General features: G+C 71.0%; 40 protein-coding genes. 17 read left to right on the top strand and 23 right to left on the bottom strand.

Annotated elements, in window-relative coordinates; translation table 11 throughout:
- Positions 1-150: 150 nt before the first annotated feature.
- The 4 genes from ACWD3D_RS05400 (at position 151) to ACWD3D_RS05415 (ending at position 4,432) form a co-directional block, all read left to right on the top strand.
- Positions 151-1,578 (top strand): CHAT domain-containing protein, encoded by a 1,428-nt coding sequence (locus tag ACWD3D_RS05400; protein WP_451459595.1) that lies wholly within the window; start codon positions 151-153, stop codon positions 1,576-1,578.
- A gap of 138 nt (positions 1,579-1,716) precedes the next feature.
- Positions 1,717-2,037 carry a hypothetical protein gene (locus ACWD3D_RS05405; RefSeq protein ID WP_451459596.1) on the top strand — a complete coding sequence of 107 codons (321 nt, stop codon included), beginning with the start codon at positions 1,717-1,719 and terminating at the stop codon, positions 2,035-2,037.
- Positions 2,034-2,663, top strand: a complete 630-nt coding sequence (locus ACWD3D_RS05410) for a hypothetical protein (RefSeq protein WP_451459597.1) — start codon at positions 2,034-2,036, stop codon at positions 2,661-2,663. The genes ACWD3D_RS05405 and ACWD3D_RS05410 overlap by 4 nt, the downstream gene beginning before the upstream one ends.
- 11 nt (positions 2,664-2,674) lie before the next feature.
- Complete coding sequence (locus ACWD3D_RS05415) at positions 2,675-4,432, top strand: hypothetical protein (protein ID WP_451459598.1); 1,758 nt, start codon at positions 2,675-2,677, stop codon at positions 4,430-4,432.
- A 51-nt stretch (positions 4,433-4,483) separates the two neighbouring features.
- On the opposite strand, the gene ACWD3D_RS05420 is transcribed toward ACWD3D_RS05415, so the two are convergent.
- The 8 genes from ACWD3D_RS05420 to ACWD3D_RS05455 form a co-directional block, all read right to left on the bottom strand.
- A complete protein-coding gene (locus tag ACWD3D_RS05420) occupies positions 4,484-5,092 on the bottom strand; it encodes a TetR/AcrR family transcriptional regulator (protein WP_451459599.1) in 609 nt (202 codons plus the stop codon).
- A gap of 118 nt (positions 5,093-5,210) precedes the next feature.
- A complete protein-coding gene (locus ACWD3D_RS05425; protein WP_451459600.1) occupies positions 5,211-5,903 on the bottom strand; it encodes a 3-oxoacid CoA-transferase subunit B in 693 nt (230 codons plus the stop codon).
- Positions 5,903-6,595, bottom strand: coding sequence for a 3-oxoacid CoA-transferase subunit A (locus tag ACWD3D_RS05430; RefSeq protein WP_451459601.1), 693 nt, complete (start codon positions 6,593-6,595; stop codon positions 5,903-5,905). Before ACWD3D_RS05430 ends, ACWD3D_RS05425 begins: the two co-directional genes overlap by 1 nt.
- Entirely contained in the window at positions 6,592-7,785 is a 1,194-nt protein-coding gene (locus tag ACWD3D_RS05435; protein ID WP_451459602.1) for a thiolase family protein, read from the bottom strand. The genes ACWD3D_RS05430 and ACWD3D_RS05435 overlap by 4 nt, the downstream gene beginning before the upstream one ends.
- Positions 7,782-9,077, bottom strand: a complete 1,296-nt coding sequence (locus ACWD3D_RS05440) for an FAD-dependent monooxygenase (protein ID WP_451459603.1) — start codon at positions 9,075-9,077, stop codon at positions 7,782-7,784. Before ACWD3D_RS05440 ends, ACWD3D_RS05435 begins: the two co-directional genes overlap by 4 nt.
- A gap of 10 nt (positions 9,078-9,087) precedes the next feature.
- Complete coding sequence (locus ACWD3D_RS05445) at positions 9,088-9,720, bottom strand: maleylpyruvate isomerase family mycothiol-dependent enzyme (RefSeq protein ID WP_451459604.1); 633 nt, start codon at positions 9,718-9,720, stop codon at positions 9,088-9,090.
- Complete coding sequence (locus tag ACWD3D_RS05450) at positions 9,717-10,544, bottom strand: fumarylacetoacetate hydrolase family protein (protein ID WP_451459605.1); 828 nt, start codon at positions 10,542-10,544, stop codon at positions 9,717-9,719. The genes ACWD3D_RS05445 and ACWD3D_RS05450 overlap by 4 nt, the downstream gene beginning before the upstream one ends.
- Before the next feature lie 2 nt (positions 10,545-10,546).
- Positions 10,547-11,749, bottom strand: a complete 1,203-nt coding sequence (locus ACWD3D_RS05455) for a cupin domain-containing protein (RefSeq protein ID WP_451459606.1) — start codon at positions 11,747-11,749, stop codon at positions 10,547-10,549.
- A 70-nt stretch (positions 11,750-11,819) separates the two neighbouring features.
- On the opposite strand from ACWD3D_RS05455, the gene ACWD3D_RS05460 reads away from it, so the two are divergent.
- Together ACWD3D_RS05460 and ACWD3D_RS05465 are read left to right on the top strand one after the other, a co-directional pair.
- Positions 11,820-12,596, top strand: coding sequence for an IclR family transcriptional regulator (locus ACWD3D_RS05460; protein WP_451459607.1), 777 nt, complete (start codon positions 11,820-11,822; stop codon positions 12,594-12,596).
- A gap of 222 nt (positions 12,597-12,818) precedes the next feature.
- Entirely contained in the window at positions 12,819-14,462 is a 1,644-nt protein-coding gene (locus ACWD3D_RS05465; RefSeq protein ID WP_451459608.1) for an MFS transporter, read from the top strand.
- A 419-nt stretch (positions 14,463-14,881) separates the two neighbouring features.
- Here the strand turns inward: ACWD3D_RS05465 and ACWD3D_RS05470 are convergent, their stop codons facing one another.
- From ACWD3D_RS05470 to ACWD3D_RS05485, 4 genes are all read right to left on the bottom strand, one after another.
- Positions 14,882-15,385, bottom strand: a complete 504-nt coding sequence (locus tag ACWD3D_RS05470) for a DUF4265 domain-containing protein (RefSeq protein WP_451459609.1) — start codon at positions 15,383-15,385, stop codon at positions 14,882-14,884.
- A 72-nt stretch (positions 15,386-15,457) separates the two neighbouring features.
- On the bottom strand, positions 15,458-16,579 hold the full coding sequence (locus ACWD3D_RS05475) for a Rieske 2Fe-2S domain-containing protein (RefSeq protein WP_451459610.1): 1,122 nt from the start codon (positions 16,577-16,579) through the stop codon (positions 15,458-15,460).
- A gap of 556 nt (positions 16,580-17,135) precedes the next feature.
- Complete coding sequence (locus ACWD3D_RS05480) at positions 17,136-17,987, bottom strand: helix-turn-helix domain-containing protein (RefSeq protein ID WP_451459611.1); 852 nt, start codon at positions 17,985-17,987, stop codon at positions 17,136-17,138.
- Between the two features lie 12 nt (positions 17,988-17,999).
- Positions 18,000-18,746, bottom strand: coding sequence for a DUF6879 family protein (locus ACWD3D_RS05485; protein WP_451459612.1), 747 nt, complete (start codon positions 18,744-18,746; stop codon positions 18,000-18,002).
- A gap of 170 nt (positions 18,747-18,916) precedes the next feature.
- Between ACWD3D_RS05485 and ACWD3D_RS05490 the strand changes: the two genes are divergently transcribed.
- The 5 genes from ACWD3D_RS05490 (at position 18,917) to ACWD3D_RS05510 (ending at position 22,159) form a co-directional block, all read left to right on the top strand.
- Positions 18,917-19,120 (top strand): hypothetical protein, encoded by a 204-nt coding sequence (locus tag ACWD3D_RS05490; protein ID WP_450773767.1) that lies wholly within the window; start codon positions 18,917-18,919, stop codon positions 19,118-19,120.
- A gap of 232 nt (positions 19,121-19,352) precedes the next feature.
- The gene (locus ACWD3D_RS05495) at positions 19,353-19,655 is read left to right on the top strand and encodes a hypothetical protein (RefSeq protein ID WP_451459613.1); all 303 of its coding nucleotides are present in this window, start codon (positions 19,353-19,355) and stop codon (positions 19,653-19,655) included.
- Positions 19,656-20,805: 1,150 nt separating this feature from the next.
- Positions 20,806-21,003 carry a hypothetical protein gene (locus ACWD3D_RS05500; protein WP_451459614.1) on the top strand — a complete coding sequence of 66 codons (198 nt, stop codon included), beginning with the start codon at positions 20,806-20,808 and terminating at the stop codon, positions 21,001-21,003.
- A gap of 480 nt (positions 21,004-21,483) precedes the next feature.
- The gene (locus ACWD3D_RS05505; RefSeq protein WP_451459615.1) at positions 21,484-21,672 is read left to right on the top strand and encodes a hypothetical protein; all 189 of its coding nucleotides are present in this window, start codon (positions 21,484-21,486) and stop codon (positions 21,670-21,672) included.
- Positions 21,673-21,823: 151 nt separating this feature from the next.
- Positions 21,824-22,159, top strand: coding sequence for a hypothetical protein (locus ACWD3D_RS05510; protein WP_451459616.1), 336 nt, complete (start codon positions 21,824-21,826; stop codon positions 22,157-22,159).
- Between the two features lie 490 nt (positions 22,160-22,649).
- Here ACWD3D_RS05510 and mfd read toward each other — a convergent pair whose 3' ends face one another.
- Entirely contained in the window at positions 22,650-26,180 is a 3,531-nt protein-coding gene (gene mfd, locus ACWD3D_RS05515; RefSeq protein WP_451459617.1) for a transcription-repair coupling factor, read from the bottom strand.
- A gap of 315 nt (positions 26,181-26,495) precedes the next feature.
- Between mfd and ACWD3D_RS05520 the strand changes: the two genes are divergently transcribed.
- Positions 26,496-27,059: a hypothetical protein gene (locus ACWD3D_RS05520; protein WP_451459618.1), complete on the top strand. Its 564-nt coding sequence runs from the start codon at positions 26,496-26,498 to the stop codon at positions 27,057-27,059.
- A 149-nt stretch (positions 27,060-27,208) separates the two neighbouring features.
- On the opposite strand, the gene ACWD3D_RS05525 is transcribed toward ACWD3D_RS05520, so the two are convergent.
- From ACWD3D_RS05525 to ACWD3D_RS05535, 3 genes are all read right to left on the bottom strand, one after another.
- The gene (locus ACWD3D_RS05525; RefSeq protein WP_451459619.1) at positions 27,209-29,791 is read right to left on the bottom strand and encodes an ABC transporter permease; all 2,583 of its coding nucleotides are present in this window, start codon (positions 29,789-29,791) and stop codon (positions 27,209-27,211) included.
- Complete coding sequence (locus ACWD3D_RS05530; RefSeq protein ID WP_451459620.1) at positions 29,788-30,576, bottom strand: ABC transporter ATP-binding protein; 789 nt, start codon at positions 30,574-30,576, stop codon at positions 29,788-29,790. Before ACWD3D_RS05530 ends, ACWD3D_RS05525 begins: the two co-directional genes overlap by 4 nt.
- Positions 30,577-30,745: 169 nt before the next feature.
- Positions 30,746-32,008 carry an MFS transporter gene (locus ACWD3D_RS05535; RefSeq protein WP_451459621.1) on the bottom strand — a complete coding sequence of 421 codons (1,263 nt, stop codon included), beginning with the start codon at positions 32,006-32,008 and terminating at the stop codon, positions 30,746-30,748.
- A gap of 163 nt (positions 32,009-32,171) precedes the next feature.
- Here ACWD3D_RS05535 and ACWD3D_RS05540 point away from each other — a divergent pair, with 163 nt between their 5' ends.
- The 4 genes from ACWD3D_RS05540 to ACWD3D_RS05555 all read left to right on the top strand — a co-directional run bounded on the left by ACWD3D_RS05540 (position 32,172) and on the right by ACWD3D_RS05555 (position 37,189).
- Positions 32,172-33,107, top strand: a complete 936-nt coding sequence (locus ACWD3D_RS05540) for a LysR family transcriptional regulator (protein WP_451459622.1) — start codon at positions 32,172-32,174, stop codon at positions 33,105-33,107.
- 219 nt (positions 33,108-33,326) lie between these two features.
- Positions 33,327-34,802 carry an MFS transporter gene (locus ACWD3D_RS05545; protein WP_451459633.1) on the top strand — a complete coding sequence of 492 codons (1,476 nt, stop codon included), beginning with the start codon at positions 33,327-33,329 and terminating at the stop codon, positions 34,800-34,802.
- Between the two features lie 297 nt (positions 34,803-35,099).
- Positions 35,100-35,582, top strand: a complete 483-nt coding sequence (locus ACWD3D_RS05550; RefSeq protein ID WP_451459623.1) for a DUF485 domain-containing protein — start codon at positions 35,100-35,102, stop codon at positions 35,580-35,582.
- Positions 35,579-37,189, top strand: coding sequence for a sodium/solute symporter (locus tag ACWD3D_RS05555; RefSeq protein WP_451459624.1), 1,611 nt, complete (start codon positions 35,579-35,581; stop codon positions 37,187-37,189). Before ACWD3D_RS05550 ends, ACWD3D_RS05555 begins: the two co-directional genes overlap by 4 nt.
- Positions 37,190-37,225: 36 nt before the next feature.
- Here ACWD3D_RS05555 and ACWD3D_RS05560 read toward each other — a convergent pair whose 3' ends face one another.
- From ACWD3D_RS05560 to ACWD3D_RS05570, 3 genes are all read right to left on the bottom strand, one after another.
- Positions 37,226-37,660 (bottom strand): VOC family protein, encoded by a 435-nt coding sequence (locus tag ACWD3D_RS05560; RefSeq protein ID WP_451459625.1) that lies wholly within the window; start codon positions 37,658-37,660, stop codon positions 37,226-37,228.
- A gap of 64 nt (positions 37,661-37,724) precedes the next feature.
- Positions 37,725-38,816, bottom strand: coding sequence for a sensor histidine kinase (locus ACWD3D_RS05565; RefSeq protein ID WP_451459626.1), 1,092 nt, complete (start codon positions 38,814-38,816; stop codon positions 37,725-37,727).
- Positions 38,809-39,507 carry a response regulator transcription factor gene (locus tag ACWD3D_RS05570; protein ID WP_451459627.1) on the bottom strand — a complete coding sequence of 233 codons (699 nt, stop codon included), beginning with the start codon at positions 39,505-39,507 and terminating at the stop codon, positions 38,809-38,811. The genes ACWD3D_RS05565 and ACWD3D_RS05570 overlap by 8 nt, the downstream gene beginning before the upstream one ends.
- A 115-nt stretch (positions 39,508-39,622) precedes the next feature.
- On the opposite strand from ACWD3D_RS05570, the gene ACWD3D_RS05575 reads away from it, so the two are divergent.
- Complete coding sequence (locus tag ACWD3D_RS05575) at positions 39,623-41,098, top strand: MFS transporter (RefSeq protein ID WP_451459628.1); 1,476 nt, start codon at positions 39,623-39,625, stop codon at positions 41,096-41,098.
- Positions 41,099-41,110: 12 nt separating this feature from the next.
- On the opposite strand, the gene ACWD3D_RS05580 is transcribed toward ACWD3D_RS05575, so the two are convergent.
- The 4 genes from ACWD3D_RS05580 to ACWD3D_RS05595 form a co-directional block, all read right to left on the bottom strand.
- Entirely contained in the window at positions 41,111-41,800 is a 690-nt protein-coding gene (locus tag ACWD3D_RS05580; RefSeq protein ID WP_451459629.1) for a VanZ family protein, read from the bottom strand.
- Between the two features lie 130 nt (positions 41,801-41,930).
- Positions 41,931-42,620 carry a hypothetical protein gene (locus ACWD3D_RS05585; RefSeq protein WP_451459630.1) on the bottom strand — a complete coding sequence of 230 codons (690 nt, stop codon included), beginning with the start codon at positions 42,618-42,620 and terminating at the stop codon, positions 41,931-41,933.
- A gap of 36 nt (positions 42,621-42,656) precedes the next feature.
- Positions 42,657-44,987, bottom strand: a complete 2,331-nt coding sequence (locus ACWD3D_RS05590; RefSeq protein WP_451459631.1) for a hypothetical protein — start codon at positions 44,985-44,987, stop codon at positions 42,657-42,659.
- Between the two features lie 19 nt (positions 44,988-45,006).
- Positions 45,007-45,432 carry a hypothetical protein gene (locus ACWD3D_RS05595; protein WP_451459632.1) on the bottom strand — a complete coding sequence of 142 codons (426 nt, stop codon included), beginning with the start codon at positions 45,430-45,432 and terminating at the stop codon, positions 45,007-45,009.
- Between the last annotated feature and the right edge of the window lie 194 nt (positions 45,433-45,626).

The raw sequence follows: 45,626 nt of genomic DNA on the forward strand, positions 1-45,626 counted from the left end.
CGGGCACGGGGCCGGGCGGGGGGTGCCGGGCCGGGCGCGGCCTCACGACACGGCGGCGAGGAGCGCACCGGTCGCCGCCGCCCACCGATGCGCCGGACTCCCTGACACGGCCCCGCCCCGATGCCTAGGCTTCTCGAAGGGGGATGACTGATGGACGGTGGGGAACAGCGGCCGGTCCATGCCGTGGACCAGCGGATCGCTCTCACGCGCAGGTGGGACGAGCTCGTCGAGGAAGTCCGGCAGTTGGGCCGCGCCCGGCAGGTGCCGTATCTGGCGGACTTCCTCCGCCCGCCGACCGCCGCCTCGTTGACCGTCGCCGCCCGCGAGGGGGCCGTGGCGGTCCTCAACCTCAGCGAGGACCGGAGCGACGCCCTCCTGCTCGTGGACGACAGCGTCCGCTCCCTGCCGCTGCCGCTGGTGACACCGGACGAGGTCACCTCCCGCGCCACCGCCTATCTGGACTGCCTGAAGGCCTTGGAGACGGCGGGCTGGAACCTTCAGCGCGCGATGGTGCCGTTCACCCGGGGTGATCGGAAACGAAGGGTGTTCGCGAGGATCGCGAGGGCACGGCGGTCCCTGTCCGACGCCCGCGACAAGGCCGAGCGCGAACTCGCCGGTCTCACGGCCTGGCTCTGGGACGCGATCGCGCGGCCCGTCCTGGACGACTTGGGGCACTGCGGCCCCGCCGCCCCCGGCGACCCCCTTCCCCGCCTGTGGTGGTGCCCCACCGGGCTGCTCGCCCTGCTGCCGCTGCACGCGGCCGGTCGCCACTCCGAGGAGGAGGGGGAGGAGTACCGGACCGTCCTGGACCGGGTGGTGTCCTCCTACACCCCGACGGTGCGGGCGCTGATCTCGGCCCGTGGCCGCCCCCGGCCTCCGGACGCCGCCGGCCGCGCGGACTCCCCGGACATGCTCTTCGTCGCGCCGGAACCCGAAGGTCTGCCGCGACTGCCCGCCCACGAGGCCGACCAGGAGTCCCTGCGCAGCGCGTTCGGCCACCGCCTGACGTCGCTGCGAGGCGAAGAAGCCACCGTAGAGGCGGTGTTGGCGGCTCTGGGCCGGCATCCTCGGGCGCATTTCAGCAGTCACGCGGCTCAGCGGCTCGACAGCCCCGGACACGGAGGGATCGCGCTGCGGGACGGACTTCTGACCGTCCACGACCTGGTCAAGGAACGCTTCTCCGGGGAGTTCGCCTTCCTGTCCGCCTGCCAGACCGCGGTGGGGGGCGTCCAACTGGCCGACGAGGCGATCACTCTGGCCGCGGCCCTGCACTTCGCCGGATTCCGTCATGTCATCGGCACGCTCTGGTCCGTGCAGGACAGCGCCGCGTCCGTCATCACCCGGGACTTCTACACGGCGGGTGTCCCGGGGGACCGCGCCGCCGGACCCGGCACCGGGGAAACCTCCGGGCCCGGGTTCGATCCCGCGGACGCGGCGCGGCTACTCCACCGGGCCGTACGGGAGATGCGTGAACGGGACCGGGCCCTGGCACGACAGCGGCAGGAACGCCGCGGCGGTACCCAGAGCGATCACCTGCGACTGACGACCTGGGTTCCCTTCATCCACATCGGCCCCTGAACCCCTCGCCCCGTCCAGTCCTGTCCAGCCCCGTCCGGTCAAGTCCCGTCCCGTCCGGTCAAGTCCCGTCCGGTCAAGTCCTGTCCCGTCCCGTCCGGTCAAGTCCTGTCCCGTCCCGTCCCGTCCGGAAGGATCCGCATGCCGACCCCGACAAGTCACCAGCCCGTTCCCTACCAGGAGATCACCGAACCGTTCTACGCCACCGAGGTGGCACAGAACCACACCCTGGAAGAGGCCTACGGCGACGACTACGTACTGATCTGCACGTGCCCGCGCTGCGGCGCCGCCCTCGACGTCGAACTCTTCGAGCCCGTCTACAAGGCGGCCGCCGCCGGCGCCCCGCCGAACACGACGGGCGGGAACGCACTTCCGGTGAGCTGCGTGTGCGCGGGCGAGCACGTCGGCCGTCCCGAGGGCCGTAGCGGTTGCGGAGCCTACTGGCCTCTGGAGTTGTCGTGAACGTACCGCCCCGCGTCACCGCACCGGCCGGCCCGGCGGGCCCGCGCGACCTGCTGGCCGCGCAGGAGCGCCACCGGCTGGCCCGGGAGGCGCTGCCCAGGATCCGGGCGGCGGCCACCGGCTGGCGCAACGCCGCCGGTGTCCTGATGGCCGGGCTCGTCGGCTTCGGCCTGGTGAAGGGCCGCACCGACGTGGGGCAGTTGGAGCAGACCTGGGGAACCGTCGTCGGGATACTGCTGCTGGCGGCCCTGGTCTGCGGAGCGGGGGGCGCCTATCTCCTGAACCGGGCGGCGCACGGCCCGCTCGGGTCCGTCCCGGCAGGTGGTCGCGCCACCCGGTCGGCGATCGAACACCGGGAGACCGTGAAGGCGCTGAGCGCCGTGCGCCGGGGCATCGCGCTCAGTCTCGGCTGCGCGGTTCTCCTCGTCGCCGCGGTCGGCGCGACCTGGTACGGCCCCGCGGCCAAGGAGCCCGCTCTGGAGGTCACCTCCCCCGGCACGAGCAGCGTCTGCGGGTCGGTGACCCGCGTCGCCCGGGGCACGATCTGGCTGAAGAGCGGGAAGACGACCGTGGAGATCCCGCTCGCCGAAGTCACCCGGCTGCGTACGGTCGAGGCCTGCCCGTGAACCGTCCGCGCATGTTCGACCTGGCGCTGATCAGAAGGCGCTTCGAGGTGTCCTTCCGTTTCGCCCGGGTGTGGCGTCCGGCCGTGGGCCGCACGGTGCGCGCGATCGAGGCCGGCGACCCGGAGCAGGTGCGGGAACTGGCACAGCTTCTGTCCGTCCTGTACGCCACGCCCTCCGTGCCCACCTGGATGCGGGACCTGATGCGCCGCGTGGAGATGGAGGCGCGCGTGTCGCTCTCCGCACTGGCGCGGGAGCCCGAGCAGCTCGACCGGGCCGTCGCCATGGGCGAGGCGGCTCTCGCGGCCCCGCGCACCTCGTGGGAGGCGGAGGCCCTGGACCGGATCGCGCTGGCCGAGGCCCTCAGCAACCGATTCGAGCAGCGCGCCGAGCCGCAGGACGTCGACGCGGCGATCGGCCACCTCCGGGCCGCGAGCGAACTGTGCGACCGGCGGGAGAGCGCCGATCGGCCTCGTCTCTCCTTCCGGGAAGGACTGCGCCGCTGGAACCGGCAGTTCCCGCCCCGCAAACTCGCCTACGACACCGTCCAGTGGCCGCCCATGGACGAGTTCATGCGTTCCCAGCTCCTGTGCAGGCTCGCCGTCGCGTACCACACCCGTTTCCAGGCGCTGGGGGCCGTCGCGGACCTGCAGCGCGCGGTGATCGCCATCGAGCAGGCGGAGGCCCTCAGCCGCACCCTCATGTGGGCCGTTTCCACGAACTCGTCGGGATACGGAAAACACCGCGGTGTCGTGCTTTCCCAACTGGCGGCGGTACTGGTCATCCGCTACGAGAACTTCCGCGACCCCCAGGACATCGTGCGGGCGCACTGGTATCTGAAGGACGCGGACCGGCTCATGCCGCGCCGTGACGAGGAGAGTGCGGGGCTGGCCCGCAATCGCGTACACGCCCTGGTGCTCCAGGCCGAGGCGCTGTCCCGGCCGGGCGACCTCGACAAGGCGGAGGCTGTCCTGCGCCGCCGTCAGCCCCGCGACCCGGGCTGGCTGCCCCAGATCCAGATCGCCCTGGTGCGCTCCGAGCTGTCCGGGACGGCCGAGGGACTCGACACGGCGGTCCACCTGGTGGAGTCACGGCTGGCCGACGCCGACCCGACGGAAGCGCCCGACCTGCTGAGATGGCTGGGGGTGCTGCTCTGGCAGTGGGCCGAGGTCGAAGAGGCCCACCCGACCCGGCCGGACGTGGACGCGGCGTCCCCGTCCTCGTCGGCGACCGGGCTCTGGCGCCGCTCGGCCGATGCCTGGCGGCGCCTGGCCATGCTGGAGTCCGCCCCCGCGTGGCGCCGCCTGGCCGCCGCCTCGTTGTGGACGCAGTTCGGCCGGCACTCCGGCGCCGGGCCGGCGGAGCGGGCCGAGTCCAGCTCCCTGGCCGTCCGGCTGCTGCCGACGACCGCCTGGCGCGGTCTTGACCGTCCCGACCAGGAGATACTCCTGACGGCCGGTGGCGGAGGACTCGCGACGACGGCTGCCGCCGCCCAGCTCGACGCGGAGCGACCGGAACATGCCCTCGAACTGCTGGAGCTGGGACGTGGTGTGCTGTGGTCGCAGAAGCTCGACGCCGACACCGACCTGCACGTGCTGCGCGAGCACTCCGAGGAACTGGCCGCCCGGCTGACGAGCACGCGGCTGCTCCTTGAGCGGACCACGTCCCCCCTGCCGCACGTGGCCGACGGCGCCGCGACGGGGTTCCCGGTCGCCCGGGCCCCCGACCCGGCAGGCGGCGCACCGTCGAAGGGCGCGGCCCGTCGACCCTGACGACTTCCCGGGCCGGATCGGAGGATGCCTCAAGCCCGGCGGCGGGCCCGCTCAGGTCAGCAGGCGCTCCCAGCCGGCGCTCAGCTCGTCGACCATCTGCTCGGGCGTGAGCTTCCAGTCGGCGCTGCCCCAGTGCTGGGAGACGTAGTCGAGTTCGGCCATCGCCAGGACGCCCCGGAAGCGGCGCTGGTGGGGCTCGAAGCGCCCCGCCGATGTCAGCCCGTCCTCGACGTCGCTGATGGCCTCCTCCATCCACCGCTCGACGAGGTCGGTGAGATCGGGATCGACCGCCGCCGCGTCCCGGCCGACGCGGATGATCGGCCGCACGGCCGGCCAGTTGTCGACGGTCCGCTGGATCCAGGCTCTGATCGCCTCCGGGGTCCCCGCGGTGACGGTGGCGACGAGGTCCAGTGCGGTGGAGCCGTGCTCGGGCGAACGGACGCGCTGGAGAGCGTCGTTGAGCCGTTCGTCGATGAGCGCCTTCATCAGGTCGCTGCGGGACGGGAAGTAGGCGTAGAAGGTCACGCGCGTGGTGCCCGCGGCGGTCGCGATGTCGTCGACCGTGGTGGCGGCGTACCCCTTCGTCGTGAAGAGTTCGACCCCCGCGTCGAGCAGCAGACGGCGGGTCATCTGCTTCTGTGCCTCACGAAGGTTCGCCATGCGGGGATTTTAACGCGTCCGCGCATGGCGCCCGTACGGACCGTCTTCCCTCTTCACAGCGTGTACGGCGGGTACGGGTGACCGGCCCCGGGGACCCGGTGCCGGTCACCCGGGGCGCTCACGGCAGCAGATCGACCCCCAGCCGCTCCCGGAGTTCCGCGAGGGAGACGCCGTACGTCTCCAGGACCCGTACCCCGTCGGGACCGGGTTCGAAGACGCCGTGGTCGGTGTAGACGCGGTGGACGCAGCGGGCTCCGGTGAGCGGGTAGGTGCAGGCGGGGACGAGCTTGGCCGTGCCGTCCCGGGCGAACAGCTTCATCATCACCAGGACCTGGCGGGCGCCGACCGCGAGATCCATCGCACCGCCGACGGCGGGGATGGCTTCCGGGTCGCCGGTGTGCCAGTTGGCCAGGTCACCGTGGTGGGAGACCTGGAAGGCGCCGAGCACACAGACGTCCAGGTGGCCTCCGCGCATCATGGCGAAGGAGTCCGCGTGGTGGAAGTACGCCGCCCCGGGCAGCTCGGTGACCGGGACCTTCCCCGCGTTGGTGAGGTCGGGGTCGACTTCGTCGCCGACGGCGGCCGGGCCCATGCCGAGCATGCCGTTCTCGGTGTGCAGCACGATTCCCGCCTCCGGCGGGAGGTGCTCGGCGATCCGGGTCGGCTGTCCGATGCCGAGGTTGACGTAGGACCCGGCGGGGATGTCGCGGGCGATGCGGGCCGCGAGTTCCTCGGTGGTGAGCGGGCCCCGGCCGGTGTTCTCCACCGGGGCGGTGTTCTCCACCGGGGCGGTGGCGGGTGCGGTCGTCATCAGCGGGCTCCCTGCACGGTGAGTCGGCGGGCCTCGGCCCGTACCAGACGGTCGACGTAGATCCCCGGGGTGACCACGGCCTCCGGGTCGAGCTGCCCGGCGGGCACGATGTCGACGACCTGGGCGACGACCGTGGTGGCCGCGGTGGCCATGACCGGGCCGAAGTTCCTCGCGGTCTTGCGGTACACGAGGTTGCCCAGGGTGTCCGCGCGATAGGCGGAGATCAGGGCCACGTCACCCTTGATCGGGTACTCCAGGACGTGCGGGCGCCCGTCGATCTCCCGGGTCTCCTTGCCCTCCGCCAGCGGGGTGCCGGCGCCCACGGGGCTGTAGAAGGCGCCGATGCCCGCGCCGGCGGCCCGCATCCGTTCGGCGAGGGTGCCCTGCGGCACCACCTCCAGTTCCACCCGCCCGGCCCGGTACAGGTCGTCGAAGACGTAGGAGTCGCTCTGCCGGGGGAAGGAGCAGATCACCTTGCGCACCCGGCCCGCCTTCAACAGCGCGGCCAGGCCCGCGTCGCCGTTGCCGGCGTTGTTGGAGACCACCGTCAGGTCTCCGGCGCCCTGCCGGATGAGGGCGTCGATGAGGTCGAACGGCATGCCCGCCAGACCGAATCCGCCCACCAGGACGGTCGCCCCGTCCTCGATGCCGGCCACGGCCTCGTCGGTCGTGGCGGCCACGGTCGCGCTCATCGTTCCCCCGCTTCGTCGGTGACGTTCTCCAGGACCACGGCGAGGGCCTGGCCCACGCCGATGCAGATGGCCGCGACGCCCCAGCGTGCGCGGCGCTCGCGCAGCACCTTCGCCAGCGTGCCGAGCAGCCGTCCGCCCGAGGCGCCCAGCGGATGCCCGAGGGCGAGGGCGCCGCCCCGGGTGTTGACCTTCTCCGGGTCGACGCCCCAGGCGTCCACGCAGGCGAGCGACTGCACCGCGAACGCCTCGTTCAGCTCGACCGCGCCGACGTCGTCCCAGCCGATACCGGCCCGGCGCAGCGCCTGTTCGGCCGCCTCCACCGGCGCGTAACCGAACATCTTCGGCTCCACGGCGTGCACGCCGCGGCCGGCGATGCGGGCGAGGGGTGCCAGCCCGATCCGGTCGGCCGCCGCCTCGGTTCCCAGCAGTACGGCGGAGGCGCCGTCGCTCAGCGGGGAGGCGTTGCCGGCGGTGATCGTCCCGTCCGGGCGGAACGAGGGCTTCAGACCCGCCAGCGCCTCGGGCGAGGTGCCGGGGCGGATGCCCTCGTCGCGGGTGAGGCCGGCCGTGGGCACGACCAGGTCGTCGTAGAAGCTTTCGTCCCAGGCGCGGGCGGCGAGCCGGTGGGAGCGCACCGCGAAGGCGTCCTGCCGTTCCCGGGGGATGGAGAACCTGTCCGCGAGGAGTTCGTTGCTCTCGCCCAGCGAGAGGGTCCACTCCTTCGGCATCGCGGGGTTGACGAGCCGCCAGCCGAGGGTGGTGGAGACGGCCGTGACGTTCCCGGCGGGAAACGCCTTCTCCGGTTTGGGCAGGACCCAGGGGGCCCGGGTCATCGACTCCACTCCCCCGGCGACGACGATGTCGGCGTCGCCGGATTCCAGGGTGCGGGAGGCGATGATCGCCGCGTCCAGGCTGGATCCGCACAGCCGGTTCACGGTGGTCGCGGGCACGCTCACCGGCAGTCCGGCCAGCAGGACCGCCATCCGGCCGACGTTGCGGTTGTCCTCACCGGCGCCGTTGGCGTTGCCCCACACCACGTCGCCGATGGCCGCGCGGTCCAGGCCGGGGGCCTTGTCCAGCAGGCCGGTCAGCGCGGTGGCGGCGAGATCGTCGGGGCGTACGTGGGCCAGGGCTCCGCCGAAGCGGCCGAAGGGGGTGCGGGCGGCGGCGTACAGGTAGGCGTCGCTCACTTCGTCCCGCTCCCCGCCGCGGTGAGCGCCTCGTCCCGCGCGGCCGTGGCGGCCACGGCGCCCGCCGAGGTCAGCGGTATCGGCTCGAACATGGGGGGCTCCTCGTCCGGGGTCAGCGCGGTGGGGCCGTACAGCCAGTCGGTGAAAGAGTAGTCGTGGGTGTCGCGGGCGCGCAGGATCGCGTTGCGCTGCTCGCGGGCGGCCCCGTCGAGGTGCCACAACTCGCCCCACGCGCGGGACGTGGTGGTCACGCGGCGGCAGTGCTCGGGGCGGACGGCCTCGTAGGCGGCGAGGGCGGCGGTCCAGTCGACCGTGCCGTCCTCGGCGCGGTTGCGGGCGACGTGCTCGCCGAGCACCCAGCCGTCCTCGATCGCCATGATCGCGCCCTGCGCGATGTACTGGAGCGGTGGGTGCGCGGAGTCGCCGAGGAGGGTGATCCGGCCGTGGACCCAGTTCATGACGGGGTCGCGGTCGAACATCCGCCACCACTTGTCGCGCCACATGAACCCGAGGCCGTCCCGCACGAAGTCGCTGGTGGCGGCGAAGGCGGTGTCGAGTTCGTCGGGCGTGCCCCAGTCCTCCTGACCGGCCAGCGCCTTGGGAGACTCGAAGACCGCGACCTGGTTGAGCAGTTCGCCGCCGCGCAGGCCGTAGTGGACGAAGTGGCAGCGGGGTCCCACGTGCACCACGACCTCGCCGAGATCGACGGATCGCGCCCGCGGCAGCTCAGCGGGGACGGTGCCCCGGTAGGCGACGTACGCGGAGGAGACGGGCTCGTCGTCGACGAGCAGTGCGCGGGCGACGGAGTGCAGGCCGTCGGCGGCGATCACGACGCCGGCCTCGTGGACTTCGCCGGACGCCAGGGTCACGCGGGCGCCCGCCGGGGTGTTCTCGTACGAGGTCACCTCGGCGTCGGTGATCAGCTCGACGCCGCCGCGCCGGCAGGCACGCAACAGCAGGCCGTGCAGGTCGCTGCGGTGGATGACCATGTACGGGTAGCCGTAGCGCTTCTCCAGGTCACGCAGGTCGAGCCGGGTCAGCTCACTACCGTCGACGGCGTCGCGCATGATCATCGCATCGGGGACGACACCGAGGCTCTTGGCCTCGTCGAGGAGGCCGTAGTCGTCGAGGATGCGGGTGCAGTTGGGGGCGAGCTGGATGCCGGCGCCGACCTCGCCGAAGGCGGCGGCGCGCTCCAGCAGGCGGACGTCGAGCCCCTGGCGGGTCAGCGAGAACGCCGCGCCGAGGCCTCCGATGCCGCCGCCGACGATGATGACATCCGGGTGGGACATGGGGTGCTCCTCAGAGCCAGGGGCCGAGCGCGGGGGCGTCGGCGAGCGAGTGGGGGCGGCCGGCCAGCCAGGCGGTGACCTCGGGCAGGGGCCCGGCGGGGAGCGTGGCCAGTGCGCGTTTGTCGCGGATCTCGTCGGCCAGGGCGGTCAGGAATCCGTCCGGGAGACCGGCGAACGAGACGCCCGTACCGAAGTCGACGGCGTGCACGCAGGTCTCGCGGGACCGCATCCAGGGCAGCTCGGTGGCGGGGACGGTACGGCCCTGGACGGTGACGACCTCGTGGCTCCACTGCTCCTCGGTGAGGGCGTCGAGACTCTCGCCGAGCCTGTGGGCGGAGTCGGCGAGCCAGGAGCGGAGTTCGTCGGCGGAGAGGGCCGGGCCCTTGGCGATGCCGGCGGCACGCTCCTCGGGGGTGGCGTACATGGGTGTCTCGACGCCGGTGGCGGCCCAGTGCACCAGGTTGCCCAGCGCGTCGGCGTTCGCGGCGACGTGCGCGGCGAGGTGCTTGCGGGTCCAGCCGGGCAGCGCGCTGTCGGCCGCGAAACCGGCCTCGTCCAGGTCCGCGACGGCGTCGAGCACCAGGCGTGTACCCGTGCGGGCCCAGGCGCGGGCATCGGCGAGGGTCCGGGTGCCGGCCGTCATGCCCCGACCACCTTGTTGACGCAGGCGCCCAGACCCTCGATCTCGGTGACCACGGTCTGGCCGGGGAGCAGGAACACCTTGGGGTCGCGGGCGTTGCCGACGCCGGCCGGGGTGCCGGTGGCGATGATGTCGCCGGGGTTCAGGGTGATGACGGTGGAGATGTACCGCACCAGGTGGACCGGGTCGAACAGCAGCGTTCCGGTGTCGTCCCGCTGCATGACCTGCCCGTCGACGAGCGTCCTGACCTCCAGCGCGGGGCGGACGCCGCCGACCTCGTCGGGGGTGACGACGTACGGGCCGACGGGGGTGGTGGCCTCCCAGATCTTGCCCTGGGTCCACTCGATGGTGCGGAACTGCCAGTCGCGCAGCGAGATGTCGTTCATGACGGTGAAGCCGGCGATGGCGTCCGCGGCCTGCTGTTCGTCGGCGCGGCGCACCCGCGTGCCGATCACGACGGCCAGTTCGACCTCCCAGTCGAAGGCCTCGGTCTCGGCCGGCTTCACGATGTCGTCGCCCGCGCCGATCAGGGTCTCGGCGAACTTCGGGAACAGGGTCGGGTGGCTCGGCAGCTCCCGCCCCATCTCCTTGATGTGGTTGGTGTAGTTGTGGCCGACGCAGACGACCTTGGAGGGGCGGGGCACGACCGGCGCGAAGTCCGCGTCGGCGACCGGGTGCGCCGGGCCGGTGGCGGTGGCCGCCTTCGACCGCCAGTCGGGCTCGGCGAACAGTTCGCCGAGGTCGGCGTATCCGAGTTCGACGAGCGATTCACCGTCGAGGCGGACCGCCCGGGTGCCGTCGGCCGTGCGCAGGGTGGCGAGCTTCATGGTCAGTGGTCCTTCTCGGTGCGGTGGAGCCCGGCTCGGGTGCGGTGGAGCCCGGCTTGGGTGCGGTGGAGCCCGAGCGCCTCGAAAACGGGCGCGTCGGAGAAACGGAACAGGTCGAGGGCGCCCTCGTCGGAGTCGGTGGTACCGGCTTCCGAGCGGACGGAGAGCGGTTCCCATGACGGGACGACGAACAGGTCGCCGCGGGCCACCCGCCACGACTTCTCCCCGACGCTCACCACGCCGGAGCCGTCGAACACCTGGTAGACCGACGAGCCGGTCTCGCGTACCGGCGCGGTCTCGGCACCCCGGACGATCCGGTGGAACTCGGCGCGCAGCGTCGGCAGGACGTCGGAGCCGTCGTGCGGGTTGGAGTAGCGCACCGCGGCGTGACCGGGTTCGACGGTGCCGCCGAAGCCCTCCTTCTCCAGGAGCAGTTGGTCACGCAGGGCGGCGTTGGTGTACTCCCACTTGTAGGACAGCAGCGGGCTGCCGGGCGTGACCGGGGCGGCCGACAGCGGGCGCAGGCCGGGGTGGCCCCACAGGCGTTCGGAGCGCGACCGCTCGGGGGTGATCCGTTCGGCGTCGGAGATCCCGTCGCGGCCGAACTCGAAGAACTGCGCCTCGGTGACGTACTGGAACGGGATGTCCAGGCCGTCGATCCAGGCCATCGGCCGGGAGGTGGCGTTGTGGTGGGCGTGCCAGTTCCAGCCCGCCTGCGGGAGGAAGTCGCCGCGGTTCATCGGTACCGGGTCGCCGCCGACGACCGTCCACACGCCCGAGCCCTCGACGACGAAGCGGAAGGCGTGCTGGGTGTGGCGGTGCTCGGGGGCGTCCTCGCCAGGCATGAGGTACTGGATGGCCGCCCACAGGGTCGGGGTGGCGAAGGGCCTGCCGCCGAGGGAGGGATTGGCCAGTGCGATGGCCCGGCGCTCGCCGCCGCGGCCGACCGGCACCAGGCCGCCGGCCCGGTCCGCCAGCTCCCGCAGCCGCTCCCAGCGCCACAGGTGCGGCACGGCGCGTGAGCGGGGGTGGGCCGGCATCAGGTCGCCGATCTCGGTCCACAGCGGTACGAGCAGTTCCTGCTCGAAACCCCGGTACAGCTCTTCGAGCGCCGGGGTGACGTCGGGCTGTCCCGCTGCGGAGACGGCCTGGAGCCGGACCGGGGACTCCGTGGCGGTGTCGTGGGTGAGGGAGGAGTGCGTCACGGGGTCAGCGTGCGCCGCGTCCGGGGAGAGGACATGTAGATTCTGGAGAGCAGAATTGGAGCGCCGGACCATGGACAAACCGCTCAAGACACCGCCTCCGTACCCGATCGCCAGCGTCGACCACGCGTTGCGGGCGGCGACCGTCCTGCAGATGGAGGGCGGCGCGACGGTGTCGCAGATCGCCGAGCGGCTGGGCGTCGCCAGGTCGACGGCCCACCGGATTCTGGCGATGCTCGTGTACCGGGACTTCGCCGTGCAGGGCGACGACCGGGTCTACCGGGCGGGGCCCGTGCTGGAACTCGCCGCGCACTCCCAGTCCCTCGTGTCGAAGCTGCGGGCGGCGGCCCTGCCCCATCTGCACCGGGTCGTGGACGCACTGGACGAGACGACGAACCTGATCGTGCGCGCCGGGGACACGGCCAGGTTCATCGCCAGCGTCGAGTGCCGTCAGGCGCTGCGCGTCGGATCGCGGGAGGGGATGGTCTTCCCGGTCCACCGCACGACGGCGGGGCTCCTGCTGCTCGCGGGCCTCACCCCGGAGGAGCTGGAAGAGGTCTACGCCCCCGAGCGGTACCGCGACCGTCCGGCCGACCGTCCGGATCTCGGCCGACTGCGGACCGAGCTGAAGCGGGTGCGCCGCAACGGATTCGCCGTCAACAAGGAGCGGTCCGAACGCGGTCTCGTCGCCGTCGGCGTACCCGTACGGGGCCGGGACGGCTCCGCACTGGCCGGGCTCTCGGTGTCGATGCCCAGCATCCGTTACGACCCGCACCGCCTCCAGGCCCTGGTCAACGCCCTGGACGCCACGGCACACGCACTGGAGAGGGACCTGTCCGAGCAGCCCTGAGCCCATGATCCGACATGACGATCATGTGTCGTACGCGTTACCCGAAAACTTTAAATCGCGCACACATCATTGACGTGGCGTAAAGCGAATGAAATTCTCCCGGCATCACGCCCGGCTCCCTCGTCGTGCCCCTTCCCCCCCACCGCGCACGCGGAGCCGAGCCCCTTCCTCTCACGGCTCCCCCTTCGGGATGCCCGCTTTCCCCAGCCAGGGAGAACAGCAATGACGCTCAACAACGGGACGACGACGTCCCACGGCCCAACCGCGGGGGCCGCCCGGACGCCGGGCTACGCGGGAACACTGGCTGCCGCCTGCGCCACCGTCTTCGTGGCGCAGGTCGCGAACGCGCTGCCGGCCTCGCTCAACGGCCTCTTCCAGGAGGACCTGCACACGCACGGCTCGCAACTCACCTGGATCACGGCCGCCTTCATGGTCGTCGTGGTCTGCTTCGAGTTCACCTTCGGTGTGCTCGGCGACCTGTTCGGGCGGCGCAGGCTGGTCGCGACAGGCACCGCCCTGCTCGCGGCGGGCAGCACGGTGGCCGCGCTCGCACCCACCGTGCAGGTGCTGTGGATCGGCGCCGCCCTGAACGGCCTGGGCGCCGGGGCCATGTTCCCCGGCTCCCTCACCTCGATCACCGCCGTCACCCGCAGCGCTCGGGAACGGACGCACGCGGTGGCGCTCTGGAGCGGGTTCCTCTCCGCCGGCGCCGCCGTCTCACCGCTGCTCGGCGGCATGTTCGCCAGAATCGGCTCCTGGCGCGGCTCCTTCTGGGTCCTCGTCGGGCTCGCCCTGGTCAGCATGGTGCTCACGCTGCTGCTGTCCGCTGAGTCGAAAGCACCCGAGGGCCGTACGTTCGACGTGGCCGGGCAGATCACCTTCGCCCTCGGCCTCGTCCTGATCCTGTACGGAGCCGTCGAGGGGCCCGAGTCGGGCTGGACCACCCTTCCCGTCATGTTCGCCTTCGTCATCGGCGCCTGCTTCCTGGCCGCGTTCGTCGTGGTGGAGCTGGGAGCCGAGTCCCCGATCTTCGACCTGAAACTCTTCCGCGACCGGGCGTTCACCGTCTCGTCCGTCGTGGCGGTCATCGGCATGCTCGCCTTCCTCGGCGCCTGCTTCGCGACGAGCATGTGGCTGGGCCCCGTACAGCACCAGGACCCGATCCGGGTGGCGGTCCCCTTCCTGCTGCTCCAAGGGCCCGCCTTCCTGCTCATCCCGGTCGTCTCACGGCTCCTGCACCGCGTCGCCCCCTCATGGCTCCTCACGACCGGATGCGCCCTGATGGCGATCGGCTGCCTGCTGTGCAGCCGGCTCGACATCACCGACCCGGGCCTCGGCGGGTTCGTCGCGCCCGCCCTGCTGATCGGCGTCGGCTTTGCCCTGACGGTCAGTTCGGTGACCGCCGTGGCGCTGAACAGCGTGCCCCTGAAGCTGGCGGGCATGGCCAGCGCCACCACCAACATGCTGCGCGACCTCGGATTCGCCCTCGGGCCCGTCGTCGTCGGCGCGGTCGCCCTCAGCCACGCGGGGTCGGTGTTCGGGTCCGGCCTGTCCGACGCGGGCCTGCCGGCCGGACAACTGGCGGCGGCCCGGGAGGTCTTCGGGGCGGGTGGGCCCATCGCCGTGAACAGCCTGCCGCCCGACGCCCCGGGAGCCGCGGCCCACGCCCTGGCCCTGGACGCCCTGGGCAGCGGCTTCGGCACCGCGTTCCTGGTGTGCGGGGTGGCGGCGGCCGCGGCGGCGGTCCTCACCGCCTTCGGCATGATCGGGACCCACTCCCGTCCTTCCGCCGGGGGCGGGGCGTCCGCCTCCCCGGGCCTGCCCCCCGTACGCGACGGCGAGCCGGAACCGGCCGCCACGGCGTAGGCGGCGGGTTGTCGGACTCACGTCCGGTTCCCCGAAGGGGAGTTGAGGAATCCGCGAACCACCGGGCCGAGCCTGCGGGCCCGGCCCGGTGGTTCGGCGCCCGGCGGGTCGGCCCGGTGGTTCGGCCCGGCAGGTCGGCCCGGCAGGTCGGCCCGGTGGATCAGCCCGACGAATCGGCCCGACGGATCAGCCTGACGGATCAATCCTGCGGATCAGCCTGTGTCGCCGATCGCGCGGCGGATGAGGTCGGCGACCGCCTCGGGTTCGGAGACCGTGGCCGCGTGCGAGCCGCCACGGCGACGACCGGGTTGCCCGCCGACGTGAGCCCTGCCAGGGCCGCTCGGCCGACACGAGTCCTGCCGGGGCCGCCCCGCCGACGCGAGTCCTGCCGGGGCGGCCCCACCGGCGTGACGACCGGACTACGCGTCGCGCCACGCGTCGGTGACGCAGCCCTCCTCGAAGTGCCACCATCCGTCCCGCACGCCCTGGACGAGCAGCGCCTTGATCCCACCGAGGTCCGCGTCGGCCGGCACGTTGAAGGCGACCAGGGGGAACTCCTCGCTGAAGACCTCACCGCCCAGGCCGAACGGCGACAGCCGCTCGTGCACGGCGCGAGCGCTCCGTCCCAGGGGGCCGGACGGAACGGACAGGACCCGGATGGTGCAGTTGCCCGACGCCTCCACCCGTTCCTTCGACCAGTGGAGACCGTCGGCGTCCGTCACGAACCGCACGGTCTCCCCCTCAGCCACCCCGTTCTGCAGAAAGGGAACGTTCTCGACCCGGGCGGTGTCGGCGCTCAGCCGCGTTGCCCACAGCCCTTCCGTGTCATGGGGAAGCCAGCCTTCGCGTGGCACGAAACGGAACCACACCTTGATGCGGTCGCTCTCAGCGGTGCTGGGCTCGGACGGAGTCGTTGGGGTCACGGTCCAGATGATCGCTCACCGGCCCTCGCGGACCGCACGCGGATCGGTGCGTCCCGAGCCCTCAGGTCACACTCAGGCCCCGGCCCGGCGTGCCACCTCGCTCTCGCGCCCGGCCCACCCGGTCACCGCCGTGCCGCCTTCCACGTCCACGCCCACGTCCATACCAACGGGCGGGTAGAAGCGGCGGGCCCAGCGGCGGAACGGGCCGATCGGGCCGTCGCCGTGGGCGAGTCTCGGAGGCTGGAGGTACTGCTTGTGGTTCCAGATCGGGAAGTCCGCGGCGGTGAACTCGCAACTCGACCGGAACACCGCCCGGTCCAGCAGCCGGGCGGCGGTCCTGCTCACCGTGCGGGCGAGCGGGGCGGGCAGCCGGGACGGCTCGGTGAAGGCGATGCGGTTGCGCTGCCGGAACTGCATCCGGTGCGGTCCGACGGCGGTCGGCAGCACCATCGTGCACATCCGCAGCCCGAGCCGGGGCGTGTACACGTCCGCGTGGAGGCAGCCGAGGCCGTACCCGTCCACCTCGATCCCGACGACGAAGTCGCCGAGGAGCGGGGCCGATTCGTGGGCCCGCATGGAGACGTGGAAGGTCGCGTCCTCGTACACGACCGGCCCGCCCATCTCCGCGCGCCGCCAGCCGTGCAGGGTGGCGAAGTGGCCGAGGTCCACGGAGTTCTCGATGACCTCCTGGACGTTCCCGCCCAGCTCCCACGCGGCCTCGCGGGCAGGACGGTGGCCGATCTCGTGCCACGGCGGAACGAACCAGTCGGGTTCCCGGCCGTCGTGGTGGCGCCAGACGAAGACGGCCCCGTTGACCTCGTGCACGGGCAGCCGCGTCAGCGGCGACCTCGGGGGCGGGGTGTCGTACCCCGTACGTACGCAGGTGCCGTCGGGCCCGAAGGCGAACTGGTGGAAGGGGCAGACGAGTTCGTCGCGGTCGACGTGCGCGAGGCCGAGGTGGGCGCCGAGGTGGGGACAGTACGGCCGGATGGCGCGTAACGCTCCCGATCGCAGCCGGTACAGCACCACGTCCTCCCCGGCGAGCGGCCGGGTCAGTACGGTCCCGGGCTTCAGCTCGGAGGAGAAGGCGAGTGCGGACCAGCCGCTCGGGTAGGGCAGGGCGGGCGCGCCCGCGAGGTCGGCAGGGGTCGGTCCCTCAGTGATGGCACGGGTGAACGGACGGGGCAGTCCCACGAAATACCCTCTCGGGCCGAGGATCAGCGGTCGCCTGAAGGCTGCCCACCTCACCCCGGAACCCCCGCGGCACCCCGACGGCCACCCGAACGTGGTACATACATGCAGATAGTGACACCGGGTGACGGACGGCATGCGGCCGAAGGGGCGTCGGGGCCGCATACCGCCACCGGCGCGGAGCGCCGGGTCGCGTGGGCACCCGGCGCCTGTTTCCGGGGCCACCTCTTCTTCCTGGACATCGGCGCCGGTCAGGACACGCGGGTCGACCCGGCCTTCCACCCGGAACGGCGGCACGAGGTGATGTTCAGGAACCGGCCGGCAGCCGGGGTCATCTGTCGGCAGGGCGGCCATCACCCCGCCCCACACGAGGTGCGATTTGCCCTTCTGGCCCTGGCACGCAGTCTCGTAACCGTAGGGCGGCATGCCACCGGGCCACCCCCGCTTTCCCATTTCAAGGAATGCTTCGGCGGGGCTGCCTTCGCAGGCGCGCTCACCTTGTGCCCACTCGTGACGAGTTCTCTCGGTGTGCTCTGACTGAGACGCGCTCACAACGTCATCAACGGGGGTTCAGCGTGCGCCTGGCTGCGTTGATGACGTTGTGGGCGTCGGTTCCGTACACGGCCGACTCACGGAGGGTGCGCCAGACCTTCGAGTACAAGGCGACGTTGTCGGCGTCGTCCAACCACATCTCGGCGTGCCAGTCCTCCGCGACCACCAGACGGCCATCAAGGACCCAGAAGCCGTTGGCGGGCACGATCTTGACGGACGCCATGAACGGGATGACGCCCAGCTCCACCGTGTCCATGCCGATCATGCCTGTGAGGCGGTCGAGCTGAGCGGCCAGCACCGAAGGCGGGCAGATCAGCGACCGCAACGCGGCCTCCCACATCAGCACGTGCAGCTTGCGACCAGGGCGGTACAACCACTCTTGCCGCTGCGCCCGGGAGCGTACGGCGGCCTCAATGTCGCTGGCTCCGCCCAGCAGCTCCGAATAGCGCTGGATGACGTGGCGGGCGTACTCGGGGGTCTGCAACAGACCTGGGATCACCGACTCTTCCCAGATCCACATCTGTGAGGTGCGGTCGATCTCCGCACTCAGCCCCTCGTGCAGCGGCTTGAACCCGTTCGCCAGCGCTCGACGCCATGATCTGATGTGGGACTCGAACCCTGCCAGCCGGGCGGCAAGCTCCGCGTACACGCCCGGCTGCTCGGTCGCGTCGGCCCACGCCCTCAAGTCCTCGGGGGTGGCAGTCTGCTTGCCGTTCTCCAGCTTGCTGACCTTGGAGCCCTGCCAGCCGAGCCGCTGGGCGAGTTGCTGACCGGTGAGCCGACCACCAGGGCACGAGAACCGCAGTTCGCGCAGTCGCGCGCCCAGCGCTGCCCTTGCCTGTTGGTAGTCGGTGCTCACCGGTCACGCACGCTACTCGGTCGCGGCTACCTGCGCCGCGAACTGGTCGTACGGGACAGCGTGGTGCATGGCCGCGTCGCGGACGATGGCGTATCGAACGACCTCGGCCGGTTCCGTGATCAGCTCGATGTCGAGCATGTTGTCCGCGTCGTCAAAGTGCAGCAGGGCGACGATACGCGAGTCGAAGATCCAGAAGTCTTCGGCGGGCAGGTCGGCCGCATCCTCGCGCCACAGGTAGCGCATCTCCTCGCCGGCCGCCGCGTTGTGCCGGGCGTAGTCGAGTAGGAACCGCTGTTCGGTGGTCATCGGGCGGTCGGCGAGGCGGACACGACCGACCGTCTTGCCCGTGTCCGTCTGCGCCTTGATGTTGACGAACCAGGGCTCGTTGGGGTCGCAAGGCGAGGAGCCGGTGGCCAAGAACTCTTGGAAGTCGGGGTCCTCACGATCGGAAGCGTAGCCGCGCCGCGTCTCCAGACGCCAAGCCGTGTGCTTGAAGGTCACGAAGAGACGCCGGAAGGTGTCCCGGTCGACCAGTTCCGGCACCCGCTCCATCTCCTTCGGTCCCCAGTTAACCAACAGTTCGCGCGGCACGACCACTGCCGCATCGTCCGGCCCGAAGTGCTGGAGCTGTGCCAGGTCTCCGGGGTCGGTAACGGGCGTGCCTTGAACGATGATCTCGCCGGTGCCCTCGTCCGTATGCAGGGCGGGGCAACCGTCGACCTTGCTGTCTGTCCCGGTGAAGCGCAACTGACGAGCCATGACGCTCTCCCTTCCAGGGGTGTTGATCAACAGCATGGCCGGAGCCGCAGCCCGGTTCTACGGGGTCAGGCAGGGTGCAGGAGAAAACAGCAGCAATCTTCGTGACCAGTCGAGCAAATTCGGGAAAACAGCATACCGCCGGGCAACTCCCCACTTCTAGCGTCACGTTCATGGCAACCAAGGAACAGCAGGACGTCGACCCTTTCGTGGCGATGGAGTCCCTTCGGGCAGCGCTGGCCCAAGTCGGGATCGTGCTTCCGTCGCTTGGGGTGGACCCCGCATCACCCGCGCTGCGGCTCGTTGAGCTGGGGCGCGTGCGCTCCGTCGTGGCCGCCCGCCTCGCCGAAGCACTTCAGCGAGGGGGGCGCGAGTGACCCAGCACCAAAAGCCAGCAACGACCCTCCACCACGGGGAGCTGCCATGGCCTCGCGAGACGCTCGTGATGGACACGATCTCGGAGCGCACGGGCCACCTGGTCGGCGTAATCGAGGAACGCCTCAAGGAGGGTGGGCGGCTGGTCAGCCGTCAGGCGTTCATGCGCCCCCAGGGTGGGGGTATCGAGTGGGATGTACCGCTTTCCCGGATTCGACCTGTTGAGGCAAACGCATGACGACATCTGAGACCGCCAAGCCCTGCGAGTGCTCCAGCTACTCGCTCCTGGTCCTCGTTCACGAGAACACCCAGGGCGACAAGGTGTGGCAGCAGACGACGACCGACTGCACGGCCACGACCAAACGCACCTTCGCTCCCGGGCATGACTCCAAGCTGAAATCTCTCCTGCTCCAGGCCAGAGACGGAGGGCGCCAGATCCGCCGGACGTCCGGCACCACGGTGGTCGACAGGGACGCGGCGCGGGTGGCCGCCGACCTCGGCTGGGAAGACCTCGTCGGGGCCGTCCCCTCCGCGTAGGCCGTTCCGTGCGAGTCTGCAGCCCCGCACCGGTTCACGCCGGTGCGGGGCTGTCGCGTTTCAGCAGGCCAAAGAGCAACCTCGCTGCGCAGGGCGACAGTTAGGGCACGGGGCGCCATCCTCGTAAGCGCAATGGGACCCAGGTGGGCGGAGCTGCGACCATCTACCTGGGTAGCGGAAAAAGATCATGTAGCTGCCTCTGCGCCCCGCATCCGAGATGCAGGGCGTTTTGAGAACCAGTGATCCGACAGGTCTAGTGCTGCCAACTGCATGGCAGAGAAGGCCATCCGACGCCGAATCACAAAACCCCAATGGCTACTGAACCCTGTCCCAGTGTTGCGCAGAACTGATTCACCGGTTGGGCGAGAGCCTGACCGTCTGAGACACCCGGCGATGCGTCGGAAGCAGGGCTTCTCAGTTCAGCCACCTTGCTGTGGCCGAGCTGACGAATGCCCTGCGCATGAGCCCCGCCTCGGTCACCCGTAACTGAGAGGTACCGAGACGTTGGACGGGGCCGTGACGCTCGCCATCCTTGCAATCTTCGGCATTCTGTCGATCTTGCTGTACGCCCTCAAGGGATTCCTTGATCAGCTGCCCGAGTTCTTCGCATCGCTTCGGCGAGCGTGGGAAGCGTGGCAGGAACTGAAGCGCGCCCGCCGGGAAGCCCAGAGCGGGAAGCCGCACGCCGCAGAACAGTGCGGCAGGAGGCTACCGAGCGGCAGGGATCGCAGTCCCAGCCCTCCGCGTAGGTCCGTCCCAACCTACGGCAGCATCTGGCGACCAAGCCGCGGGCCAACCTCATTGACCTGGGGCCGAGTTGCTTTTACACCAGTTCTACGTGTTGCGCTAAACTGAAAGCGTTGAGGGGCCGCGATGGCCCCACTTCGCGGGGGAAGGTCAGCGCGATGCTGACTCCAGACGAGACGCACTCGTAGGCTTGCGGGATCTCATCACGGGTCCGACACGCGCCAAGCCGCAGCGAGAAGACAGTCACGCTGCTCCGGTTGCTCCACCAGGCAGACCTGGTCAGCCTGTCCGAGAACATTTGCGCGCCCGTGTGTCAGCGCAGGTGTCTCGGTCCGAACCGTAGGGTTCGGATCGAGGCTGCCTGCGCACCCGATCCGACCCATGACAGGGAAGGTCAGGATCGGTGGACGGCACCGCCATCATCATCATTCTCGCCATCGCTGGCGTGGTCTCAGTGCTGCTCTTTGCAATCAAAGGGCTGCTCGACCAGGTCCCGGACGTAATCGAGTCGGCCGGCCGAGCCCGCGATTCGTGGCAGCGCTTCAAGAGGCCCGAGCTGCCGCCCCCGGCGGACGACGAGGAGCCGCCCCTCGCCGCGTAGGCCGTATGGAAGCTGAGCCCTGTCCAGTCAACTCGACTGAGACTGGGCTCGCTTATTGCAGGATCGAGGTGCGTTCTCCCCCGAGCTTGACTTACTATCAGTTCTGCGTGTGGGAGGTTGCAAGCTCTCGCACGCAGTCGAAGCCCTTTGCTTCGCTTCTTGTGATCTGCATCCAGATGGTGCAGGGCGTTCCAGGAGGCGCGAGACCGGGATGAGGCAGGCGGGTCGGATACCCGCTGGTCACATTCAATCGATGTCGGCTCGCAAGGTCGCTTGAGGAGCTTCGACTCGCTACAGCTCTATGAAGGACCACCGTATTGCCGAGCGCACCCGCCTCGGCCACTGAGACACCCAGCGTTGCGTCGAGCGTGGGGCTTCTCGGTTCGAGCCACTTCACCGTGGCCGAGCTGACGAATGCCCTGCGCAAGAGACCCGGCTCGGTCACCTGCCTGAAAGGTACTGAGACTGTTGGACGCGGCCGTGACGCTCGGCATCCTCGCCATCTTCGGTGTGCTGTCGATCCTGCTCTTCGCCATCCGAGGGTTCCTCGACCAGTTGCCGGACGTTTTCGCTTCGGCACGTCGTGCTCGGATTTCCTGGCGTGACCTGAAGCAGGAGCAAACCGAGGAGGAACAGCCGGAGGGAGTTCACTCCCAGCCCTCCGCATAGCTCGTCCCGGCCTCCGGTGGCACCACGGAGCGCACGAGACCCCGCCCCGGCCTCCTGGGCCCAGCGGGGACGCGCGAGGCCCCCGGCGATCTCCGGGGGCCTCAGTCCGTTTATCCCTCCGCCGGGCCTGCTTACCAAGTAACTTGCCAACGTGAGTGCATCCGAATGGTTGAACACCAGCGCCTCAGTTTTCAGCGCGCTAGGGACAGTTGGCGCGTTTGCGGTCGGTGGCGTCGTGGTGTGGCGAGACCGCAAGGCCGCCGCACAAAGACGTGCTGAAGACCAGGCCCGCGATGAGATAGGTCGTCGCAAGCAAGCGTCTCTTGTGACTGCCTGGGCCGTGGCCAGCAACTCAGACCACCACCCCCGCAATGCCTCGGGGTGGCCCACAGCGCGTCAGCCTGATGCGGCTGTGACAATCCAGTACAACGTGCAAAACGGCAGCGATGGCCCCATCGCCGATGTGGTGGTCTACGCACCGAACTAGGAGGGTTCGCCTCGCACGAACCTGGCGTTCGGGTTCATGTTGCCTGGAGGGTCGAGCGCCAAGGCGTTGCCGGACACAAGCGACCATCGCAGCTCCGATTTCTACGTTCCCCAGCCGATCCCGGTCTTCTTCACCGACACCCAGGGCATCCGTTGGTTCCGCGACGGACAGGGCGCGCTGTACGAGTGGTCTGGCGAGATCGACGCACGGTTGGTCGAGCCGTGGGCGGTCGTCGCAGCGGAAGGAACGCCCCCAGAGCTGACCCAAGGGCCACCCGGGCGCACCCCGGAGCCGCCCGCAGCCGCATAGGGCCTCGTCGTGGGGTCTTCGTGGCTCTCCCTGGACACAGAGACGCCCCGCCGGGCGCGAGTACCGGCGGGGCGTCTCTGTGCGCTCCCGTGGCCGTCCGTGGGCTCAGGCGGCGATGACGACCTGGAACCGGATAGGAGCCAGAGCGGCACCCCCTGAAATGGGTGTGGGCGCTCCGCTCCTACGACCCCAGGATCGTGGTCAGGAACTCTCCCGTCCACGCCAGCAGTTCGCGGCCCACGACCGGCTTGCCGCCGATGCGGCCGGCGGTCGGGCGGGGGACGAGGATCTGGTGGGTGGCGGCCTTGATGACGGTCTTCGGGTGGAGCCGCTTGAGGCGCAGCTCCTGCGACTCGCGGAGTTCCACCGGGGCGAAGCGGATGTTGGAGCCCTGGAGGACGATCTCGCCGACTCCGCAGGCGCGGGCCAGCATGCGCAGGCCGGCCACCAGGAGGAGGTTCTCGACGGGTTCGGGGAGCTTGCCGTAGCGGTCGGTGAGTTCCTCGCGTACCGCGCGGATGTCCTCCTCGGAGTTGGCGGAGGCGATGGCACGGTACGCCTGGAGGCGGAGCCGCTCGCCGGGGGCGTAGTCGTGGGGGACGTGGGCGTCGACCGGGAGCTCGATCTTGACCTCCAGCGGCGGTTCCTCCTCGACCGTGCCATCCATCTGGGCGCGGTAGTCGGCGACGGCTTCGCCGACCATGCGGATGTAGAGGTCGAAGCCGACGCCCGCGATGTGGCCGGACTGTTCGCCGCCGAGGAGGTTGCCCGCGCCGCGGATCTCCAGGTCCTTCATGGCGACGTACATGCCAGCGCCCATCTCGGTGTGCTGGGCGATGGTGGCGAGGCGTTCGTGGGCGGTCTCGGTGAGCGGCTTCTCCGGCGGGTAGAGGAAGTAGGCGTACCCGCGGTCGCGGCCTCGGCCCACCCGGCCTCGCAGCTGGTGGAGTTGGGAGAGGCCGAAGTTGTCGCCGCGCTCGACGATGAGGGTGTTGGCGTTGGAGATGTCGATGCCGGATTCGACGATCGTGGTGGAGACGAGGACGTCGAATCTCTTCTCCCAGAAGTCCACCACGACCTGTTCCAGGGCCTGTTCGGACATCTGGCCGTGCGCCGTGGCGATCCGGGCCTCGGGGACGATCTCGCGGAGCCGGGCGGCTGCGCGGTCGATGGACTCGACGCGGTTGTGAATGTAGAACACCTGGCCCTCGCGCAGGAGTTCACGGCGTACGGCGGCGCCGATCTGCTTCTCCTCGTACGGTCCGACGAAGGTCAGTACGGGGTGGCGCTCCTCGGGCGGGGTGGTGATGGTGGACATCTCGCGGATGCCGGTCACGGCCATTTCGAGGGTACGGGGGATGGGCGTGGCGGACATGGTGAGGACGTCGACATTGGCGCGGAGCTTCTTGAGCTGCTCCTTGTGCTCGACGCCGAAGCGCTGCTCCTCGTCGACGATGACCAGGCCGAGGTCCTTGAACTTGGTCTCCGAGGAGAACAGCCGGTGGGTGCCGATGACCAGGTCGACGGCGCCGTCCTTCAGTCCGGCGAGGGTGGCCTTGGAGTCCGCCTCCGACTGGAAGCGGCTCAACGCCCGGACGTTGACCGGGAATTGGGAGTACCGCTCGGTGAACGTGCCGTAGTGCTGCTGGACGAGGAGGGTCGTGGGGACGAGCACGGCGACCTGCTTGCCGTCCTGGACGGCCTTGAAGGCGGCGCGTACCGCGATCTCGGTCTTGCCGTAGCCGACGTCGCCGCAGATCAGGCGGTCCATCGGGACCGTCTTCTCCATGTCCTCCTTGACCTCGGCGATCGTGGAGAGCTGGTCGGGCGTCTCCGCGTACGGGAAGGCGTCCTCCAGTTCGCGCTGCCACGGGGTGTCGGGGGCGAAGGCGTGGCCGGGGGCGGCCATGCGGGCGCTGTAGAGCCTGATCAGGTCGCCGGCGATCTCCTTGACGGCCTTCTTGGCGCGCTGCTTGGTCTTCGTCCAGTCGGCGCCGCCGAGGCGGTGCAGGGTCGGCGCCTCGCCGCCCACGTACTTGGTGACCTGCTCCAGCTGGTCGGTCGGGATGTAGAGCCGGTCGCCGGGCTGGCCGCGCTTGGCGGCGGCGTACTCGACGAGCAGGTACTCGCGGGTCGCGTTCTGGACGGTGCGCTGCACCATCTCGATGTACCGGCCGACGCCGTGCTGTTCGTGGACGATGTAGTCGCCCGCCTCCAGCGTCAGCGGGTCGATGGTCTTGCGGCGGCGGGCCGGCATCCGGCCGAGTTCCTTGGTGGCGGTGCGCTGGCCGGTGAGGTCGGTCTCGGTGAGCACCGCGAGCTTCAGCGCGGCGTCGATGAACCCGTGGTCGATGGCGCCGCAGGAGACGTGCACGACGGAGGGCGAGATCTCCGTCAGGTCGGCGTCGAGCCGGGCGGCGATGCCCTCGCCGCCGAGCACCTCGACGGTCCGCGAGGCGAGCCCCTGGCCCTCGGTGACGTAGACCGTGCGCCAGCCGTCGGCGATCCACCCCTTGGTGTCGGCGAGCGCGCGTGCGGTGTCGCCCCGGTACGCCTCCGGGGCGCGCATCCCGAGCTTGAGGGTGTCGTCGTCCAGCTCGTCGTCGGCGGCGAACGGGGAGGTGGACCACCACATCATGCCGAGCTCGCGGGCCCGGTCGCGGACGTCCGCGATGGACCAGAGGGAGGCGGCGTCCACGTCGATCGGGGCCTCGCCGCCGCCCGCCGTGGCCGCCCAGGACGCCTGGAGGAACTCCTGGCTGGTGGCGACGAGGTCCGCGGCGCGGGTACGGACCCGCTCGGGGTCGCAGACCAGGGTCATCGCGCCCTTCGGCAGCACGTCGAGCAGCAGCTCCATGTCGTCCACCAGCACCGGTGCCAGGGACTCCATGCCCTCGACCGCGATGCCCTCGGCGATCTTGCCCAGCAGTTCGCCCAGTTCCGGGTGCGCTTCGGCGAGCTCGGCGGCACGCGCGCGGACCTCGTCGGTGAGCAGCAACTCCCGGCAGGGCGCGGCCCACAGCCCGTGTTCGGCGACCTCCAGGGAGCGCTGGTCGGCGACCTTGAAGTACCGGATCTCCTCGACGTCGTCGCCCCAGAACTCCACCCGCAGCGGGTGTTCCTCGGTCGGCGGGAAGACGTCCAGGATGCCGCCGCGCACGGCGAACTCGCCGCGCTTCTCGACGAGTTCGACCCGGGAGTACGCGGCGGCGGCGAGCGCCTCCACGACCTCGCCGAGGTCGGCGCTCTGCCCGCTGGTCAGGCTGACGGGTTCCAGGTCGCCGAGCCCCTTGACCTGCGGCTGGAGCACGGAGCGTACGGGCGCCACGACCACGCTCACCGGCCCGGTCTCCGGGTCGTCGGCGCGCGGGTGCACGAGGCGCCGCAGCACGGCGAGGCGGCGCCCCACGGTGTCGGAGCGGGGCGAGAGGCGCTCGTGCGGCAGGGTCTCCCAGGACGGGTACTCGGCTACGGAGTCCGCGGGCAGCAGGGTGCGCAGCGCGGCGGCCAGGTCCTCGGCCTCGCGTCCGGTGGCGGTGACCGCGAGGACCGTACGGCCCGTCCCCCGGGCCAGCGAGGCCACGGCGAAGGGGCGCGCGGCGGGCGGTCCCACCAGGTCGACGTGCATCCGGTGACCGTCGGTGGCGGCCTTCACCGCTTCGGAGAGCGCGGGATCGCGTGCGACGAGATCCAGCAGACCGTGCAGGCTCATGGAGGGGTTCCGTCCGGGGTGGCTTCGGGCTTCCCGGCAGCCGGCTGCTGCCAGGAGCTGCGCGCCGCGCCCCAGGGACGCAACGCGAAGGGCCCGACACGTGGAACGGGCCGGGGTCTCCACCCTACGACTCACGACGGACAGTCGCGTGCGCAACGGAGTGGCGGGCGGGCGCTCGGGGCGCCGCGCACGCCCCCGGGGCCGGGAGGTGGCCGGAACCGACCGTGGCGGGGCGGTCCGGGGCGGCCGTAGGGTACGCCGATGGACGTCGGGGGGTCGGGGCAGGTCGCGAAACCGGCCCCGGAACGAAGTCGGATGACGCGATCCGCGCTGTACACGGGCTCGGCGACGGTGTGCCTGCTGCTGGCGGTCGCCGTGCGCCCGAGCGGTCTGCTGATACTCGTCCTCGGTCAGGTGGTCCCCGGGTGGGCGACGGGCGCGGCCCTGATCCTCGGGTCCGTCGTCCTGCGGCGTGCCGGTGCGGCGAGGCGCCCGCCGGACCGCGACCGGGCGGCTCCGCGCCGTGCGGCGCTCGCGCGGTACCCGCGCGTCACGCTGATGGTGCTCGGCGGCTGGCTGTGCGTCTTCGGGGCGCTGACCGACCTCGTCGCGCACTACGAGGTCCTGCACCCCGCAGGTCCGGACGGCTGCACGGCCGTCGTACGGGCGACGTCGTTCCTCTACGCCACCCAGGGCGAGCTGTACGTGGTGGGCCGGACCGGCACGGCCTGGAAGACCTCGGCGTCGTGGTCGGCCGGCAACGGCAACCGCGCCATCTCGTACGAGCTGCGGTGGACCGGGGACAGAGGCACCCTCGCGGTCGGCGGCATCGACGCCGCTCCGGGCACGGACGGTCTGGTGCGCTTCGACTGCGGCTGACGCGTTCCGGTGGGCCGGTCCCGCGTACGCCTCCTCCGCGTAGGTACCCGAATCCGTCCACGCACCGGTCCCGTACGCACGGACCCCAGGACGTTCCGAGGAACGTCCCGGGGTCCCGGTGGTGCTCGGTACGGCGCCCGGCCGGCCTCTCAGCCGTCCGAGGCGATGGCGGCGAGGACGTTCATCCGCCCGGCCCGGAAGGCCGGTACGAGGGCGGCGAACAGGCCGACGAAGGCGGAGGCGATGAAGACGCCGATGATCGTCGGCCACGGGATCTCCAGCGCGTTCAGCCCTTCCAGCGCGAGGAGTCGCTGGGCGGAGGCGCCCCATCCCATGCCGAGGCCGAGGCCGAGCAGGGCGCCGAAGAGGGCGATGACCACCGACTCCAGGCGGATCATCCGGCGCAGCTGCCGGCGGGAGAGGCCGATGGCCCTCAACAGGCCGATCTCCCGGGTGCGTTCGACGACGGAGAGGGCGAGGGTGTTCACCACGCCGAGCACCGCGACGACGATGGCGAGCGCGAGCAGGCCGTAGACGATGTTGAGCAGTTGGCCCACCTGGTCCTGGAGGTCCTCCTTGTAGTCGGCCTGGTTGCGGGGCTGGTAGACCGGGTACGGCGCGAGTGCCTTCTTCAGCGCCGCGTAGGCCGTCTTCTCCTGGCCGTCCTGCGCCTGGGCGAACATCAGCAGGCTGTCGGGGAGTTGGTCGGCGGCGATGTGCTTGGCGGCGGTGGCGCGGCTGATGTACCTCGCTCCGCCGTCGATGCTGGTGTCGTCGGACATGACGGCGGCCACCGTGAGCTTCGCGGTACCGCCGGCCTTGAACGCCACGTCGAGGGTGTCGCCGACCTTGACGTGGTGCTTCTTCGCGTAGTCCTCGCCGACGGCGACGGCGTCCTCGGCGTAGGCGGCGGCGAGGTCGCCGGAGAGGACCTCGCGGTGCACGTCCTGCTGGTAGCTGGAGTCGGCGGCGACCAGGCCGTCGTCGTCCTTGCCGCCGTCGGGGGAGGTCAGGGTGGCGTTGAGGTAGGTGTAGTGGGTGACGTGCGCCAGGCCGGGCACGGCCTCGATGGCCTTGGCGGCCTGGGGCACGATCGGCTGGCCGTCTGCGGTCTGCACGATGAAGTCCGCGCCCACCGACTTGTCGAGCTCGTCGCTGACGGAGGCGACCATGGACGCGCCGACGACCGAGAGGCAGGCCACCAGGGCGAGGCCGATCATCAGGGCCGCGCCGGTGGCTCCGGTGCGGCGCGGGTTGCGCAGGGCGTTGCGTTCGGCCATGCGGCCGACCGGGCCGAAGAACCGGAGCAGGACCGCGCTGAGCGCCCGTACGACGACTCCGGCGAGGAGCGGGCCGATCACGATGAACCCGAGGAGGGTGAGGACCACGCCCACGCCGAGCAGGAGCGATCCGGCGCTCGCCCCGTCGGCGCTCGCCGTGCCCCAGAGGGCCGCCGCACCGGCGCCGGTGAGGACGATGCCGAGGACGGCGCGGACGCGTCCGGCCTGGCCGTCGGCGGGGGTGCCGGCGTCCCGCAGGGCGGCCATCGGCGACACCTTCCCGGCGCGGCGGGCGGGTACGTATGCGGCGAGCACCGTGACGACGATGCCGAGCACGAGGCCGACGACGGGGGTGGTCCAGGCGACGGTCAGGTCGTCGGTGGACAGCTCCATGCCGATGGCGCCCATCAGCTGCATGAGGCCGACCGCGAGCCCGACGCCCGCCGCGACGCCGAGGACCGAGCCGACGATGCCGAGCAGGAAGGCTTCGACGAGTACGGAGCGGTTGACCTGGCGGCGGCTGGAGCCGATGGCGCGCATCAGGCCGAGTTCGCGGGTGCGCTGGGCGACCAGCATGGAGAAGGTGTTGACGATGAGGAAGATGCCGACGAGGAAGGCGATTCCGGCGAAGCCGAGCATCGCGTACTTCATCACGTCGAGGAAGGACCCCATGGAGTCCTTGCCGTCCTCGGCCGATTCGGCCTGCGTCTTCAGGGTGTAGAGAGAGGTGTCGCCGAGCGCCGCCGCCACGTTGGACTTCAACTCGGCGTCGGAGACGCCGGTTTCGGCCGTGACGCTGATCATGCTGAACGAGTCGGGACGACCGAGCAGCTTCGTCTGAGCGGTCTCGGTGTCGAAGTAGACGACCGCCGCACCGGGGTTGGTGACGGTGAACTCGGCGATACCGACGATCTTCGCCCTGAGGTCACCGGCCGAGGTGATGGTGCGCAGTTCGTCGCCGAGCTTCAGGCCGTGCTTGTCGGCGGTGCCCGAGTCGATCATCATCTCGGTGGGTCCGCGCGGCGCGTGGCCCGAGCTGATCTTCATCGAACGCAGGTCGTTGCGCGTCCAGTTGCCCGCGATGGTCGGGGCGCCGGTCTCCGGGCTGAGGTTCTTGTCGTGACTGTCGACGAGCGTCACCTGGAGGGTGGAGACCTGGCCCTCGACGTCCTTGACGCCCTCGGCCTTCTCGACCTGCGCGAGGAGCGAGGCCGGCATGGTCTCCGGCTTGCCGTAGTCCGGTACGGCGTCGGACTCCTCGGCCGACTTGAGGCCGACCGAGACGTCCGGCGCGGAGACGGTGAAGAGCTTGTCGAAGGTCGTGTTCATGGTGTCGGTGAAGACGAGGGTGCCGCAGACGAAGGCCACCGACAGCAGGACGGCGACGGCCGAGAGGGCCATCCGCCCCTTGTGCGCGAGGAAGTTGCGCAGCGAGGTCCTGAAGACGGTCATGACGTCCGCCCACGGGTGTCGAAGTTCTTCATGCGGTCGAGGACCTGGTCGGCCGTGGGGTTGCGCATCTCGTCGACGATCTTGCCGTCCGCGAGGTAGAGCACCCGGTCCGCGTAGGAGGCGGCGACCGGGTCGTGGGTGACCATGACGATGGTCTGGCCAAGCTGGTCCACGGAGGTGCGGAGGAACGAGAGCACCTCGGCGCCGGCCCGCGAGTCGAGGTTTCCGGTCGGCTCGTCGCCGAAGATGATCTCGGGCCGGGCGGCGAGCGCGCGGGCGACCGCGACACGCTGCTGCTGGCCGCCGGAGAGCTGCGTCGGGCGGTGCTTCAGTCGGTCCGCGAGGCCCACGGTCTCCACGACCTGCCGGAGCCAGTCGGCATCGGGCTTGCGGCCCGCGATGTCCATCGGCAGCGTGATGTTCTCCAGCGCGTTCAGCGTCGGCAGCAGGTTGAACGCCTGGAAGATGAACCCGATGCGGTCGCGGCGGAGTTGGGTGAGCTTCTTGTCCTTGAGGCCGGTGATCATCGTCTCGTGGAGGAAGATCTCACCGGAGGTCACCGTGTCGAGTCCGGCCAGGCAGTGCATCAGCGTCGACTTGCCGGAGCCCGAGGGGCCCATGATCGCGGTGAACTCGCCGCGTGCGATGTCGACATCGACGTGGTCGAGGGCGACGACCCGGGTCTCGCCGGTGCCGTACGCCTTCACCACCTGACGTGCTCGTGCTGCCACGGCAGTCCGTTCTCCGGCGCCCCCGTGCCTGGGATTGGTCACAGCCGTCGTCACGATTCACTCCTCCGGGGTTGGGCGTACACCGCCCTGCGAACACGGTGGACCCCCCGTCCACCGTCACCGGCCGCACTCCGCGACCTGATGAATACGCTAGGGAATGACGTGGCCCGATCACGTCGTCCACGGGGAGGACCGTCCCCTTGGGCGCTGGGGGGAGGTTCCCCTAGGGGTTCGAGGAAACCGCCTCGTCCTGGAGACGGTGGGGGTAACCCCCCGGTCGCCCGTCGGCCGTCGCCCGGGGCAACAGGAGCGGTGTGGCCAGGATGAGCAGCCCCGCGACCGTGAGGGCGGTGCGCGGGCCGGTGAGGTCGGCGAGCAGCCCGGCGAGTGCGGTGAGAACGGCGATGGACGCCTGCTGGCCGATCGACCAGGCCGTCAGGGTGCGGGCGACGAGATGCCCGGGGGTGTGTTCGAGCCGGTAGGTGGCGAGCACCGGGCCGTACAGGCTCATGTGGACGATGATGGCCAGCTCGACGGCCATCACGGTGACGAGGCCGACGACGCCGGGACCGACGAAGGCCAGGCCGATCAGCCAGACGGCACGCAGGGTGCCGACGATCCGGAAGACCCGGTGCCGGCCGAGGCGGTCCACGACACGGCGGGCCAGCCGGGAGCCGATGAGGCCGCCGAGGCAGGGGGCGGCGAAGGCGAGGGCGTACTGCCAGGGCGGGAAACCGAGTTGGCGAAGGAGGAGTACGGCCAGCAGCGGCTCGGTGGCCATGATCAGTCCGGCGACGCACACCTGGTTGAGGTAGAGGGGCCGCAGCACGGAGTGGCCCATGATGTGCCGCCAGCCGTCGAGCAGTGCGCCCGCCCGGAGCGGGCTCGCGCCGGTCGTTCGCGGTGCGTCTTCCCGGCCGCGGATCGCGGTGATGCCCCCTGCGGAGAGCAGGTAGCTGAGCGCGTCCGCCACCACGGTGGTGACCGGCCCGAACAGGCCGATCGCCGCCCCGCCGAGCGGCGGCCCGACCGCGATGGAGCTCCAGTTCGTGGATTCGAACCGCGCGTTGGCGACGAGCAGGTCGTCCGGCCGGACGAGGGACTTGAGGTAGGCGCCGCTCGACGCGTTGAAGGCGATCTTGGCCGCGGCGACCACGGCCGAGACCACGAACAGCTGCACCAGACCGAGCCGTCCGAAGGCGTGGGCGAGGGGGATCGTCGCCATGGCCGCGAACCGGACCAGGTCCATGATGATCATGACCGGGCGTTTGCGCCGGAACTCCACCCACGGCGCGAGCGGCACGGCGATCAGCGCGCCCACCGCCGGCCCGACCGCGGACAGCGCGGACACCTCGGCGGGGCCGGCGTGCAACACCAGTACGGCGATCAGTGGCAATGCCCCGAATCCGAGCCCGGACCCGTACGCGCTCACCGCGTAGGACGCCCAGAGCCAGCCGAACGGCCGGCCCAACCGTCTCCTGCCCATGCCCCACGCTCCCCTTGAGGTCCCGGTCGAACAAATCGACGTTGATCCCCAAGAGACAATCGGGCGCGACCATCGCAGGTCAAACAACCGGTCGCCTGGACATTCACAACCATCGGTTGTCTCAGGAAGCCCCAGGAGTGGGTTGGCTCTAGGGTGGGTCGGCGTGGACCTCGAAGCAGTACGCACCTTCGTCGCCGTCACGGAAGCGGGCCAGTTCCGACAGGCCGCCACCGACCTTTCGATCACCCAGCAGGCCGTCTCCAAACGCATCGCCGCGCTGGAGCGCACCCTCGGCGTGCGCTTGTTCACCCGGGCCCCCCGTGGCGCCGAACTCACCATCGACGGGCGGGCGTTCCTGCCCCACGCGCGCGAGCTGCTGAGGGTCGCCGAGCGTGCGAGCGCGTCCGTGCGCCCCGGCCACCGGCCGCTGCGCGTCGACGTGATCGCCTCGCGCAGCGCACAGTCGGGCCTGATGCGCGACTTCCACCGCGCGCACCCCGGCATCGAGCTCGACGTGATCATGCTGTTCGACATCGAGACGGCCGTCGCCGCCATCCGGTCCGGCGCGATCGACGCGTCCTTCCGTGCCGTCGCCGCGCCCGGCCGCCCCCTTCCCGAGGACATCGCCTCCGTCCGGGTCCTCGACGAGCCGCTCCAGCTCCTCACCGGCCCCGCCCACGTGCTGGCGGACGCCCGGTCCGTGACCGTCGCCCAGCTCACCGGGCACCGGATCTGGATGCCCGGGATCACCCCCGGTACGGAGTGGGCCGCCTACTACGACGACCTCGTCGCCGAGTTCGGCCTCACCATCGAGGCGACCGGCCCCAACTTCGGCTCCGACGCCCTCCTCGACACCGTCGCCGACACCCCGGCCCTGGCCACCTTCATGGGCGAGCACTCCCGCCTCATCTGGCCCGCCGGCCACGGTCTGCGCCGCATCCCGGTAACCGGTCCGACGCCCGTCTACCCGCACTCGCTCCTCTGGCACCGCGACAATCCCCATCCGGCACTGGACACCCTCCGCACCCACCTCGCCACCACGACGGCCGGCCACGGCGCCGCCGGGACCTGGGTACCGGACTGGGTGCTTCCGCGCTGAAGACCCCCGTGCACGAGGACACCCGCCGCAGAGCGCGGCGCCCCCCGTACCGAACGGAATGAGACAGTGGTCCCCGGCAGATACGTGCAGGGGGAAGGAATATCTGTGGGCGTCCCGAGCAACCCGGACGGCACCGACGCGGGCCGCGACCCCGCCACCGCCCCGGAGCCGGCGGCGTCGCCGAATCCCCCGGTGCCCCGGGCCGTCGTCGCGGCGCTGATGGTGGCGATGGCGCTGGCCGCCGTGGACGGCACGATCGTCTCCACGGCGGTGCCGCAGATCGTCGGCGACCTCGGCGGGTTCGCGGTGTTCTCATGGCTGTTCTCCGGCTATCTGCTGGCGGTGACCGTCACCCTGCCGGTGTACGGGAAACTCTCCGACACCTTCGGCCGCAAGCCCGTGCTGGTGGCCGGAATCGCGCTGTTCGCGGTGGGTTCGCTGCTCTGCGCGTCCGCGTGGAACATGACGGCGCTGATCGCCTTCCGGGTCGTCCAGGGTCTGGGCGGCGGGGCGCTCCAGGGCACGGTGCAGACCATCGCGGCCGATCTCTTCCCGCTCAAGGAGCGTCCGAAGATCCAGGCCAAGATATCGACGGTCTGGGCGACTTCGTCCGTGGCGGGGCCCGCGATCGGCGGTCTGCTCGCCACGTACGCGGACTGGCGCTGGATCTTCCTGGTGAACCTGCCGGTCGGCGCCCTGGCGCTCTGGCTGGTGGTACGCCACTTCCACGAACCGTCCCGCCCGCGCCCCGCCACGGCGACCCGCATCGACTGGGCGGGCGCGCTCGGCATCTTCGCCTCCACCGCCCTGCTGCTGACCGCCCTCGTCCAGGGCGGGGTCGCCTGGGACTGGTTCTCGGCGCCGTCACTGACCCTGTTCGGGGCGAGTGTGCTGCTCGCCGCGCTGACGGTCACGGTGGAGCGGCGCGCGGTCGACCCGATCGTGCCGGGGTGGGTGTGGCGGCGGCGCCCGATCGCGGCGGTCAACCTGGCGCTGGGCGCGATGGGGCTGCTGATGGTGGCGCCGACCGTCTTCCTGCCGACGTACGCGCAGTCGGTGCTCGGGCTCGGGGCGATCCCGGCCGGCTTCGTGCTCTCGGTGATGACGCTGAGCTGGCCGGTGGCGGCGGCCCTGTCGAACCGGGTGTACGGACGGATCGGGTTCCGCTTCACCGCGATGATCGGCATGGGCGGCGCGCTGCTGGTGCTGCTCGCGTTCCCGGCGCTCCCCTATCCGGGGGCGGTGTGGCAGCCGGTCCTGATCATGCTGCTCCTCGGTGCCTCGCTCGGGCTCTTCCAGCTCCCGCTGATCGTGGGCGTGCAGTCGACGGTGGGGTGGGCCGAGCGCGGTACGACGACGGCCTCCGTCCTCTTCTGCCGCCAGCTCGGCCAGTCACTGGGCGCCGCCCTCTTCGGCGCCGTCGCCAACGCGACCCTGGCGGCCCGGCTCGACGGCGCCGCCGCCGCAGGACTCCCCGGCGACCTGGACTCCGTCTCGCACGCGCTGGAGGACCCGGGCGCGCTGACGGCCCGCGCGGCCGACACCCTGCGGCGGGCGGTGGACGCGGCGGTCGACCATGTGTACCTGGGCGCGGCGGCGGCGGCCGCCCTGGCCCTGCTCGTCCTCCTGGTGGTGGCCCCGAAGCGGTTCCCGGTGGTCGCCGAGGAGCCGGCCCGGGGCACGGGCGGAAGCTGAGAAGCGGGCCGACCTCGCCCGCCCCGGCCCGGCCGCACCTCGCATGCCCCGGCCGCACCTCGCACGCCCCGGCCGTTCGTCGCGCGTTCCGGCCGCACCTCGCACGCCCCGGCCGTTCGTCGCGCATTCCGCCGAGCCGCGCAAGGTCGCCAACTGGCCTATTTGCAGCGGCACTTCGGCCATTCTTCGCCAACCGCTCGCTACCCGTGAGTAACGTCGCCACGATGCCACCAGCAGTCCCGTCCGCGTGCCTTGCAGTCCCCCTCGTACCGGCTCATGCAAGGAGCAGCACCGCCCATGTCTCACGCGCAACCCGAGCCCCGCGAGCCCCTTGAGCTCCCTCCGCCGCCGCCACCGTTCCAGCGCGACTATCTGCTCCCCTGGCAGAGCTCCCCGCCGCCGCAGCCCCTGGTGCCGCGTTTCCCGGCCGCGTCGGGCACCCGCTCGCAGGCGCCGGGCCGCCACCGCGACCTGCGGCGACTGCGGACCTCGTACCGGATGCTGCGCCGGGTCTCGACGGTCACGGCGCTGGGCTACTTCACCGCACTCCTGGTGCTCTCCGCGTACGCCCCCGGGCTGATGGTCCGGGACGTCGGTGTCGGCGGCCTCAACCTCGGACTGCTGCTCGCACTCGCCCAACTGCCCATCGCCCTGCTGGCCGTGGTGCTCTACGAGCGCACCGCGCGGCGCACCGTGGACCCGCTCGCCGCCGAGCTGCGCCAACGCGCGCGCCGCACCGACTCCGGTGTCCGGCCGAGCAGTTGGGGAACCGGCCGATGACCGGATTCGACGAGTCCGCGCAGGCGACGTCCCTCGTGGTGTTCATCGCGGTGGCCACGATCGTGCTGCTGCTCTGCGTACTGGCCGGCCCCGACCGGGACAACCTGGAGGAGTTCTACACCGGGTACAGCAATCTCGCACCGCTCCGCAACGGCCTTGCCATCGCCGGGGATTACCTCTCCGCCGCCACCGTCCTCAGCACCACCGGCGTCATCGCGCTCACCGGCTACGACGGGCTGGTCCTCGTGCTGAGCACGGTCCTCTCGCTCATGCTGCTGATGTTCCTTCTGGCCGAACCCCTGCGCAACGCGGGCCGGTTCACCCTGGGGGACGTACTCTCCCGCCGCTCCCCCGGGCGCGCGGTGCGGATCACCGCCTGTACGGTCACGCTCGTCGCCCTCGTACCGTTCATGGCGGTCCAACTGGCGGGCAGCGGGAACCTCCTGGCGTTCATCCTGGGCTTCGACAGCTCCGGATTCCGCACCGGCGCGATCGCCGCCGTGGGCGCGGTGATGATCAGCTACGCGGCGATCGGCGGGATGCGCTCCACCGCACTGATCCAGATCATGAAGACGGTGACCCTCGTCGGGGCGGGACTGCTCATCTCCGTACTGATCCTGGACCGTTTCCAGTGGGACACCGGTGCGCTGCTCACCGCCGCCGCGCGGCGCAGTGGGGCCGGGGACGCGTATCTGCGGGCGGGGCTCCAGTACGGGGGCGACGACCTCGACATGATCAGCTCGGAGCTCACCGTGGTGCTGGGCGCGGCCTGTCTGCCGCACATCATCATGCGGATGTCCGCCGTCAAGAGCGCCCGGGCGGTGCGGCGTTCGCTGTCGTGGGCGGTGTCGGCGGTGGCCCTCGTCTGCGTGCTCCTCACCGTGATCGGGTTCGGTGCCGCCGCCCTCGTCGGCCACCGCGCCGTCTCGGCGGGCGGCAGCCAGGGCAGCAGCGCGATACTCCAGGTGACCAGCGTGGTCGCGGGCGGTGGGCGCACCGGGGCGCTGATCGCCACGACGATGACCACGGCGATCTTCCTGACCCTGCTCGCCTCGGTCGCGGGGATGACCCTCGCCTGTGCCAACTCCCTCGCCCACGACCTCTTCGCACACGGTCTGGCCCGCGAGGACCGGCCCGCCCCCGCTCCTCGTACCGAGATCATGACCGCCCAGGGCGCGGCGATCGGCGTGGGCATCCTCGCGACGGTGCTCGCGGTCGTGGCCCGGCACTGGAACGTGCAGGCGCTGGCGATCTTCTCGTTCTGCGTCGGCGCCTCGGCACTGGCTCCGGCGCTCGTCTACAGCCTGTTCTGGCGGCGGTTCACGCGTACCGGCCTGCTCTGCACCCTGATCGTGGGCACCACCGGGGTGGTGGTGCTGATGTCGGGCACCAACCTGATCACCGGGACCCCGGGGGCGGTTTTCCCGGACGTGGACGCGAACTGGTTCCCGTACACGACGACCGGGCTGGTCTCGATCCCGGTCGGCTTCCTCGCGGGCTGGCTGGGTACGGTCCTCGGCCGCCGCCCCGCCGCCGAGGAGCGGCGCCGTTACGAGCAGGTCGAGCCGTGGATCCTGGCGGGCGCGCCCCCGGCGACACGGCGCTGACGGGCGGCTCCGTCTGCCGCCGGGGCCGGGCCGGGGTCAGAGGGTGTCGAAGTCGGGGAGGGTGAGCGAGCCGTCGGCGGCGAGCGTGAACCCCGGGTTGTGCGCGATCTCCCAGGCGTGGCCGTCCGGGTCGACGAACGCCCCCGCGTATCCGCCGTAGAACGTCGTGGCGGCGGGCCGGGTGACGGTGGCACCCGCGGCCTCGGCCGTGGCCAGGAGTTCGTCGACCTCCTTCGGCGAGCGGACGTTGTGCGCGAGCGCGATCCCGCCGAAACCCGACGGGCGGGTGTCTTCGAGGCCGCAGTCCCGCGCGAGCTTCTCGCGGTCCCAGAGGACGAACGCGAGGCCACCCGCCTGGTGGAAGACGGTGTCCTGCACCGTCTGCCCCTCCCAGCCCAGTGACTCGTAGAACGACCGCGCGCGGGCGAGGTCGGCGACACCCAACGTGACCAGACTGATGCGCTGTTCCATGGGCGCCACCGTATCGCGACCGTTCGCGCCACGGCTGTCGTCGGCCCGGCGCGTGCCCCGTCGGTCAGGCGGCCGTCACGGTTCCGGGGAGCCGTACGGTGGCGACGAGCCCGCCCCCGGGGCGGGCCGCGAGACCGAGGCTCCCGTCGTGGGCGCGGACGACGCTCCGCACGAGGGCGAGCCCGAGGCCGACGCCCGCGTGCTGCTCGTCGGTGCGTACCCGCTCCGAACCGCGCCGGAAGGGTTCGGTGAGGGTCGGCACCAGGTCGGCGGGGAGCTGGGGGCCGGTGTTCTCCACCCGCAACACGCCCGCGCGCTGCCCGTACCCGGTGTGGACGGTGACGGTGCCGCCGGTGGGGAGGTTGTGGACCACGGCGTTCTGGACAAGGTTGGTCACGACCCGCAGCAGGAGCGTCGCGGAGCCGGAGACGTGCGCGGGCCCGCCGGTGACGTCGAGCGTGATCCCGCGCTGTTCGGCGAGCGGCAGCAGCGTTTCGGCGGCCTCCTCGGCGAGGAGGGAGAGGTCGACGGACTCGCGGGTGAAGTCCCTGCGGTCGCCCCGGCTGAGCAGCAGGAGGGCCTCGGTGAGGTCGATCGCCCGGGTGTTGACCGTGTGAAGGCGTTCGACGAGTTCCCGCCGGTCCCACGTGGGGTCGGTGCGCGCGACGTCGAGGAGCGCCTTCGAGACGGCCAGCGGGGTACGCAGTTCGTGCGAGGCGTTCGCGGCGAACCGCTGCTGCTCGCCGACGTGGGACTCCAGCTGTTCGAGCATGGTGTCGAAGGCGTCGGCGAGTTCGCGGAACTCGTCCCGGCGGCCTTCCAAGGCGATCCGGTGGGAGAGCGAGCCCTGCCCGGCGGTCCGTGCGGCGGCGGTGATCCGGGTGAGCGGCGCGAGCATCCTTCCGGCCAGGAACCAGCCCCCCAGCAGGCCGAAGACCAGCAGGAAGGCAAGGGCCGAGGCGGCTGCCGGCGCGAAGACGTGCAGGACGACGTTCCGGTTGGGGTTGATCCCGAGCAGGCCCTGGTCGTTGTCGGGGAGGTAGCGCAGCACGTACCCCCACACCACGGCCAACAGGATCGCACCGGCGAGGAGGATGAATCCGGCGTAGCTGAGGGTGAGTCTCAGCCGGGCGCTGAGCCCCGGTGGTCTACGCACCGGTACGGCTGGGGTCGGCCGCCTCGGAGCCGCCGGTGTCGATGCGGTAGCCGACGCCGGGCACGGTGGCGATGAGCCAGGGTTCCCCGAGCCGTTTGCGCAGCGCGGAGACGGTGATGCGGACGGCGTTGGTGAAGGGGTCGGCGTTCTCGTCCCAGGCCCGCCGCAGCAGCTCCTCGGCGCTGATGACCCCGCCCTCGGCGGCGACCAGCACTTCGAGCACCGCGAACTGTTTCCGGGTGAGCGCGACGTGGCGCCCGTCGCGGTGGACCTCCCGGCGGAAGGGGTCGAGCCGGAGGCCCGCGATCTCGCTGACCGGGGGCCGGGCGTGGGCGCGCCTGCGGTCGAGCGCCCTGAGCCGCAGCACCAGCTCCCGGAGCTCGAACGGCTTGGTCAGGTAGTCGTCGGCCCCGAGCCCGAACCCGGAGGCCTTGTCGTCGATCCGGTCGGCGGCGGTGAGCATGAGGATCGGGGTGCCGCTGCCGGAGGCGACGATCTGCCGGGCGACCTCGTCGCCGGACGGGCCGGGGATGTCCCGGTCGAGGACCGCGAGGTCGTAGGAGTTGACGCTCAGCAACTCCAGGGCGGCGTCCCCGTCACCGGCGATGTCGGCGGCGATCGCCTCCAGCCGGAGGCCGTCGCGGACGGCCTCGGCGAGGTAGGGCTCGTCCTCCACGATCAGCACACGCATGCCTGAAGCCTACGGTCCGCATCGTCGGCCCCGGCGGGGCGGGACGCCGGGCGGTCCGGGCGCCCGGTTCGGCGGTCCGGTCGCGATGTCAGTGGCGCGTGGGAGAGTCGCCCCCGTGATCAGCGACACCGAGGACGGATCGAGGGCCCGGATGGCGGCAGAGGGCGAGCCGTCCACGTCTGCCGGCGACACGTCTGCCGGCAACACGTCTGCCAGTGACACGTCTGCCAGTGACACGTCTGCTGGCGACACGACCGTCCGCGACACGACCGTCCCCGACACGACCGCGGACGGGGCCGCGATCGGTGGCGCAGCGTCCGCGCGGGGCGACGGGGAGCGGGCGGGGGACCGCCCGCGGCTCCCCCGTTCCTATCTCTGGTGGCTCGTCGGCATCCTGATCTCGCTGGTGGGCAACTCCGTCCTCTACTTCGCGCTCGGCTGGGCCGCGGGCGCGCACGGCGGCAGGGTCGCGGGCCTGGCCCTGAGCGCGATCACCCTCCCCCGGGTCCTGCTCCTCCTCGTCGGGGGCGCGGTCGGCGACCGGGTCAGTGCGCGGCGCGTCCTGATCACCGGCGACGCGGCGATGCTGGCTTTCACGCTCGTGCTGGCGGCGGTCGCCTTCCATCTGGGCACTCCGCCGTGGCTGCTGATCGCGACGGGCGTGGCGATCGGTGTCGTCGACGCCTTCTACCTCCCCGCCTCGGGGTCGATGCCGCGCAGGCTGGTGGACGAGGCGCGGCTGCCGAGGGCGTTGTCCCTGCGCCAGGTCGGCGGCCAGGTGATCGCCATGGGCGGCGGGCCGCTGGGCGGCGCGCTCGTCGGGCTCGCCGGGCTGGCCGGTGCGGCCCTGGTCGACGCCGGTACCTTCGCCCTCACCCTGGTCGTCCTGCTGGCCGTCCGCCCGCGTCGCACCCCGGTCGGACCGCCGGCCGCCGCTGCCACCGCTGCCACCGCTGCCACCGCTGCCACCGGCGGCATCCTCAGGGAGGCCGTGGACGGTGTACGGGTCGCCTTCGCCCATCCGGTACTCCGCCCGGGGCTCTGCCTCACCGGATGCGCGGCCGGTTTCCTGCTGCCCGTGCTGTCGCTCCTGCTGCCCCTGCTCGCGCGGGAGCGGGAGTGGGGCGCGAGCGGCGCGGGTCTGGTGGTCGGGGCGCAGGGCGTGGGCATGGTGGCCGTCACTCTGGCGGTGGTGGGACGCGGCCCGCTGGGACGACCGGGCCTGCTGTCGGCCCTCGCGCTCATGGTGGCCGGTACGGGGGTGCTGGGTCTGGTCCTCGCGCCCGGCGTGCCTGCGGCGGTGGCCGCCGGGCTGCTCGTCGGAGCCGGTAACGGCCTGTTCTCCGCGCACATCGGGCCGCTGATCCTGGCATCCGCGCCGGAGAGCCACCTGTCCCGGGTGCAGGCGGTCCTCGTCCTCGTACAGAGCCTGGCCCTGCTGCTCATGAACAACGTGTTCGGCACGGGGGTCGACTTCGCGGGCGCCGGGGCCGTACTCGTCGCCGCCGGAACCCTGTTGGTCTGCGTGGGGCTCGCGGGTCTGTCCTCCGCGGCGCTCCGCGACGACCGCACGGGGCTGCCGGACCGCTGAGCACCGCCTCGGTCAGAAGCCGCCGGTACGGCCGGTGCGCGCCCACCGGCGCCGGGACGCCAGCCCGGCCAGTACGGCTCCGGCGGTGTTGACCAGTACGTCGTCCACGGAGGACACCCGGTCCAGCCGCAGGACGTACTGCAAGGTCTCCACCAGCACCGAGCAGCCCGCCCCGAGGGCCAGGACGCGCGGTACGGATGCCAGCACCGCCCACCGCGTCGGGGCGAAGAACCCCAGCGACGCGAAGACCAGCAGGTTGCCCGCGATCCCCAGCGCTCCCATGGTGGCGAGGTCCCGAAGGGGCACCAGGCTGAAGCGGCCGGGGACCTGCCCGGCCATGGCGCCCGGCATCATCGTCAGCCACAGGAACGGCACCGTCCCGTGGACCATGCCCACCTCGGCGAGCGACTTCCGCCACGCCCCCTGGACCCCGGCGGCTTTCCGGCGCCACGCCAGGGCCCACGCGACCAGCACGGCCAGCGGCAGCAGGACCAGCGTCATCAGCACCACGCCGTTGAACGTGTCGAAGCAGCCGTGCCACGCGAAGGCCATGCACCTGCGCGCGGGCATCAGGAGCATCCTCCGCAGCATGAACGCGCCGCCGGCGAAACCGAGGACCGCCAGGCAGAGCGGCACGATCCCACCCGCCCGGCGACGGGGCGGAGTTGTGGGCGGGGCGGAGAGGGATGCGGGGTGGGTCATGCTGCCAGGGAACACGGCGGACTGTTGCCGCGGCGTATGCGGTTTTCGATACGCCGGCGATACGCGGAACCCGGGCCGGTGCTCCGCCGCCCGCACGAGGCGGGCGGCGGAGCACGCCCCTGGCCACGGCCTACGCCGCGTCCAGCACCGCCTGAGCGGGGAGTCCGCCGTTCTCCTCGCAGTGCAGTTCCTTCGCCAGGCCCAGGGCGAGGGAGTGCGCCACGGTCGCGTACGCGTCCTTCAACGCCTCGGCGTCGCCCTCGGGTTCTTCCAGCGTGTCCCGGCGCTCCACGTCGATCAGGATGTGGCGGAGGGCGGTGGCGGTCACCTTGTCGCTCTCGCAGCCGAACTGGAGCAGAGCACTGTTCGTCGCGGTCACAGCCATCTCCCCCATCTTCAGCACGGTGAACTTCGAGGCCGTGTCGCCGGTCGCGGTGCCGTCGACCAGCTTCCAGGTGATCCTGAGCTCGACCTCCGGTGTGCCGACCGGCGTGTGGATGCGGCAGAGGTCCGAGTCGGGAACGACGCCCGGGGCTCCCGCGTCCACGGCCGCCGCGGCCTTCGCCAGGGTGTAGTCCTTCCCCGACGCCTCGAACCGCGACTCTCCCGTGATCACTTCCAGCGCCTTCGCCGCTTCGGTGGACACCGCGCCACCGCCGCCGCAGAGTTCCGTCCCCGCGACGGCCTTGTCGGCCGCTTTGTCGGCCGCCTTGCCGGGCTCGTCGTCCTCTCCCCCGCACGCGGTGGCCCCGAGGACCAGCGAGCCGACCACTGCCGCGGCGAGGAGGCCCTCGCGCACCGCCTTACGACTGATCACCATCAACATCCTTCATGTGTCCTCGGCCGTGCCACGGCCTCAGTCGGTCTCGGGGTCGTTGCCCTGCTGGTTCTCCCGGTCGTTGCCGACCCCGTAGCCGAGGAGCATCGATTCCTCCAGGTCCTGCCTGAACGTGCTGGTCTCGGCCACACCGTTGTGGTTCAGGAACTCCTGCACCGGGGACTCGGCCATGCTCTCACCGGCGGAGTAGATCTTGGTCTTCTCCTCCCGGGTGAGGTCGTCCAGCTTGTCGGCGTTCGCGTCCACCGAGTTGTCGGAGACGTCGCCGACCACCTGGCCGATGACCTGCTCGACGGCACCGCTGGCGGTGTCGGTGGCCAGCGGGATGAGTACGGCGGCGGCGCCCACGGCCGCGGTCGCGGGCAGGAACGCGACGCCCGCGGCGACGCCCGCCACGGCCCCGAACTCGACCCAGCCGGACCGCTTGGCGACCGCCTTCTCGTACTCCTCGTGGGTCTTGAGGTTGGTCGCCTCCACCTGGTCGGCCCTGGACTGGTCGAGCATGCCCTGCACCTCGGCACCCACGCGCACGGTCGCCCTGGCGGCACCCTCGTCGATCTTCCCGTCCGCGCCCACCGTCCCTTCCAGCGCGCTGCGGGTGTAGACCTGCTCAGCGGTCGAGACCGTGGCGTAGGCGTCCGGGTGCTGGCCGAGGGTGCTCAGGAAGCCCCGGGTGATGCTCCGCCCGTTCCCGTCGGCCGTGTCCGAGAAGTTGAGGTGTCCCTCCGGGTTGCTGCCCGGCGCGAAGACACTGTTCGGGTCGTTCTTGTCGAGCGCCCAGTTGATGTCGTCGATGTAGCCGGCGCCCATGGTCCCCAGGCTGTCGGCCATCGCCGCGTTGTCCTTGAGCAGACCGGCGTCCGCCCCGTACTTCTCGATGACCTGCTGCATGACGTTGACATTGTCCGCGTCCCGCACCACGCCACCGTCCGGCTGCCCGTCGGGATAGCCGAGGGTCGCCGCTTCCAGGGCGTGCCCGAGGGCGTCGGGCATCTGGTCGAGCGAGCCCTTGAGCTCCTTCTCGTCCAGGGTGTTGACGTCGCCGAAGGACTCCCACTTCTCGTTGCCGAAGAAGTCGAGGTAGTTGTCGATCCCCTTGCCCAGGTCCGCCTTGGCGCCGTGGTTGACCGTGCCGTCCTCGTTGTACGCGGTCGGCGGGTCCGCGAAGAACTTCTTCGCGGCGTCCGGGCTGTTGCCCAGCGCTTCCAGCATGGCGGTGGCCGGATCGTAACCGGCGCCGTTCACACCGGAGGGGTTGAACGGGTTCTTGAACGGGCTGTTCACCACCTTGTTGTCGGCGAACATGTACGGGTCCTTCTGGTGCAGCTGCGCCACGTGTTCGGCGATCGGGTTGAGGAACTTCGCGTCGTAGTTCCCGTACCGCATGATTCCGCCGAGCAGCTGGTAACCGTAGGGCCCGTTGTAGTCGTTCTTCGCCAGCGGAATGCGCTCCGTGCCCAACTTGCGGAGCTCCGGGCCCCACTTGTCGGTGAACTCCTTGTCGTGGGAGGCGCTCGCCAGGTTGAGGCCGAGGTTCTTCTGAAGCTCCTGGACGTCCTTGAGGCGCTCCGGGTCGAGCTTCATGCCGTCGTACGTGTCCGTGGAGAGCTGGCCGAAGAACGCGAGCGACTTCTCGGGCCCGAGCTTCTCGTAGAAGTCCTTGGAGAACTCGACCGACGAACTGTTGTCCTTCAACAGCTCGTTGAGCTGCTGGAGTTCGGTGTGCGTGAGGTCTCTGCCCTTGGCTGCCAGGGCGGCGGCCCGGGCGGCCTCCTCCTGGTCCAGCTTCGTGTACGTCGGGGCGTTGAAGTCCTTGCGGTCGGTGACGTTGGCCGCGAGGGAGTTCTTGAAGGAGAGATCGGCGTCGTTGCAGTTGTCGACGATGAGGTCGATCCTCTTCTGCCACGACTCGATGTTCTTCCTCTCCTCCTGGAGCATCTCGGGGTAGTCGGGGTCGTGACGTGCCGCGTTGCTCTCGGACAGCGGGCTCTGCGCCGTGACCTTGCCGTGGCCGTCCACCCGGACACGGGCCGCGGGCCCCTCGTGGTCCCGGATGTTGATCAGGTCGTCCTTGGCCTTCTTGATGGTGTTGTAGCCGTCCTCAAGGACCAGCTTCACACCCTTGGCCTCGGCAGCCGCGTCCGTGAACTCCTTGGCCGTCTTGTCGATGAACGCCCTGGTGACCCCGGCGTTGACGCCCTCCCAGGCAGCGCCGTCCGCTTTGGACTTCATTCCGTCCGTGGCTTCGGTGGCGAGCTTCTCCAGCTTTCCCGCCATTTCCGTCCAGTCGTCGACGGCCGTTTTCAGTTTCGCCACCGGGGCGTCGACTATGTCCTCGTACTTCAGCATGTGCGCGCTCCCCCGAGCCCTAGTTCATGTATTCCGTGAGCGCGGATATCTGCGTCAGATCTCCGTTGATCTTCACCTCGTCCTTGGCGTTCTGGGCCTTGGTGTAGTCGAGGTGGTTCGAAATCTGCGCACAGGAATCCAGCAACGTCTTCAGATGGATCTGCCAGTTGTCGTGCACCTTCTGCACGGCCGCACCGCAACTGAAGTTCCCGCTGGTCAGCGCCGTCGCGGCATCCTGCGTGGAGGTGCGGGCGATATTGCCCTCCTTCGCCAGCCGGTCCCGCAGGTGATAGGCGTCATTTCCGATGGCCCCGAGATCGTCCCGGTTGACCACCAGATCTCCGCCGCCACCAGAGCCGCCGTCCGCCGGGATGCTGTTGAGCCGCATCGCCGTCCGCTGGGCGGCTGCCGCGCGCAATCCGGCCCATTCCTCTTCGAACGTCACGAATTCCCCCACTTTCGTCCGAGCGGGCCGCTTCGCCCTGTTCGAGCAGCCACCGTTCCGCTCACCGTATCGCTTGCCTCTTCGGTGGCGGCCGGTGCGATCCGCATCGAATGCCGTTCGCCAAGGCCCGGCACCGGGGGTCAGTCGCGCACGGCTCCGCCCGGACGTTCGGCGGCACGGGCCCCGGACGCCCG

The organism is Streptomyces sp. NPDC002690, from assembly GCF_053592415.1.

What these genes read in the sequence shown, in the direction of transcription:
- ACWD3D_RS05415 (WP_451459598.1), top strand. Translation starts at nt 2,675, where the DNA reads ATGTTCGACCTGGCGCTGATCAGAAGGCGCTTCGAGGTGTCCTTCCGT.
- ACWD3D_RS05580 (WP_451459629.1), bottom strand. Translation starts at nt 41,800, where the DNA reads ATGACCCACCCCGCATCCCTCTCCGCCCCGCCCACAACTCCGCCCCGT.
- ACWD3D_RS05555 (WP_451459624.1), top strand. Translation starts at nt 35,579, where the DNA reads ATGACCGGATTCGACGAGTCCGCGCAGGCGACGTCCCTCGTGGTGTTC.
- ACWD3D_RS05425 (WP_451459600.1), bottom strand. Translation starts at nt 5,903, where the DNA reads ATGACGACCGCACCCGCCACCGCCCCGGTGGAGAACACCGCCCCGGTG.
- ACWD3D_RS05525 (WP_451459619.1), bottom strand. Translation starts at nt 29,791, where the DNA reads ATGACCGTCTTCAGGACCTCGCTGCGCAACTTCCTCGCGCACAAGGGG.
- ACWD3D_RS05570 (WP_451459627.1), bottom strand. Translation starts at nt 39,507, where the DNA reads ATGCGTGTGCTGATCGTGGAGGACGAGCCCTACCTCGCCGAGGCCGTC.
- ACWD3D_RS05550 (WP_451459623.1), top strand. Translation starts at nt 35,100, where the DNA reads ATGTCTCACGCGCAACCCGAGCCCCGCGAGCCCCTTGAGCTCCCTCCG.
- ACWD3D_RS05590 (WP_451459631.1), bottom strand. Translation starts at nt 44,987, where the DNA reads ATGCTGAAGTACGAGGACATAGTCGACGCCCCGGTGGCGAAACTGAAA.
- ACWD3D_RS05560 (WP_451459625.1), bottom strand. Translation starts at nt 37,660, where the DNA reads ATGGAACAGCGCATCAGTCTGGTCACGTTGGGTGTCGCCGACCTCGCC.
- ACWD3D_RS05430 (WP_451459601.1), bottom strand. Translation starts at nt 6,595, where the DNA reads ATGAGCGCGACCGTGGCCGCCACGACCGACGAGGCCGTGGCCGGCATC.
- ACWD3D_RS05485 (WP_451459612.1), bottom strand. Translation starts at nt 18,746, where the DNA reads ATGGCTCGTCAGTTGCGCTTCACCGGGACAGACAGCAAGGTCGACGGT.
- ACWD3D_RS05445 (WP_451459604.1), bottom strand. Translation starts at nt 9,720, where the DNA reads ATGACGGCCGGCACCCGGACCCTCGCCGATGCCCGCGCCTGGGCCCGC.
- ACWD3D_RS05405 (WP_451459596.1), top strand. Translation starts at nt 1,717, where the DNA reads ATGCCGACCCCGACAAGTCACCAGCCCGTTCCCTACCAGGAGATCACC.
- ACWD3D_RS05420 (WP_451459599.1), bottom strand. Translation starts at nt 5,092, where the DNA reads ATGGCGAACCTTCGTGAGGCACAGAAGCAGATGACCCGCCGTCTGCTG.
- ACWD3D_RS05450 (WP_451459605.1), bottom strand. Translation starts at nt 10,544, where the DNA reads ATGAAGCTCGCCACCCTGCGCACGGCCGACGGCACCCGGGCGGTCCGC.
- ACWD3D_RS05440 (WP_451459603.1), bottom strand. Translation starts at nt 9,077, where the DNA reads ATGTCCCACCCGGATGTCATCATCGTCGGCGGCGGCATCGGAGGCCTC.
- ACWD3D_RS05545 (WP_451459633.1), top strand. Translation starts at nt 33,327, where the DNA reads ATGGTGGCGATGGCGCTGGCCGCCGTGGACGGCACGATCGTCTCCACG.
- ACWD3D_RS05585 (WP_451459630.1), bottom strand. Translation starts at nt 42,620, where the DNA reads ATGGTGATCAGTCGTAAGGCGGTGCGCGAGGGCCTCCTCGCCGCGGCA.
- mfd (WP_451459617.1), bottom strand. Translation starts at nt 26,180, where the DNA reads ATGAGCCTGCACGGTCTGCTGGATCTCGTCGCACGCGATCCCGCGCTC.
- ACWD3D_RS05465 (WP_451459608.1), top strand. Translation starts at nt 12,819, where the DNA reads ATGACGCTCAACAACGGGACGACGACGTCCCACGGCCCAACCGCGGGG.
- ACWD3D_RS05495 (WP_451459613.1), top strand. Translation starts at nt 19,353, where the DNA reads ATGACGACATCTGAGACCGCCAAGCCCTGCGAGTGCTCCAGCTACTCG.
- ACWD3D_RS05535 (WP_451459621.1), bottom strand. Translation starts at nt 32,008, where the DNA reads ATGGGCAGGAGACGGTTGGGCCGGCCGTTCGGCTGGCTCTGGGCGTCC.
- ACWD3D_RS05400 (WP_451459595.1), top strand. Translation starts at nt 151, where the DNA reads ATGGACGGTGGGGAACAGCGGCCGGTCCATGCCGTGGACCAGCGGATC.
- ACWD3D_RS05460 (WP_451459607.1), top strand. Translation starts at nt 11,820, where the DNA reads ATGGACAAACCGCTCAAGACACCGCCTCCGTACCCGATCGCCAGCGTC.
- ACWD3D_RS05490 (WP_450773767.1), top strand. Translation starts at nt 18,917, where the DNA reads ATGGCAACCAAGGAACAGCAGGACGTCGACCCTTTCGTGGCGATGGAG.
- ACWD3D_RS05520 (WP_451459618.1), top strand. Translation starts at nt 26,496, where the DNA reads ATGACGCGATCCGCGCTGTACACGGGCTCGGCGACGGTGTGCCTGCTG.